This window comes from Pseudomonas sp. BN415 (assembly GCF_029871195.1).
GTDB lineage: Bacteria > Pseudomonadota > Gammaproteobacteria > Pseudomonadales > Pseudomonadaceae > Metapseudomonas > Metapseudomonas resinovorans.
Window position 1 is genome coordinate 115344 of sequence record NZ_SSOK01000059.1, and the last position, 57671, is coordinate 173014.

General features: G+C 62.8%; 46 protein-coding genes (2 of these 46 cut by a window edge). 25 read left to right on the plus strand and 21 right to left on the minus strand.

The window, feature by feature from the left end; genetic code table 11:
- The 3 genes from E8F20_RS18020 to E8F20_RS18030 all read left to right on the plus strand — a co-directional run.
- Positions 1 to 1466 carry the 3' portion of a GGDEF and EAL domain-containing protein gene (locus E8F20_RS18020; RefSeq protein ID WP_280284946.1) on the plus strand. The gene continues 1231 nt to the left of window position 1, outside the view, so only the last 1466 of its 2697 coding nucleotides appear in the window; its start codon lies beyond the left edge, outside the window; its stop codon occupies positions 1464 to 1466.
- A gap of 70 nt (positions 1467 to 1536) precedes the next feature.
- A complete protein-coding gene (msrA, locus tag E8F20_RS18025) occupies positions 1537 to 2184 on the plus strand; it encodes a peptide-methionine (S)-S-oxide reductase MsrA (protein WP_280284947.1) in 648 nt (215 codons plus the stop codon).
- 67 nt (positions 2185 to 2251) lie between these two features.
- On the plus strand, positions 2252 to 3502 hold the full coding sequence (locus tag E8F20_RS18030; RefSeq protein WP_280284948.1) for an HD-GYP domain-containing protein: 1251 nt from the start codon (positions 2252 to 2254) through the stop codon (positions 3500 to 3502).
- On the opposite strand, the gene E8F20_RS18035 is transcribed toward E8F20_RS18030, so the two are convergent.
- Positions 3503 to 4342: a 23S rRNA (adenine(2030)-N(6))-methyltransferase RlmJ gene (locus E8F20_RS18035; RefSeq protein ID WP_280284949.1), complete on the minus strand. Its 840-nt coding sequence runs from the start codon at positions 4340 to 4342 to the stop codon at positions 3503 to 3505.
- A gap of 136 nt (positions 4343 to 4478) precedes the next feature.
- Between E8F20_RS18035 and E8F20_RS18040 the strand changes: the two genes are divergently transcribed.
- The 4 genes from E8F20_RS18040 to selO all read left to right on the plus strand — a co-directional run bounded on the left by E8F20_RS18040 (position 4479) and on the right by selO (position 13237).
- Complete coding sequence (locus tag E8F20_RS18040; RefSeq protein ID WP_280284950.1) at positions 4479 to 6281, plus strand: acyl-CoA dehydrogenase; 1803 nt, start codon at positions 4479 to 4481, stop codon at positions 6279 to 6281.
- Between the two features lie 213 nt (positions 6282 to 6494).
- Positions 6495 to 8237, plus strand: a complete 1743-nt coding sequence (locus tag E8F20_RS18045; RefSeq protein ID WP_280284951.1) for a potassium/proton antiporter — start codon at positions 6495 to 6497, stop codon at positions 8235 to 8237.
- Positions 8238 to 8405: 168 nt separating this feature from the next.
- Complete coding sequence (mscK, locus tag E8F20_RS18050; protein ID WP_280285013.1) at positions 8406 to 11735, plus strand: mechanosensitive channel MscK; 3330 nt, start codon at positions 8406 to 8408, stop codon at positions 11733 to 11735.
- 41 nt (positions 11736 to 11776) lie between these two features.
- The gene (selO, locus tag E8F20_RS18055; RefSeq protein WP_280284952.1) at positions 11777 to 13237 is read left to right on the plus strand and encodes a protein adenylyltransferase SelO; all 1461 of its coding nucleotides are present in this window, start codon (positions 11777 to 11779) and stop codon (positions 13235 to 13237) included.
- A 75-nt stretch (positions 13238 to 13312) separates the two neighbouring features.
- On the opposite strand, the gene E8F20_RS18060 is transcribed toward selO, so the two are convergent.
- Positions 13313 to 14008, minus strand: coding sequence for an amino acid racemase (locus E8F20_RS18060; RefSeq protein ID WP_280284953.1), 696 nt, complete (start codon positions 14006 to 14008; stop codon positions 13313 to 13315).
- Between the two features lie 237 nt (positions 14009 to 14245).
- Here E8F20_RS18060 and E8F20_RS18065 point away from each other — a divergent pair, with 237 nt between their 5' ends.
- The 4 genes from E8F20_RS18065 (at position 14246) to E8F20_RS18080 (ending at position 17954) form a co-directional block, all read left to right on the plus strand.
- The gene (locus E8F20_RS18065) at positions 14246 to 16033 is read left to right on the plus strand and encodes an SLC13 family permease (protein WP_280284954.1); all 1788 of its coding nucleotides are present in this window, start codon (positions 14246 to 14248) and stop codon (positions 16031 to 16033) included.
- A gap of 55 nt (positions 16034 to 16088) precedes the next feature.
- Positions 16089 to 16523, plus strand: a complete 435-nt coding sequence (trxC, locus tag E8F20_RS18070) for a thioredoxin TrxC (protein WP_280284955.1) — start codon at positions 16089 to 16091, stop codon at positions 16521 to 16523.
- 89 nt (positions 16524 to 16612) lie between these two features.
- A complete protein-coding gene (locus tag E8F20_RS18075; RefSeq protein ID WP_280284956.1) occupies positions 16613 to 17056 on the plus strand; it encodes a YiiD C-terminal domain-containing protein in 444 nt (147 codons plus the stop codon).
- Between the two features lie 73 nt (positions 17057 to 17129).
- Positions 17130 to 17954, plus strand: a complete 825-nt coding sequence (locus tag E8F20_RS18080; protein ID WP_280284957.1) for a universal stress protein — start codon at positions 17130 to 17132, stop codon at positions 17952 to 17954.
- Between the two features lie 53 nt (positions 17955 to 18007).
- Here the strand turns inward: E8F20_RS18080 and E8F20_RS18085 are convergent, their stop codons facing one another.
- The 12 genes from E8F20_RS18085 to E8F20_RS18140 form a co-directional block, all read right to left on the minus strand.
- Positions 18008 to 18772, minus strand: coding sequence for a ParA family protein (locus E8F20_RS18085; RefSeq protein ID WP_280284958.1), 765 nt, complete (start codon positions 18770 to 18772; stop codon positions 18008 to 18010).
- A gap of 222 nt (positions 18773 to 18994) precedes the next feature.
- Positions 18995 to 20062 carry a uroporphyrinogen decarboxylase gene (gene hemE, locus E8F20_RS18090; RefSeq protein WP_280284959.1) on the minus strand — a complete coding sequence of 356 codons (1068 nt, stop codon included), beginning with the start codon at positions 20060 to 20062 and terminating at the stop codon, positions 18995 to 18997.
- A 112-nt stretch (positions 20063 to 20174) separates the two neighbouring features.
- Positions 20175 to 21593: an FAD-dependent oxidoreductase gene (locus E8F20_RS18095; RefSeq protein ID WP_280284960.1), complete on the minus strand. Its 1419-nt coding sequence runs from the start codon at positions 21591 to 21593 to the stop codon at positions 20175 to 20177.
- 36 nt (positions 21594 to 21629) lie between these two features.
- Positions 21630 to 26075, minus strand: a complete 4446-nt coding sequence (gene gltB, locus E8F20_RS18100; protein WP_280284961.1) for a glutamate synthase large subunit — start codon at positions 26073 to 26075, stop codon at positions 21630 to 21632.
- Positions 26076 to 26327: 252 nt separating this feature from the next.
- The gene (locus tag E8F20_RS18105; protein ID WP_280284962.1) at positions 26328 to 27983 is read right to left on the minus strand and encodes an AAA family ATPase; all 1656 of its coding nucleotides are present in this window, start codon (positions 27981 to 27983) and stop codon (positions 26328 to 26330) included.
- 9 nt (positions 27984 to 27992) lie between these two features.
- Positions 27993 to 29096 (minus strand): 3-dehydroquinate synthase, encoded by a 1104-nt coding sequence (aroB, locus tag E8F20_RS18110; RefSeq protein WP_280284963.1) that lies wholly within the window; start codon positions 29094 to 29096, stop codon positions 27993 to 27995.
- A 51-nt stretch (positions 29097 to 29147) separates the two neighbouring features.
- Positions 29148 to 29666, minus strand: a complete 519-nt coding sequence (gene aroK, locus E8F20_RS18115) for a shikimate kinase AroK (RefSeq protein WP_280284964.1) — start codon at positions 29664 to 29666, stop codon at positions 29148 to 29150.
- A 5-nt stretch (positions 29667 to 29671) separates the two neighbouring features.
- Positions 29672 to 31774, minus strand: a complete 2103-nt coding sequence (gene pilQ / locus E8F20_RS18120; protein ID WP_280284965.1) for a type IV pilus secretin PilQ — start codon at positions 31772 to 31774, stop codon at positions 29672 to 29674.
- Positions 31775 to 31831: 57 nt separating this feature from the next.
- A complete protein-coding gene (gene pilP / locus E8F20_RS18125) occupies positions 31832 to 32365 on the minus strand; it encodes a type 4a pilus biogenesis lipoprotein PilP (RefSeq protein ID WP_280284966.1) in 534 nt (177 codons plus the stop codon).
- Positions 32362 to 32985, minus strand: coding sequence for a type 4a pilus biogenesis protein PilO (gene pilO, locus E8F20_RS18130; RefSeq protein WP_280284967.1), 624 nt, complete (start codon positions 32983 to 32985; stop codon positions 32362 to 32364). Before pilO ends, pilP begins: the two co-directional genes overlap by 4 nt.
- Positions 32982 to 33578, minus strand: coding sequence for a PilN domain-containing protein (locus E8F20_RS18135; protein ID WP_028630567.1), 597 nt, complete (start codon positions 33576 to 33578; stop codon positions 32982 to 32984). The genes pilO and E8F20_RS18135 overlap by 4 nt, the downstream gene beginning before the upstream one ends.
- A complete protein-coding gene (locus E8F20_RS18140; protein WP_280284968.1) occupies positions 33578 to 34642 on the minus strand; it encodes a pilus assembly protein PilM in 1065 nt (354 codons plus the stop codon). The genes E8F20_RS18135 and E8F20_RS18140 overlap by 1 nt, the downstream gene beginning before the upstream one ends.
- Before the next feature lie 184 nt (positions 34643 to 34826).
- On the opposite strand from E8F20_RS18140, the gene E8F20_RS18145 reads away from it, so the two are divergent.
- Positions 34827 to 37262, plus strand: a complete 2436-nt coding sequence (locus E8F20_RS18145; RefSeq protein ID WP_280284969.1) for a penicillin-binding protein 1A — start codon at positions 34827 to 34829, stop codon at positions 37260 to 37262.
- A gap of 56 nt (positions 37263 to 37318) precedes the next feature.
- Here the strand turns inward: E8F20_RS18145 and E8F20_RS18150 are convergent, their stop codons facing one another.
- From E8F20_RS18150 to rpmE, 4 genes are all read right to left on the minus strand, one after another.
- Complete coding sequence (locus E8F20_RS18150; RefSeq protein ID WP_280284970.1) at positions 37319 to 38587, minus strand: malic enzyme-like NAD(P)-binding protein; 1269 nt, start codon at positions 38585 to 38587, stop codon at positions 37319 to 37321.
- Between the two features lie 99 nt (positions 38588 to 38686).
- Positions 38687 to 40138: a M48 family metalloprotease gene (locus tag E8F20_RS18155; RefSeq protein ID WP_280284971.1), complete on the minus strand. Its 1452-nt coding sequence runs from the start codon at positions 40136 to 40138 to the stop codon at positions 38687 to 38689.
- A complete protein-coding gene (locus E8F20_RS18160; protein WP_280284972.1) occupies positions 40135 to 40935 on the minus strand; it encodes a thermonuclease family protein in 801 nt (266 codons plus the stop codon). The genes E8F20_RS18155 and E8F20_RS18160 overlap by 4 nt, the downstream gene beginning before the upstream one ends.
- Before the next feature lie 26 nt (positions 40936 to 40961).
- Positions 40962 to 41174: a 50S ribosomal protein L31 gene (rpmE, locus tag E8F20_RS18165; RefSeq protein ID WP_028629801.1), complete on the minus strand. Its 213-nt coding sequence runs from the start codon at positions 41172 to 41174 to the stop codon at positions 40962 to 40964.
- A gap of 167 nt (positions 41175 to 41341) precedes the next feature.
- Between rpmE and E8F20_RS18170 the strand changes: the two genes are divergently transcribed.
- The 10 genes from E8F20_RS18170 (at position 41342) to E8F20_RS18215 (ending at position 54104) form a co-directional block, all read left to right on the plus strand.
- On the plus strand, positions 41342 to 43564 hold the full coding sequence (locus E8F20_RS18170; protein WP_280284973.1) for a primosomal protein N': 2223 nt from the start codon (positions 41342 to 41344) through the stop codon (positions 43562 to 43564).
- Between the two features lie 138 nt (positions 43565 to 43702).
- Positions 43703 to 45442, plus strand: coding sequence for an arginine--tRNA ligase (gene argS / locus E8F20_RS18175; RefSeq protein WP_280284974.1), 1740 nt, complete (start codon positions 43703 to 43705; stop codon positions 45440 to 45442).
- Between the two features lie 6 nt (positions 45443 to 45448).
- Positions 45449 to 46165, plus strand: coding sequence for an SPOR domain-containing protein (locus tag E8F20_RS18180; RefSeq protein ID WP_280284975.1), 717 nt, complete (start codon positions 45449 to 45451; stop codon positions 46163 to 46165).
- 96 nt (positions 46166 to 46261) lie between these two features.
- Entirely contained in the window at positions 46262 to 46792 is a 531-nt protein-coding gene (gene hslV, locus E8F20_RS18185) for an ATP-dependent protease subunit HslV (RefSeq protein WP_280284976.1), read from the plus strand.
- A gap of 29 nt (positions 46793 to 46821) precedes the next feature.
- The gene (gene hslU / locus E8F20_RS18190) at positions 46822 to 48159 is read left to right on the plus strand and encodes an HslU--HslV peptidase ATPase subunit (protein ID WP_280284977.1); all 1338 of its coding nucleotides are present in this window, start codon (positions 46822 to 46824) and stop codon (positions 48157 to 48159) included.
- Between the two features lie 58 nt (positions 48160 to 48217).
- Entirely contained in the window at positions 48218 to 48592 is a 375-nt protein-coding gene (locus tag E8F20_RS18195; RefSeq protein ID WP_280284978.1) for a DUF971 domain-containing protein, read from the plus strand.
- Positions 48593 to 48868: 276 nt separating this feature from the next.
- A complete protein-coding gene (phaC, locus tag E8F20_RS18200) occupies positions 48869 to 50548 on the plus strand; it encodes a class II poly(R)-hydroxyalkanoic acid synthase (protein WP_280284979.1) in 1680 nt (559 codons plus the stop codon).
- 153 nt (positions 50549 to 50701) lie between these two features.
- On the plus strand, positions 50702 to 51559 hold the full coding sequence (gene phaZ, locus E8F20_RS18205) for a poly(3-hydroxyalkanoate) depolymerase (RefSeq protein ID WP_280284980.1): 858 nt from the start codon (positions 50702 to 50704) through the stop codon (positions 51557 to 51559).
- Positions 51560 to 51731: 172 nt separating this feature from the next.
- Positions 51732 to 53414 carry a class II poly(R)-hydroxyalkanoic acid synthase gene (phaC, locus tag E8F20_RS18210; RefSeq protein WP_280284981.1) on the plus strand — a complete coding sequence of 561 codons (1683 nt, stop codon included), beginning with the start codon at positions 51732 to 51734 and terminating at the stop codon, positions 53412 to 53414.
- Positions 53415 to 53489: 75 nt separating this feature from the next.
- Entirely contained in the window at positions 53490 to 54104 is a 615-nt protein-coding gene (locus E8F20_RS18215) for a TetR/AcrR family transcriptional regulator (RefSeq protein ID WP_280284982.1), read from the plus strand.
- A 48-nt stretch (positions 54105 to 54152) separates the two neighbouring features.
- On the opposite strand, the gene E8F20_RS18220 is transcribed toward E8F20_RS18215, so the two are convergent.
- The 3 genes from E8F20_RS18220 to E8F20_RS18230 all read right to left on the minus strand — a co-directional run bounded on the left by E8F20_RS18220 (position 54153) and on the right by E8F20_RS18230 (position 55952).
- Positions 54153 to 55058 carry a phasin family protein gene (locus E8F20_RS18220; RefSeq protein ID WP_280284984.1) on the minus strand — a complete coding sequence of 302 codons (906 nt, stop codon included), beginning with the start codon at positions 55056 to 55058 and terminating at the stop codon, positions 54153 to 54155.
- 10 nt (positions 55059 to 55068) lie between these two features.
- Positions 55069 to 55500 (minus strand): phasin family protein, encoded by a 432-nt coding sequence (locus E8F20_RS18225; protein ID WP_028629813.1) that lies wholly within the window; start codon positions 55498 to 55500, stop codon positions 55069 to 55071.
- A 176-nt stretch (positions 55501 to 55676) separates the two neighbouring features.
- Positions 55677 to 55952 carry a polyhydroxyalkanoic acid system family protein gene (locus tag E8F20_RS18230; protein ID WP_028629814.1) on the minus strand — a complete coding sequence of 92 codons (276 nt, stop codon included), beginning with the start codon at positions 55950 to 55952 and terminating at the stop codon, positions 55677 to 55679.
- Between the two features lie 130 nt (positions 55953 to 56082).
- Here E8F20_RS18230 and ubiE point away from each other — a divergent pair, with 130 nt between their 5' ends.
- The 3 genes in view from ubiE to ubiB are tightly spaced (each overlapping or abutting the next) and all read left to right on the plus strand, a layout consistent with a single transcriptional unit that may run on beyond the window.
- Complete coding sequence (gene ubiE, locus E8F20_RS18235; protein WP_280284985.1) at positions 56083 to 56853, plus strand: bifunctional demethylmenaquinone methyltransferase/2-methoxy-6-polyprenyl-1,4-benzoquinol methylase UbiE; 771 nt, start codon at positions 56083 to 56085, stop codon at positions 56851 to 56853.
- The gene (locus tag E8F20_RS18240; RefSeq protein WP_028629816.1) at positions 56853 to 57470 is read left to right on the plus strand and encodes an SCP2 sterol-binding domain-containing protein; all 618 of its coding nucleotides are present in this window, start codon (positions 56853 to 56855) and stop codon (positions 57468 to 57470) included. The genes ubiE and E8F20_RS18240 overlap by 1 nt, the downstream gene beginning before the upstream one ends.
- Positions 57467 to 57671, plus strand: the beginning of a protein-coding gene (ubiB, locus tag E8F20_RS18245; RefSeq protein WP_280284986.1) for a ubiquinone biosynthesis regulatory protein kinase UbiB. It continues 1388 nt past the right edge of the window; only the first 205 of its 1593 coding nucleotides appear in the window; it begins with the start codon at positions 57467 to 57469; its stop codon lies off the right edge, out of view. Before E8F20_RS18240 ends, ubiB begins: the two co-directional genes overlap by 4 nt.

Here is a 57671-nt window from a genome sequence, read left to right on the forward strand (position 1 = left end):
CCGCCTGCAACAGCTGGCAAGGTGAATTCCGCAGCCGGCGCAAAAACCTCGAGCCTTACTGGGGCCAGCTGTCGATCTCAAAAGTATTTGGCGAGGACGGCGAGCTCACCCACTACATCGGCATCTACGAAGACGTCACCCAAAGCAAGCTGGCCCAGCAGCGCATCGAGAAACTGGCCTATACCGACAACCTCACCGGCCTCGGCAACCGTCCCTATTTCATCCGCACCCTCGAAGAGCGCTTCCAAAGCGACCGCGATACCCCGCTCTGCCTGCTGCTGGTGGACATCGACAACTTCAAGCGGATCAACGACAGCCTCGGCCACCAGACGGGGGACAAGTTGCTGGTAAGCCTGGCCCGGCGCCTGCGCAATAGCCTGAGCCCCAACGGTATCCTGGCGCGCTTTGCCAGCAACGAGTTTGCCGTATTGCTCGACGGTGCCGACCTGGATAGCGGCCAACGCATCGCCGCCCAGGTCCTGCAAACCCTGGACAAGCCGTTGTTCGTCGACAACCAGCTGATCAACGTCACGGGTTCCCTGGGGCTCGCCTGTGCGCCGCAGCACGGGCGCGACCCGCAAACCCTGATGAAGCACGCAGGCCTGGCACTGCACAAGGCCAAGGCCAACGGCAAGCACCAGCTGCAGCTGTTCACCGAGGCTCTGAATGCCGAAGCCAGCTACAAGCTGTTCGTCGAGAATAACCTGCGCCGCGCCCTGGCACAGAACGAGCTGGAAGTCTTCTACCAACCCAAGCTCTGCCTGAAGACCGGCCAGTTGCTCGGCATGGAAGCCCTACTGCGCTGGCACCACCCGGAAAAGGGCATGATCAGCCCAGATCAGTTCATCAGCGTGGCGGAAGAGACCGGCATGATCATCCCCATTGGCAAATGGGTGATTCGGGAAGCCTGTCGCATGTGCAAGCGCCTCAGCGCTGCCGGGCTGGGCGACCTGCAGGTAGCCATCAACCTGTCACCCAAGCAGTTCAGCGACCCGGACCTGGTGGGCTCCATCGCTGCGATCCTCCATGAAGAGCAGCTACCACCGAAGCACCTGGAGCTGGAACTCACCGAAGGCCTGCTGCTGGAAGCCACCGAAGACACCCGGCACCAGCTCAACCATCTGAAAAACCTTGGCCTGACCCTGGCCATGGACGATTTCGGCACCGGTTACTCGTCGCTCAGCTACCTGAAGAAATTCCCCATCGACGTGATCAAGATCGATCGCAGCTTCATCAAGGACATCCCCGACAGCCAGGACGACAAGGAAATCACGTCTGCTGTGATCGCCATGGCTCACAAGCTCAAACTCAAGGTGGTCGCCGAAGGTATCGAGACCGCCGCCCAGCTCGGTTTCCTGCGTCGGCAGCACTGCGATGTGGGCCAAGGCTACCTGTTCGACAAACCGATCTCCGGCAAGCACCTGTTCGAAAACCTCGTCCGCTACCCCTGCCGCAAAGGCGTCTGAACAGTCGTTGAAAAATGCCAGCGCAATCGGGGTAACATCGGGATTCATTGCAATCCCGAGGAGATGGCTGATGGCCCTGCGTTCGCAAATACTCGCCCACAAACTCGAGCTGCCAAGCGCCGCTCAGGCCCTGCCCGGCCGCGAGACGCCGATGCCGGTGCCCGACAGCCACTACGTCAATGGTCGCCCGCTGCAAGGCCCCTTCCCCGCCGGCCTGCAAATGGCGCAGTTCGGCCTGGGCTGTTTCTGGGGCGCTGAAAGGCGCTTCTGGCAACAGCCGGGGGTCTGGACCACGGCTGTCGGCTATGCGGGCGGCTTAACCCCGAACCCTACCTATGACGAAGTTTGCTCCGGCCTGACCGGGCACACGGAGGTGGTACTGGTGGTGTTCGATCCGCAAAAAATCAGCTTCAACGAGCTGCTGAAGGTGTTCTGGGAAACCCACAACCCGACCCAGGGCATGCGCCAGGGCAATGACGTTGGCACCCAGTACCGCTCCGCCATCTTCTGTTATGACGAAGAGCAACTGGCCGCCGCCCGTGCGAGCCAAGAGCGCTTCCAGGCCGAGCTGGAGAATTCCGGATTCGGCGCCATCACCACCGAAGTCCGCGAGGCGCCTGCCTTCTATTACGCTGAGGCTTACCACCAGCAATACCTGGCGAAGAATCCCGGCGGCTACTGCGGCCTGGGCGGCACTGGGGTCTGCCTGCCCGCCTGAAGTGGGGCAGGCGGGGTGACTGTCGAAGGGTTAGACTCAAGTGGCCAATCGCCACCCAGCCTCCGGTATGTCACCCCAAATTCACTACATCGATCCCAACCAGCTCTGCATCGGCCTCTATATTCAGCTGGAACTGAGCTGGCTGGAGCACAACTTCACCTTCAGCAACTTCAAGATCAAGGATGAAGGACAGGTTCGTGCCCTGCAGGCGCTGGGCCTTCAGCGGCTGCGCTACGACCCCGCTCGCAGCGACTGCGAGCCCCTGCCCCTTGAAACGCTCGAAGTGCCGGCACCAGCCCCACCACCGGAAGACCCGGAGACTCGCGCGCGCCAGGCTCGAACCGAGAAGCTCCGCGAACTGCGTCAGCGGGTAGCCGAGGTGGACCGCCGGTTCCTTCAGGCCAGCCAGCAGGTCAAGAACCTCAACCAGACCCTGCGCAGCCGTCCGGAAGAAGCGATCCAGCATGCCGGTGCCATCGTCGGCGGGCTGGTGGAAACCCTGCTGGGAGAACCCGGTGTCGTGCTACACAGCATTACCGGCAAGGGGGCCGAGGACAGCTATTACCACGCCCTGAATGTCACCGTGCTGGCGCTGCTGCTGGGCCGCCAACTTGGCCTTGATAGCGAGGACTGCCACAGCCTGGGACTCGGCGCCCTGCTGCATGACATCGGCAAGATGGAAGTCCCGAGCAAGGTACTGCTCAAGCCCGAGCCCCTGACCCGCGCCGAGCAGCAGTTCCTGCAACTGCACACCGATTTCGGCCTGCGCATGGGCCAGCGCCTGATGCTGGACGACGAGGTGCTACGCATCATCCACGAGCACCACGAGCATTGCGACGGCAGCGGCTATCCCCGCGGCCTGCGGGAGGCGGGCATCGGTCGGCTGAGCAAGCTGGTGGCCATCACCAACCAGTTCGACAACCTGTGCAACCCGCTTGACCCACGCAACGCCCTCAGCCCCCATGAGGCCCTGGCACTGATGTTCAAGCAGCAGCGTTCACACTTCGACGAGGTAGCCCTGAAGGCATTCATACGTGCCATGGGCGTCTACCCGCCCGGCAGCCTGGTGCAGCTGGATGACGAGCGCTACGCCCTGGTACTGGGCATGAACCCGGGCCAGCCGCTGCGACCGACCCTGATCGTCCACGCCCCGGACGTGCCCAAACAGGAGGCGCTGATCCTCGACCTGGAGCAGGAGTCGCACCTGTCCATCGCCCGCAGCCTACGGCCGGCGCAGTTACCGCTGGAGGTGCTGGAATACCTCAACCCGCGGCAACAACTGACCTACTACGTGGAGCCTCGCCCCGGACGGGGATGATCACTCGGCGATCAGCCAGTCCAGTTGCCAGCCACCCTTGCTTTGCGCCAGGCGCTCGGCGAGCCAAGGCAGGACCTGGCGCAATTCGTCCTCGATGCCCCACGGCGGGTTGGCGATGACCAGGCCTGAACCGTTCAGCCCGGAATCCGCAGTGTCAGCCGCATGCACCCGCAGCTCTGCACGCAGCAGTTTGGGCGCCCCACTGGCCTGCAGCCCCTGGTAGAAGCGCTTGAGCTGGCGCTGGTCCTTGATCGGATACCAGATGGCGACCACCGTCTGGCGCATGCGGCCGATGGCTTCCTTCAGGGCGGTGACACAGCGCTCCAGTTCGTCCGCCTTTTCGAAGGGCGGGTCGATGAGCATCAGCGCGCGCTTTTCCGCCACGGGCAGCAGCGCCCGCGCCAGGTGCCAACCTTCCCCCAGGTGCACGGCGACACGGCGGTCGCCGGCCATGTTATCCCGCAACAGCTGGCCGTCCTCCGGGTGTTTCTCGTTCAGTTGCAGGCGGTCCTGGGGACGCGTCAGGCGCCGCGCCAATTCCGGCGAGCCGGGGTAATAACGCAGGCCGCCGTCCGGGTTCAGCTCATGGATCACCTGCAGGTAGTCGGCCATCGGCGCCGGTAGGTCGGGCAGCTCCCAGAGGCGACCGATGCCCTCGCGCCATTCATCGGTGCGGCTGGCCTGGTCCCCCAGCAAGTCATAAAGGCCGACGCCGGCATGGCTGTCGAGGTAGGCGAAGGGTGCCTCCTTGCGCGACAGCAGGGCAATCAGCCGGGCCAGGGTGAAGTGTTTGATTACGTCGGCGTGGTTGCCGGCGTGGAAGGCATGGCGGTAGTTCATGGAGAGTCCTCGCAAGGCGCGCATTCTATCAGCCAGTGGCTCACCACGGCTGCACCCCCTTTATCACGCCCATGGATGTTGCTAGGCGCCTTTCATTCACCGATCTAGACTCAGGCGATCCCACCGGAGAGCCACCATGTCCGAGACCCTGCTCAGTTCCCGCAACCTGGCCTTCGAGCTCTACGAAGTGCTGGACGCCGAAGCCCTGACCCAGCGTAAGCGATTCGCCGACCACAACCGCGAAACCTTTGACGCAGCCCTGGGCACCGCCCGCAGCATCGCCGAGAAGTTCTTCGCCCCGCACAACCGCAAGGGCGACGAGCAGGAGCCAGAGTACGTCGATGGCGCCGCCACCCTGATACCGGAAGTGAAGCCGGCGGTCGACGCCTTCCTCGAAGCCGGATTCCTCAACGCCACCCGCAGCTTCGAACAAGGCGGCATGCAGTTGCCGACCTTGCTGTCCCAGGCCTGCTTCGCGCACTTCCAGGCCGCCAACGTCGGCAGCTCGGCCTACCCGTTCCTGACCATGGGCGCGGCCAACCTGATCGAGAGCTTCGGCAGCGACGAGCAGAAACAGCGGTTCCTGCAACCGATGATCGATGGCCGCTTCTTCGGCACCATGGCCCTGACCGAACCCCATGCCGGCTCGTCCCTCTCGGACATCCGCACCCGCGCAGAACCAGCCGCCGATGGCACCTACCGCATCAAGGGCAACAAGATCTTCATCTCCGGCGGCGACCATCCGCTGGCGGACAACATCGTGCACATGGTCCTGGCCAAGCTGCCGGACGCCCCGCCTGGCGTTAAGGGCATCTCGTTGTTCATCGTGCCCAAGTTCCTGGTCAACGACGATGGCTCCCTCGGCAAGCGCAATGACGTGATCCTGGCCGGCCTGTTCCACAAGATGGGCTACCGCGGCACCACCTCCACTGCGCTGAACTTCGGCGATAACGGTGAGTGCGTCGGCTATCTGGTAGGCAGAGCGCATGCTGGCCTGTCCTACATGTTCCAGATGATGAACGAGGCACGCATTGGTGTCGGCATGGGCGCGGTGATGCTCGGCTACGCCGGCTACCTCTATTCGCTCGAATACGCCCGCGAGCGCCCGCAGGGTCGTCTGCCAGACGGCAAGGACCCAGCGTCGCCCCAGGTCTCGATCATCCAGCACGCCGACGTGCGCCGCATGCTGCTTACCCAGAAAGCCTATGTGGAAGGCGCCTTCGACCTCGGCCTGTACTCGGCACGCCTGTTCGACGACACCCAGACACTGACGACCGAGGAAGAGCGCCAGCAGGCCCACGAACTGCTCGATCTGCTCACCCCGATCGTCAAATCCTGGCCTTCGGAGTTCTGCCTCAAGGCCAACGAGTTAGCGATCCAGATACTCGGCGGCCATGGTTACACCCGCGAATACCCGGTGGAGCAGTACTACCGCGACAACCGTCTGAACCCCATCCATGAAGGCACCCACGGCATCCAGTCCCTCGACCTGCTGGGCCGCAAGCTGGCGCAGAACAAGGGTGCCGGCCTCAAGCAACTGACCCGACTGATACAGGGCTGCTGCGAGCGCGCCGCCGAATACGATTCGCTGACCGCCCTGCGCCAACCGCTGGAGCACCTGCTGGCGCGCCTCTCCAGCGTCACCCTGGCACTGCTCGGCGACCTGATGCAGGGCAAGGTCAACCAGGCCCTGGCCAATTCGGCGCTGTACCTGAAGGTCTTCGGCCATACCGTGATCGGCTGGCGCTGGCTGGAACAGGCCATCCGCGCCGAACAGGGACTGGCCCGTGGCAATGCGGCAGACGCCGACTTCTACCAGGGCAAGCTGCAGGCCGCGCGCTACTTCCTCACCTGGGAAGTGCCCGGCTGCCACCACGAGCTGACACTGCTCGAAGCTCGCGACGACACCTGCCTGACTATGCAAGACAACTGGTTCTGACCCTTTCCAGGGTATTTCACGCCCCGCGCACATGCGGGGCTTTTTTATGCCCGCTCGCCGAGATAGGCCACGCCGGGGGAACCACCGTACTCGCCGCTGGCAAGAACCCTGCGTGAAATCTTGCAGGGGCTTGCTACTGGCAGGTTAGAATTCCTCGGCATGCGCCCCCCCCTGCATGCCCCATAGTCCCTCCCCCCATGCAAGGAGCCACCAGTGGATGCCACCACCGTCAATAGCCTGTTCCTGATCGGCGCGGTGCTGGTAGGCATGAGTATTCTGGTCAGCGCCTTCGGGTCACGCTTCGGCGTCCCCATCCTCGTCGTATTCCTCGTGGTCGGCATGCTCGCCGGCAGCGACGGCCCTGGCGGCATCGTCTTCAACAACTATTCCCAGGCCTACCTGGTGGGCAACCTGGCGCTGGCGATCATCTTGCTGGACGGCGGCATGCGAACCCGCGCCGCTACCTTCCGCGTGGCGCTCTGGCCCTCCTTGTCCCTGGCCACCATTGGGGTGCTGGTCACCGCAGGACTGACCGGTGTGGCCGCCGCCTGGCTATTCAACCTGAGCACCCTGGAAGGCCTGCTGATCGGCGCCATCGTCGGCTCCACCGACGCCGCAGCGGTGTTCAGCCTGCTGGGTGGACGCGGACTCAACGAGCGCGTCAGCGCGACCCTGGAAATCGAGTCGGGCAGTAACGATCCGATGGCCGTGTTCCTCACCGTGACCCTGATCGAGATGCTCGCGACCGGCCAGACCGGCTTCAGCTGGACCTTTGTCGTGCACATCATCCAGCAGTTCGGCATCGGCACCCTGCTGGGCTTCGTCGGTGGCTGGCTGATGCTGCAACTGATCAATCGCCTGACCCTGGCGAACGGCCTCTATCCCCTGTTGGTGGTGGCCGGCGGCATCCTGGTGTTTGCCGTGACCAACGCCGTACACGGCAGCGGCATCCTCGCCGTCTACCTCTTCGGCCTATACCTCGGCAACCGGCCAATCCGCTCCCGCCACGGCATACTGCACATGCTCGACGGCCTCACCTGGCTGGCGCAGATCGGCATGTTCCTGGTGCTCGGCCTGCTGGTAACGCCACACGAGATGTTCCCGATCCTGCTGCCGGCCCTGGGGCTGGCGCTGTGGATGATTATCTTTGCCCGTCCGCTGTCGGTGTTCCTCGGCCTGCTGCCCTTTCGCGCGTTCCACGACCGCGAAAAGGCCTTCATTGCCTGGGTCGGCCTGCGCGGCGCGGTGCCGATCATTCTCGCCGTGTTCCCACTGATGGCAGGGCTGCCCAATGCCCAGCTGTTCTTCAACGTCGCCTTCTTCATCGTGCTGGTGTCCCTGGTTCTGCAAGGCACCAGCCTGCCCTGGGCCGCCAAACTGTTGCGAGTGACCGTACCGCCCGAGCCCGCGCCGATCTCCCGCGCTGGCCTGGAAGTACACCCCACCAGCGAGTGGGAGCTGTTCGTCTACCGTCTGGGAGCCGAGAAGTGGTGCATCGGTGCCGCTCTACGCGAGCTGAAAATGCCGGAAGGCACCCGCATCGCCGCGCTGTTCCGCGGCAAGGAGTTGCTGCACCCATCGGGCAGTACCACCCTGGAAGCTGGCGACATCCTCTGTGTCGTCGGCCACGAGCATGACCTTTCTGCCCTCGGCAAACTGTTCAGCCAGGCGCCGCAGCGCGGGTTGGACCTGCGCTTCTTCGGCGATTTTGTCCTGGAAGGCGATGCCCAGCTGTCTGCGGTGGCCGCGCTCTACGGCCTCAAGCTCGGCGAGCTGGATGGCCACCAAGCCCTGGGCCGTTTCATCGCTCACGAAATCGGCGGCGAGCCTGTGGTCGGCGACCAGGTGGAATGGAACGGTCTAACCTGGACCGTTGCTCTGATGGAAGGGAACAAGGTACGCAAAGTGGGCGTCAAATTTCCCGAAGGGCAGGGTCGTCCGGGGCTGTTCCTCTAGAGGAATCGTCTAGGACGGCTCTCCCGAGTCGTCAGGCCCCCGCCATGGAAACCATGGGGTTCACCGATGCGCGAACCCGGATCACTACCGCTCGTGCCAGACAGTCCCGCAAAGGCCGCCGTGGCATATCATTAGCCGCATTTGAACCCGAGTTACCCGATCGCGATGATTGCCTCCTTGCGCACCTTTCTTGCTGCCACCCTGCTGGGCCTCTGCCTGACTCCGACCTACCTGCAATCTGCCCCCACCGTCGGCGCTGCCTTGCCCAAACCGACTGCCGCGCCAACCGAGAGCAAGGCCGCCGAAGGCGAAGCCCAGGACAAGCCCTCGTTCGAGGAGCAGACTCAGACCTTCGTGGCCAGCCAGCAAGAAAGCCAGCAAGCCCTGACAGCGCTCAAGCGCCAGCTGAGCGATGCCCCCCGCCTGGTCAATGAAGCACAGCGTGAACTGACACGACTGAAGAACAGCCCGCCAATCGCGGTCAAAGAGCGCTATGGCAGATCCGAACTCGCGCAACTGGAAAAGCTGCTGGATGAGCGCAGCAACGAACTGGCCGAACGGCAGAAGTCACTGGCCGACGCCAACAGCCTGATCATCACCGCCCAGACTCGCCCGGAGCGGGCTCAGGCCGAGATCAGTACCAACCAGACGCGTATCCAGCAGATCAACAACAGCCTCAAGACCGGCAAGGAAAACGGCAAGACCATCAGCGACAATCAGCGCAACCTGCTCAGCGCCGAGCAGGCCGCCCTCGTTGCCCAGACCGAGCTGCGTCGCGAAGAGCTGGCGGGCAACAGCCTGTTGCAGGACCTCGGCAACAGCCAGCGCGACCTGCTCATGGAGCGCATCCGCCGTCTTGAGCAGGAAACCCAGGACCTGCAGTCGCTGATCAACGAGATGCGCCGGGAAAGCTCGGAGCAGACGGTGGCCGAACTCTCCCGCGACACAGACAAGGCGACGCCGGATAGCCTGCTCGCGAAAGAAAGCGCCATCAACCTGAAGATGTCCGACTACCTGCTGCGTGCCACCGACCGTCTCAATGAGCTGACCCAGCAGAACCTGCAGACCCGCCAACAACTGGACAACCTCAGCCAGGCCGACCAGGCCCTGGAAGAGCAGATCAGCGTACTCAAGGGCAGCCTGCTGCTGGCCAAGATCCTCTACCAGCAGAAGCAGGCCCTGCCCCACCTGCACCTGGACAAGAACCTGGCCGATGAAATCGCCGATATTCGTCTCTACCAGTTCGAGCTGAATCAGCAGCGCGACCAGTTGAGCAACCAGCAGGCTTATGTTGATGGCCTGCTCGCCGAGCAGCCGCCCGAGCAAGTGACAGCGGAACTGCGTACGACCTTGATGGAACTGGTCACCACCCGCGCCGAGCTGCTCGATCGCCTGAGTCGTGAGCTCAACACCCTGCTCAACGAATCCATCACCCTGCAGCTCAACCAGAAGCAATTGCAGGAGACCTCCCAGGCCTTGCGCAAGACCCTCGACGAGCAGATGTTCTGGATTCCGAGCAACAAGCCACTGGACCTCAACTGGCTGAAATCCACCCCGCACCTGTTGGAACGCCAGTTGGCAGAAATGCCCTGGGGTGCAGGGCTGCGCGAATTGGGCGAGGGCCTGGTGGACCGCCCCTGGCTGTTCCTGCCGTTGCTACTGGTGATCGGCGGCCTGCTGTGGAAACGTCGCTTCCTGTACGCCAAGCTCCACGAGATCAACCAGGACGTCGGCCACTTCAAGCGTGACAGCCAACTGCACACGCCAATGGCCCTGTTCCTGACCGTGATGCTCGCCCTTCCGGTCAGCCTGTTCCTCGTCCTCTGCGGTTTCGCCCTGCAGATCGACGCCCGCGGCCAAAACGCCACCCTGGGCGCCGCCTTTATGGAGATGGCCCAGGCCTGGATGGTGTTCTATACCCTCTACCGCATCCTTGCACCGGGCGGCATCGCCGAACTGCACTTCCACTGGGACCGCCCGCGGGTCGCCTTCCTGCGCAGCCAGATCCGTCGCCTGGGTGGCGTGGTCATGGCGCTGGTAGCCATCGTCACCGTCGCCGAGCACCAACCCGCGGCACTGGCAGACGACATCATCGGCGTCATCGTAGTGCTCAGTTGCTATGCCTTGATGACCCTGGTGCTGAGCAACCTGTTGCTGGCCGAACCCATGCGCGAGCAGACGTCACCTTTCCGCCTGCTGATCGGCGTCGCCTTCACACTGGTTCCGCTGGTCTTCATCATCGCAGTGGGCTTCGGTTACTACTACACCTCGCTCAAACTCACCGATCGGCTGATTACCTCTCTTTACCTGGTGATCGTCCTGTTGCTGGTCGAGGCGGCCTTCGTCCGCGGCCTCTCTGTGGCGGCACGGCGCCTCGCCTACCAGCGGGTGCTCGCCAAGCGCCAGGCGCAGACCAAGGAGAATGCAGAGGGCGAAGAGGTCGTGGTGGAGGAGCCGACCCTCGACATCGAAAAGGTCAACCAGCAATCGCTGCGCCTGATCCGCCTGGCGCTGCTGGGCGTGTTCATTGCCTGCCTGTACCTGGTCTGGGCCGACCTGATCAGCGTGTTCGCCTACCTCGACCAGATCACCCTCTACCAGTACTCCACCGGCACCGGCAATGCCGCCACGCAGGTGCCCATCAGCCTGTTGGACGTGCTCGGTGCATTGATCATCGCCGGCATTACCACGGCGCTCGCGCGCAACCTGCCAGGCCTGTTGGAGGTCCTGGTGCTATCCCGGCTGAAGCTGGCCCAGGGCAGCGCCTACGCCACGACCACCCTGCTGTCCTATGCCATTGCTGGCATTGGCTTTGTCACGGCACTGTCCACCCTCGGCGTCAGCTGGGACAAACTGCAATGGCTGGTGGCCGCCCTCTCGGTGGGTATCGGCTTCGGTATGCAGGCGATCTTCGCCAACTTCATCTCCGGCCTGATCCTGCTGTTCGAGCGCCCCGTGCGCATCGGCGACCTGGTCACCATTGGCACAGTCACCGGCACGGTGAACCGTATCCACATCCGCGCCACCCACATCACCGACAGCGACCGTAAGGAAGTGATCGTCCCAAACCAGACGTTCCTTACCAGTCAACTGATCAACTGGACCTTGACCGACACCGTCACCCGCATCGTGCTGGAGTACAGCGTCAACCGCAGCAGCGATCTCGACCTGGAGCTCGTGCGCAAGCTGCTCCTGCAAGCCACTCAGGAGAACCCGCGCGTACTCCGCGACCCGGCACCCACCGTGCAGCTGAAAACCTATGGCCCTGCCACGTTAGATCACGAGCTGAAGATCTACGTGCGCGAACTCAGCGACAGAGGCCTGGCCACGGACGAACTGAACCGTCGTATCGACCAACTGTTCAAAGAGCACGACATCAATACCGCCAGTACGCCGAAGATGGACGTCACCCTCACCCGCAGGATCGACAAACATGGCGATACCGACGCCGAAGGCATACCGATCAAGGACAAGGCACCGGTCCCGGAGGCCAGATGAGTCCACTTCCAGCGCCGACGGCGGCATGACAAGCTGAGCCCATGAAAAGACTCGACGACCTGCAGTTCGACAACCGTTTCGCCCGCCTGGGTGATGCCTTCTCCACCGAGGTGCTGCCCGAACCCATCGCGGAGCCGCGCCTGGTGGTGGCCAGTCCGGCGGCCATGGCCCTGCTCGACCTGGACCCGGCTGAAGCCGACACCCAGGTATTCACCGAGCTGTTCTCCGGGCACAAACTCTGGTCCGAGGCCGAGCCACGCGCGATGGTCTATTCCGGGCACCAGTTCGGGGCCTACAACCCGCGCCTGGGTGACGGCCGCGGACTGCTGCTAGGCGAGGTGCTCAATGATGCCGGCGAGCATTGGGACCTCCACCTCAAGGGCGCCGGCCAGACGCCTTACTCGCGCATGGGCGATGGCCGCGCGGTGCTGCGCAGCTCGATACGCGAATTCCTCGCCAGTGAATACCTGCACGCCCTGGGCATTCCCACCAGCCGCGCACTGTGCGTGACCGGGTCCTCGACCCTGGTATACCGGGAAACGCGCGAAACCGGCGCCATGCTGCTGCGACTGTCGCCGAGCCACGTACGCTTCGGTCACTTCGAGTACTTCTATTACACGCGCCAGCACGAGCAGCTCGAAACCTTGGGGCGACACGTCATGGAATGCCATTTCCCCCAATGCCTGGAGCAGGAGCAACCCTGGGCCGCGTTCTTCCGTGAAGTGCTGGAACGCAATGCCGAACTCATCGCCCTCTGGCAGGCCTACGGCTTCTGCCACGGTGTGATGAACACCGACAACATGTCGATCCTCGGCATCACCTTCGACTACGGCCCCTACGCCTTCCTCGACGACTTCGATGCCAACCACATCTGTAACCACTCCGACGACAGCGGCCGCTACAGCTTTAGCAACCAGGTGCCCATCGCCCACTGGAACCTCGCGGCCCTGGCGCAGGCGCTGACGCCCTTCGTCGACGTGGACCAGCTGCGAGAGACACTCAATCTGTTCCTGCCGCTCTATCAGGCCCATTACCTGGACTTGATGCGCCGCCGTCTGGGCTTCACTTCAGCTGACGAGCAAGACGAGGCGCGAGTCCAGCGCGTGCTGCAACTCATGCAAGACAGTGCCGTGGACTACAACCAGTTTTTCCGCCGTCTGGGCGAGGAGAGTCCGGAACAGGCACTGCGCAAGCTGCGGGAAGACTTCGTCGACCTCGCAGGCTTCGATACCTGGGCCGCCGACTACCAGGCCCGCGCGGTGCTGGAAGGCGACGACCAGCAAGCACGCCGTACCCGAATGCACGCAGTGAACCCCAGGTACGTCCTGCGCAACTACCTCGCCCAGCGCGCCATCGAGGCGGCCCAGCAGGGTGACTATGCCGAGGTGCGCCAGTTGCACGCCGTGCTGTCCCGCCCCTTCGACGAACAGCCCGGCATGGAACGCTATGCCGAGCGTCCACCAGAATGGGGCAAACACCTGGAAATCAGTTGCTCGTCCTGAGCCGCGATCCCTGTAGGAGCTAGATTGCTAGCGAACGACTTTTTTCGCCAGCAAGCTGGCTCCTACAAATCAGGGCTAGCGGCCCAACATCCACTCCAACCCCATTGCCACATGCCGCTCGGCGCTATCCACCAGCGGCAGTGGCGATGCGCAACCGTCCAGCAACAGGCCGATTTCGGTACAACCGAGGATGGCTGCCTGTGCGCCGCGCGCCTTCAGCTGCGCCAGCTGATCGAGGTAGAAGGCTCGGGCAGCGGGCAGGAACTGACCCACGCAGAGTTCCTGGAAGATCACCCGATCGATTTCCAACATCCCTTCCGCATCGGGCACCAGCACCTGGATACCGAATTTCCGATCCAGGCGCACCCGGTAGAAGTCTTCCTGCATGGTGAAGCGGGTACCAAGCAAGGCCGCACGCTCGACGCCCCGCTCGCACAGTGCCTGGCCGACGGCATCGCCGATGTGGAGCAACGGAATGTCCACCACAGCTTCGATTGCCCCCGCCACTTTGTGCATGGTGTTGGTAGCCAACAGCAGCGCCGTCGCACCGGCACCCGCCAGGCCCTTTGCAGCCTCGGCCAGCACCTGGCCGGCAGCCTCCCATTCACCGGCCTTCTGCTGCGCGGCGATCTGCGCGAAGTCCACCGAGTGCAGCAGTAGCGGCGCCGAATGCAGCCCGCCCAGACGGTCGCGCACGCCTCGGTTGAGCAGTTGGTAATAGGTGATGGTGGATTCCCAGCTCATCCCACCCAGAACGCCCAGCATCCTCATCACTGCCACCTCTCGAATGGAAAGACCCAGCCTAGCTGATGCCCCCGGCGCTGCAGGCATACAGCTGCATGGAGAGGCAGGAATACAGCCTTCCACTGATAACCAAATGACATATAAACCTATTGAAATTGTCTTAGACTCTCTAAAAAAACCCCACTAAATTGGCGGCCTTGCGCGGGTGCCTTACAGGCGCGCCCGATACCTCACACGAGATTCGCACGCCCTCTAAGGAACTCCATGCCCTCCTGGGACGCTTTCCCTCTGCTATTCGTGTCTGCGCTCCTGGTCTGGGTGCTCTATGCGTTCGTCCGCGAAAAGTGGACCCCGGACGTGGTTGTGGCCATCGCCGTCGCCGCCTTGCTGGCAGCTCAGCAGCTCACGCCCCACGACGTGCTCGGCGTGCTATCCAACTCCGCCCCCGTAACCATCGCCTGCATGTTCGTGCTCTCGGCAGCGCTGGAGCGCACAGGTTGCATCGATGCCCTTGGCAACTGGCTCGGCGACCTGGTGGGCGACAGCCCCACCCGCGTGCTCGCAGGCCTGATGATCACGGCCCTGGTGGTGTCTGCCTTCCTCAACAACACCCCGGTGGTAGCCATCCTTACCCCGGTAGCCATCGCCCTGGCCAAACGTGCCAGCAGTTCGCCTTCGAAACTGTTGATCCCGCTGTCCTACGCCACGGTGCTGGGCGGCATGCTGACCATGATCGGCACCTCCACCAACATCCTGGTGGACGGTGTGGCGCGCAAGGCCGGCCTCGAGCCGTTCGGCATGTTCGAGATCACCCCGGCGGCCCTGGCCTTCTGCGCCGTCGGCTTCGTCTACCTGATGCTGTTCAGCCGCCGCCTGCTGCCGGACCGCGAAACCCTCTCCAAGCAACTGCGCCCTGACCTGGGCAGAACCTTCATGAGTGAGTTGCTGGTACCCCACGATTCACCGGTGATCGGCCGCACCATCGGTGAGGCCAACCTCAACGGCGGCAGTGGCCTGAAGGTGCTGAAAATCTTCCGCGACGAGCTGGAAATCACCGAGCCGAGTCATGACACGGCACTGGCGGCCGGTGACCTGCTGGTCCTGCACGGCCAGGTCAAGGACGTGGTCGACCTGCGCGAGAGCAACAAGCTCACGTTCAACCGCGGTGAGGCCTTCGAGACCGTCAGCAGCCATGACGTGATCGTGGCCGAGGCCATCGTCGGGCGTAACTCGCGCTACAGCAACCGCCCCATGCGCGACCTCGACCTCACCGCGCGCTATGGCATCGCCGTGCTTGCCGTGCACCGGCAGGACGAGAACGTGCAGGGTAACCTGGACGACTTCCAGCTGCAGTTCGGCGACGTGATGCTGGTGGAAGGCACGCCCGCACAGATCAAGCGCTTCGCCGACAACGGCGAACTGATCAGCCTCAATGCCGTGCAGGAACGCGCCTACCGCCGCGACAAGGCGCCCATCGCAATACTTGCGACTCTGGCCGTGGTCGTCCTGTCCGCCTTCAGCTTCATGCCCATCGAGGGGCTGGCGATCATCGCTTGCGCCGTGGTCCTGGGCACCCGCTGTCTGGACGTAGATGACGCCTACAAGGCCGTGGACTGGAAAGTACTGAGCCTGATCTTCGGCATGCTCGCCATCAGCATCGCCATGGACAATGTGGGACTGATCGACCTCGTCGTGGCCAAGACCATGGCCGCGATCCCAAACGCCAGCCCGCTGATGATGCTGGGCTTCGTCTACCTGCTGACCACCATCCTCACTGAGATCCTCTCCAACAACGCCGTGGCGGTCCTCGTCACCCCTATCGCCATCGGCATTGCCCAAAGCCTCGGACTGGACCCCCGGCCGTTCGTGGTCGCGGTGATGTTTGCCGCAAGCGTCAGCTTCGCCACTCCGATCGGCTATCAGACCAACACCTTCGTCTACAACGCCGGCGGCTACCGATTCAGCGACTTCATGCGCATTGGCATCCCACTGAACATCCTCATGGTAGGGGTCGCCATGCTGGTGATCCCGCGCATCTGGCCGCTGCAGTAACCTTGAAATTCGCAGGCGCGGCTCCAGATCGGTATCACCGACTCTGGAGTCCCTCATGACCGATCCTTTGCTTGTCCCCTGCGCCCACTGCGCCAGCCTGAACCGCATTCCCGCCGCCCGCCTGGGCGACTCGCCGCGCTGCGGGCACTGCAAGGGCGCCATGCTCCCCAGCGCCCCCTTCGACCTGAATGAGACCAGCTTCGCCAAGCAACTACGCGGAGACCTGCCGCTGCTGGTGGATGTCTGGGCCGACTGGTGCGGTCCCTGCAAGGCCTTCGCACCCATTTACCAGCAGGCCGCCGGGCAGCTACAGGGCCGTTGCCGGCTGGGCAAGCTGGACAGCGAGGCCAACCGCAACCTCGCGGGGCAACTGGGCATCCGCTCGATCCCCACGCTGATCCTGTTCAAGGATGGCCGCGAGGTCGCACGCCAGAGCGGTGCGCTGCCCCTGCCGCAACTGCTCAGCTGGCTCAGCGCCCAAGGCATCTGATCGCTTCGGTCAATCATGCTGGCCATCCCGGTCATTGCCCGGAAGGCCATGGCCGCTAGTCTCTGGACATCGCCAAGCCGGAGTCCGCCATGTCCATGCCCATCGAACTGGTTCGCCAGCTGACCGAGGAACAGATCGCCTTCGTCAAACGCAGCGGCCTCACGGCCGAGATCCTGGAGCCCGGCCATGTGCGCCTGCGCATGCCCTTCAAAGGCAACCAGAACCACATCGGCACGCTCTATGCCGGTGCACTCTTCACCCTGGCCGAGGTACCCGGCGGCGCGCTCTTTCTCACCAGCTTCGACAGCCGCCGCTTCTACCCCATCATCAAGGAAATGAACCTGCGCTTCCGCCGCCCGGCCAAGGGGGACATTACGGTCGAAGCACGCATGGGCAGCGAGGAAATCACACGCATCCAACAAGAGGCCGCAACCAACGGCAAGGCCGACTACCTGCTGGAGCTGCAGTTACTGGACGCCGACGGCGAAGTGGTTGCGCAAAGCCGTGGGCTCTATCAGATGCGGGCACATTGATCGGCCTTGCCCTGGATCAAAATGGCGGGTGACGAAAAGTCGCAGAGTGCGAGCCTCAGAGGAGGCCCCCGCCATGTTCCAGCACATCCTTGTCGCCCATGACCTCAGCCACGAAGCAGACATCGCCCTGCGCCGTGCCATCCAGCTGACCCGCCAGCACAACGCTCGACTGTCCCTGCTGCACGTTCTCGAGGACCATCTACCCAATGCCGTCCAGAGCAACCTGCGGGATGCGGCCCAGCACTACTTCGCTGAACGCCTGACGCAGCTGGGCGCCGAGAACTGCCAGGTGCTACTGCGCAAGGGCCGTCCGGCACAGGAGATTCTCGAGGAAACAGGCGACAGCCAGACTGACCTGCTCGTTATCGGCCGGCACCACCACAACGCACCCGAACTCTTCATCGGCACCACGCTGGAACGGGTCGCCCGCCACCTCACCACGCCACTGCTTCTGGTCGTCGGGGAACGACCTGAACAGCCCTACCAACGCGCGGTCGCCGCCCTGGACTTTTCCCTCTGCGCCTGCGACGCCCTGCGCAAGGGCTGCGCCCTGCTACCTCGGGAGGCCCATCTGACCGCACTGAATGTGATGGAGCTGGGCAACAGGTTGCTGTCCAGAAGCGCCAGCTCGGGCGATTTCTTGGAAACCCAGAAGGCGCTACTGGGGAAGCTGCTGGAAGATGAGTTAACCAGCCTGGCCGACCGAGCCCCCACCGTGGAGGTGGAAGTGCTGCGCGGCTCGCTCCCTAAGGCACTGGACGACGGCATCGCCAGCCTGCGCCCGCAACTGCTCACCCTCGGCAGCCACGGTCGCAGCCTGATTTCGCAGGCCCTGCTTGGCAGCCTCGCCCTGCGCTACCTGCAAAACCCACCCGCAGACCTGTTGCTGGTCAAATAACGCATTCGCCCCGGCAAACCGGGGCGCACAGGATGCGGTCCATTACCGGGCGATCAGCTTTCCAGCAGGTCGTGCAGCTCGACGAACTGCTGGGTCAGCTTATGGTTGCGATCGAGGTAGATCAGCGGTTTGCAGGCCTGGTGCGACTCCCGCATCTTCACCGACATCATCAGGTTGACCGGCAGCACCGGCAGCCCCTCCTCCAATAGCTCATCCAGCAACTGCTGGGGCAAGGTTGCCCGCGGCTGGAACTGGTTGACCACAATGCCCTCCACTTCCAGGCCCTCGTTGTGGTCCTCCTTCAACTCCTCGATTTCTGCAAGCAACCCGTAGAGCGCATTGCGGGAAAAGCTATCGCAGTCGAAAGGAATCAGGCAGCGATCAGCGGCGATCAACGCAGAAACCGTATAGAAGTTCAGTGCAGGAGGCGTATCCAGGTAGATTCGATCGTAGTCTTCGGCCAAGTCGTCCAGCAACTTACGCAACTTGTTGATCTTGTGCTTTGACTCGAGCTTGGGCTGGAGATCGGCCAGCTCGGCCGTGGCGGTCACCACGTGGAGGTTGTCGTAGGGCGTTTCATAGATATCCACCTTGCCCTTGCGGAAGGCGGTAGCCGAGAGCGTCTGCTTGAAGAAGTCGGCGATCCCCATGGGGATATCTTCACCGGTCAGGCCGGTGAGGTAGTGGGTAGAGTTGGCCTGCGCGTCGAGGTCGATCAACAGGGTGCGATACCCCTGCGAAGCGCTTACCGCCGCCAGGTTACAGGCAATGCTGGACTTGCCGACACCGCCCTTCTGATTGAAAACCACGCGCCGCATCGCACACCTCCCTGAGCCTGATAAGTGTCGGATTCTATGCAATGCCCATGACAAGGGCGAGGCCTCCGGCAATATGCTTGTGCTAAACAAGTGACCTCAAAAAGCCACTCGGAGAACTCCTCGATTGCTCGCCATCGACCAGGTTCCAGAAGCCCAGCGCGGTGAGCTCATCAGGATCAATTAGAAAAGGCCGCGAAAGCGGCCCTTTCCATTGCACGGATCTCAGCCGTGGTACTGCGCCGACAGTTCGTGCACTGCCTCGAAGAAGGCGCCAGCGTGGGCCGGGTCGACTTCCGGGGTGATGCCGTGACCGAGATTGAATACGTGGCCAGAGCCTTTGCCGTAGGCGGCGAGGATGCGGCCCACCTCGGCGCGGATGGCCGCAGGATTGGCGTACAGCACGGAGGGGTCCATATTGCCCTGCAGCGCGACCTTGTCACCAACGCGGGCGCGGGCGCTGCCGATGTCGCAGGTCCAGTCCAGGCCCAAGGCTTCGGCGCCGCTGTCAGCCATGGATTCCAGCCAGAGGCCACCGCCCTTGGTGAAGAGGATCACCGGTACGCGACGGCCGTCGTGTTCGCGGATCAGCCCCTCGACAATCTTCTTCATGTAGGCCAGGGAAAATTCCTGGTAGGCCGCCGCTGACAGGCTGCCGCCCCAGGAATCGAAAATCTGCACCGCCTGGGCGCCGGCCTTGATCTGGCCGTTCAGGTAGACGGTCACCGACTGGGCCAGCTTGTCCAGCAGGGCGTGCATGGCTTGCGGGTTGTCGTAGAGCATCGCCTTGGACTTGCGGAAGTCACGGCTGGAGCCGCCTTCGACCATGTAGGTGGCGAGCGTCCAGGGGCTGCCGGAGAAGCCGATCAGCGGCACCCGGCCATTCAGTTCGCGGCGAATGTTGCGGACGGCATCCATCACATAGCCCAGATCTTTCTCCGGGTCAGGGATCGGCAGGGCTTCGATGTCGGCCAGGCTGCCCACCACTTTCTTGAAGCGCGGACCTTCGCCGGTCTCGAAGTACAGCCCCTGGCCCATGGCATCGGGGATGGTGAGGATGTCGGAGAAAAGGATCGCCGCGTCCAGCTGGGGGTAACGGTCCAGCGGCTGGACGGTAACCTCGCAGGCCAGCTCGGGGTTCTTCATCAGGCTGACGAAGTCACCGGCCTTGGCGCGGGTGGCACGGTATTCCGGCAGGTAACGACCGGCCTGGCGCATCATCCAGACGGGAGTGACATCAACGGGCTGCTTGAGCAGGGCGCGGAGGAAACGGTCGTTCTTCAAGGCGGTCATGGCAGTGTCCAACAAAAAAGTGCGGGCATTTTCGCAAAGCCCAACGCAAAAGACACGGCGGGTGCCGTGCCTTTTGTCCATCGCGACGAAATGCCGCGTCGCGCCCTGGAGCTTAGACGCCCAGGTAGTCCAGGATGCCTTCGGCGGCGGTCCTCCCCTCGAAGATCGCTGTCACCACCAGGTCCGAACCGCGGACCATGTCGCCACCGGCGAAGATCTTCGGGTTGCTGGTCTGGTGCTTGAACTGCGACTGCGCGGGGGCGACCACGCGACCCTGGTTGTCGATGCTGATTTCGAACTGCTCGAACCAGGGCGCCGGGCTCGGGCGGAAACCGAAAGCGATCAGCACGGCTTCGGCCGGGATGATCTCCTCGGAACCCGGAATGGGCTCGGGGCTGCGACGCCCGCGGGCATCCGGCTCGCCGAGACGGGTCTCGACCACCTTCACGCCTTCCACCTTGTCTTCGCCAACGATGGCGATGGGCTGGCGGTTGAAGAGGAACTTCACACCCTCTTCCTTGGCGTTCTTCACCTCTTTGCGCGAACCCGGCATGTTCTCTTCGTCACGGCGGTAGGCACAGGTGACGGCCTTGGCGCCCTGGCGAATGGAGGTGCGGTTGCAGTCCATGGCGGTGTCACCACCACCCAGAACCACCACGCGCTTGCCCTTCATATCGACGAAGTCCTCGGGGGACTTCTCGAAGCCGAGGTTGCGATTGACGTTGGCGATCAGGAAATCCAGCGCGTCGTGCACGCCTGGCAGGTCTTCGCCCGGGAAGCCGCCCTTCATGTAGGTGTAGGTACCCATCCCCATGAAGACTGCATCGAACTCCTCGAGCAGTTGGTCCATGGTCACGTCCTTGCCCACTTCGGTGTTCAGGCGGAACTCGATACCCATGCCGGTGAAAACTTCGCGACGACGGCTCAGCACCTGCTTTTCAAGCTTGAACTCGGGGATACCGAAGGTGAGCAGGCCGCCGATTTCCGGGTTCTTGTCGAAGACCACGGGAGCCACGCCATTGCGCACCAGCACATCGGCGCAACCCAGGCCTGCCGGGCCGGCACCGATCACAGCGACACGCTTGCCGGTTGGCTTGACCTTGGACATGTCCGGACGCCAGCCCATGGCGAACGCGGTATCGGTGATGTACTTCTCCACCGAGCCGATGGTCACGGCACCGAAACCGTCGTTCAGCGTGCAGGCGCCTTCGCAAAGGCGGTCCTGCGGGCACACGCGGCCGCAGACTTCCGGCAGTGTGTTGGTCTGGTGCGACAACTCGGCGGCAGCCAGGATGTTGCCTTCCGAAACCAGCTTCAGCCAGTTCGGAATGAAGTTGTGCACCGGGCACTTCCACTCGCAATAGGGGTTGCCGCAGCCGAGGCAGCGGTGGGCCTGGTCAGCCGCTTGCTGCGGCTTGAACAGGTCATGGATCTCGACGAATTCCTTCTTGCGCTGGCGCAGCAGTTTCTTCTTCGGATCCTTGCGCCCGACCTCGATGAACTGGAAGTCGTTGTTCAGACGTTCAGTCATTAAAAAAACCTCATCAAACCACTTCAGGCGCTGTTGTCATTGCGGGTTGGCACGGGTGCTGGAGAGCAGCGAGGCAAGGCTCGCAGCCTTCGGCTTGACCAGCCAGAACTTACGCAGGTAATCGTCCAGGTTTTCCAGCAGGTGGGCACCCCAATCGCTAGAGGTTTCCTTGACGTACTCCACCAGCACGCCGTGCAGGTGGCTGCGATAAGCCTCCATGGACTCGTTGCTGATGCGCTGGATTTCCACCAGTTCGTGGTTGACCCGGTCGACGAAGCTGTTGTCCTGGTCCAGTACGTAGGCGAAACCGCCAGTCATGCCGGAACCGAAGTTATAGCCAGTCTTGCCCAGGACACAGACGAAACCGCCGGTCATGTACTCGCAGCAGTGGTCGCCAGTGCCTTCCACCACGGTGTGGGCACCGGAGTTACGCACGGCGAAACGCTCGCCTGCGGTACCCGCAGCGAACAGTTTGCCGCCCGTAGCGCCGTAGAGGCAGGTGTTGCCGACGATCGCCGACTCCTGGCTCTTGAAGGGGCTGCCCTTGGGCGGAGTGATCACGACCTTGCCGCCGGTCATGCCCTTGCCGACGTAGTCGTTGGCATCGCCTTCGAGGTACAGGTTCAGGCCACCGGCGTTCCACACGCCGAAGCTCTGGCCCGCGGTACCGCGGAAGCGGAAGGTCACCGGAGCATCCTTCATGCCCTGGTTGCCGTGCCGACGGGCGATCTCGCCGGAAATCCGCGCGCCGATGGAGCGGTCGCAGTTGCAGATGTCCATGTCGTAGAAGCCGCCGGTCTTGCCTTCGACGGCTGCCCTGGAGATGTCCCACATCTTCTCCGCCAGCAGGCCCGGATCGAAGGGCGGGTTTTTCTCAACGACGCAGAACTGCGGCTTGTCCGCCGGCACGTGGTCACTGCCCAGCAGCGGGCTGAGATCCAGGTGGCCCTGTTTCTCGGTATCGCCCGGCAGCATTTCCAGCAGGTCGGTACGGCCGATCAGCTCGCTCAGGCTGCGCACGCCCAGCTTGGCCAGCCATTCGCGGGTTTCTTCGGCGATGTAGGTGAAGAAGTTCATCACCATTTCGACGGTGCCGATGAAGTGGTCCTTGCGCAGCTTGTCGTTCTGGGTAGCGACGCCAGTGGCGCAGTTGTTCAGATGGCAAATCCGCAGGTATTTGCAGCCAAGGGCGATCATGGGTGCGGTACCGAAGCCGAAGCTTTCGGCGCCGAGAATGGCCGCCTTGATTACGTCGAGGCCGGTTTTCAGGCCGCCGTCGGTCTGCACCCGGACCTTGCCGCGCAGGTCGTTGCCGCGCAGGGTCTGGTGGGTTTCCGCCAGGCCCAGTTCCCACGGGCTGCCCGCATACTTGATGGAGGTCAGCGGGGATGCGCCGGTACCACCGTCATAGCCGGAGATGGTGATCAGGTCGGCATAGGCCTTGGCCACGCCAGCGGCGATGGTGCCAACACCCGCTTCGGCCACCAGCTTCACCGAGACCAGCGCCTGCGGGTTGACCTGCTTGAGGTCATAGATCAGTTGGGCAAGGTCTTCGATGGAGTAGATGTCGTGGTGCGGCGGCGGCGAAATCAGGGTGACGCCAGGCACTGCGTAACGCAGACGGGCGATCAAGCCGTTGACCTTGCCGCCGGGCAGTTGGCCGCCTTCACCGGGCTTGGCGCCTTGGGCGACCTTGATCTGCAGTACTTCGGCGTTGACCAGGTACTCCGGCGTCACACCGAAGCGGCCAGTAGCCACCTGTTTGATCTTGGAGCTCTTCACTGTGCCGTAGCGCGCAGGGTCTTCACCGCCTTCACCGGAATTGGAGCGGCCGCCCAGGCGGTTCATGGCTTCGGCCAGTGCTTCGTGCGCTTCGGGAGACAGCGCGCCCAGGGAAATACCCGCCGCGTCGAAACGCTTGAAGATGGACTCCAGCGGCTCGATCTCGTCCAGCGGCAGCGGCTGGTCGATGGTCTTGACCTTGAGCAGGTCGCGCAGCATCGACACCGGACGGGTGTCCACCAGCGCGGTGTATTCCTTGAACTTTTCGTAGTTGCCCTGCTGCACAGCGGCCTGCAGGGTATTCACTACATCCGGGTTGTAGGCGTGGTACTCGCCGCCATAGACGAACTTCAGCAGGCCACCTTGCTGGATAGCCTTGCGGTTGTTCCAGGCTTCGAAGGCCAGCAGCTTCTGCTCCGACTCGATGTCGACGAAGCGTGCACCCTTGATGCGACTGGCGACACCACGGAAGCTGAGGTCCACAACTTCCTCGGACAGGCCGACGGCTTCGAACAGCTGCGCGCCACGGTAGGAGGCGATGGTGGAGATGCCCATCTTCGACAGGATCTTCAGCAGGCCCTTGGAGATGCCCTTGCGGTAGTGCTTGAAGACTTCGTACAGATCGCCCAGCACTTCACCGGTGCGGATCAGGTCCGCCAGCACTTCATAAGCGAGGAAGGGGTACACGGCGGAAGCACCGAAGCCCACCAGCACGGCAAAGTGGTGCGGGTCGCGGGCAGTCGCGGTCTCGACCAGGATGTTGCAATCGCAGCGCAGGCCCTTTTCCACCAGGCGATGGTGCACGGCACCGACGGCCAGAGATGCGTGGGCCGGCAGCTTGCCAGGGGCGATGTGACGGTCGGTCAGGACCAGCAGGACCTTGCCGGAACGCACGGCTTCTTCGGCCTGGTCAGCCATGTTGCGCACGGCCGCTTCGAGGCCGAGGCCCTCGTCGTAGTTCAGGTCGATGATCTGCCGCTCGAAGCCCGGACGGTCCAGGCTCATCAGCGCGTTCCACTTGGCCGGGGAGATCACCGGGCTGCTGAGGATTACGCGGGTGGCGTGGTCAGGCGACTCGCTGAAGATGTTGCGCTCGGCACCGAGGCAAATCTCCAGGGACATGACGATGGCTTCACGCAGCGGGTCGATCGGCGGGTTGGTGACCTGCGCGAACTGCTGACGGAAATAGTCGAACGGCGAACGCACGCGCTGGGACAGCACAGCCATGGGGGTGTCGTCGCCCATGGAACCAACCGCTTCCTGACCCTGTTCGGCCAGCGGGCGCAGTACCTGGTCACGCTCCTCGAAGGTGACCTGGAACATTTTCATGTACTGCTTGAGCTGGTCGCTGTCGTAGCTGGCCACGCCGTGGTCGTCGTCGAGCTTGGCCTGAATGCGCACGGCACTCTGGCGCAGCCACTGCTTGTACGGATGGCGCGACTTCAGGCGGTTGTCGATGTCTTCGGTGTTGAGGACCTGGCCGGTCTCGGTATCCACCGCGAGGATCTGGCCCGGGCCGACACGGCCCTTGGCGATCACGTCTTCCGGCTTGTAATCCCACACACCGATTTCCGAGGCGAGGGTGATGTAGCCGTTCTTGGTGGTGACCCAGCGAGCCGGGCGCAGGCCGTTACGGTCGAGCAGGCAAACGGCGTAGCGGCCGTCGGTCAGCACGACGCCGGCAGGGCCGTCCCAGGGCTCCATGTGCATGGAGTTGTATTCGTAGAAAGCACGCAGGTCGGCATCCATGGTTTCCATGTTCTGCCAGGCCGGCGGGATGATCATGCGCACGCCACGGAACAGGTCGATGCCGCCGGTGACCATCAGTTCGAGCATGTTGTCCATGCTGGAGGAGTCGGAACCCACACGGTTGACCAGCGGGCCGAGCTCGTCGATGTCGGGCAGTTGCTCGTTGGCAAACTTGGTGCGGCGGGCTACCGCCCAGTTGCGGTTACCGGTAATGGTGTTGATCTCGCCGTTGTGGGCGAGGAAGCGGAAGGGCTGCGCCAGCGGCCACTTCGGCAAGGTGTTGGTAGAGAAGCGCTGGTGGAAGACGCAGATGGCAGTCTGCAGGCGTTCGTCACCCAGGTCCGGGTAGAACTGCTGCAGGTCGGCCGGCATCATCAGGCCTTTGTAGATGATGGTCTTGTGCGAGAAACTGCAGATGTAGTGGTCGGTGTCAGCGGCGTTGGCCACGGAGGAGCGACGACGGGCGCTGAACAGCTTGACCGCCATCTCCTGGTCACCCAGACCTTCACCGCCGATGAATACCTGCTCGATCTGCGGCAGGCGCTCGAGGGCCAGGCGGCCAAGGACACTGGTGTCCACCGGAACCTTGCGCCAGCCGATCAGTTGCAGGCCCGCAGCGAGGATTTCGCGATTCATGTTCTCGCGAGCCGCTTCGGCACGAGCCGGGTCCTGGTTGAAGAAGACCATGCCAACGGCGTACTGGGCAGGCAGATCGACCGCGAAAGTCTCCTTGGCAATAGCGCGCAGGAAAAGATCGGGCTTCTGGATCAACAGACCACAACCGTCGCCGGTCTTGCCGTCGGCGTTGATGCCGCCGCGGTGGGTCATGCAGGTCAGGGCTTCAATGGCGGTTTTCAGAAGATGGTGGCTCGCCTCGCCCTGCATATGGGCGATCAAGCCGAAACCGCAGTTATCCTTGAATTCATCAGGATGGTACAGACCTGCTTTCATAGGGGAACTCTCACCAGGGCTGCCTTAAGAAAAAGGCAGAATTGCTTTGTAATTCAACTCCTTACCATACGCACCGGACTTGTCGCCAGCTTTTGCGTAGGCAAAGGGAGGTCATTGTACATAGCCCATTGGTCGACCACAAATCTTAGCGGCCAACTAGTGAAAGTCGATGTCGCAAAAATGAATGAATGAACCAGGAGGCCGTGCTAGCGACCGCCTGGTCAGAAGGCGAGGGATCAGGCTCGCGCGGAACTAGCGAGCCATCTCCTGCTGGATACTGGCAAATGTCTTGGGCCAGGGTTTACCAGCCTGGACCTTGGCCGGCAAGGACTTGATCGCAGCCTGGGCAGCAGTGCGACTGGGGAAACTGCCAAAGGTCACCACGTAGAGCGTCTTACCCTGATATTGCTTCTTGAAGTAGTGGTACTGGCCGCCATTTTGCTGAACGAAGGCTTTGGCACTGCTCTCCGAACTGGTGCCAAGCACCTGCAGGGCGAAATGATTGCCAGTCTGGCTGCGATACCAACCATTGCCCGCACTCCCACCCACAGCAGCAGGCGCCGAGGCAGGCTTCTCAGCCGGCTTGGCCGCGGCCTGACTCGACGCGGGGGCCGGCTTGGGAGCCGGTGCCGAAACGGCCGCCGATGCCGGAGCCAAGGTGGCAGGTTTGTCGGGTGCGACCGGGGCAACAGGTACGGCCGCGACAGGCTGAGTCGGCATGGGCAACGGTTGCGACGACGCAATGGGCTCAACCGGTACAGGCGCTGGACTGGCTGTCGCCCCCTGGGGCGGTGCAACGGTGGTGACGGTAGGCGGCACATTGGTGATCGCATCGGGTGCCGGAGCATCTTCCGGCTCACCCTGGCCAGCTGCCTGCGCCAGCGGTTCGCGAATCACCGGCTGGGCTTCTCCCACCAACGGCAACGGCAGCGGCTGGGAGGAACCTGCAAACTCGACAGCCGGCGCGCCAGAATCATCCTGACTGCCAGCCTGGCCGGCTGGAGCCTGCCCCAACGGCACCTGGGCGGCTGCAGGTGCAGTCTCAGCATTGCCCTCGTTGCGCCCCTGCATCATCCAGGCAGCAATCACGCCAACCCCGACGACTGCAAGGGCCAGCAGGTGCTTCTTCGGCAGGCTGAAGCCGGTAGCGGATTTCCGCGACGCGCCACGCTCGGCAAGCATCGCTTCGACCATGAAATCACGTGCGACCTGGTTGATCGAGCCGGGCCAGCCGCCGGATTGCAGGTGGATATCTTCCACCTGCTCATCGCTCAGCAACTCGATGCCACGACCAGCACCCTCGAGGCGCTGAGCGAGGTACTCACGGGTTTCTTCCTGGCTGTAGGGCTGCAGCTCAATGACATGGAAGCGCTCCTCGCCTTCAGCCAGTGCATCGAGGCGTGCCAGCAAGGAGTCTTCACCGAACAGGAATACATGGGTGCGCGCCTCGACATTGCCCTCGGCCAAGGCCAGCAGGTTGTCGAGAGACGCGTCATCCAGCTCTTCGGCATCATCCACCAAGAGATACACCTCCTGGCCGGTCAGGGCGAGTTGGGCGACCTGGGCCAGAATGGAGCGCACATCGGCCTGGGCAACATTCAATCCTTGGGCGATCTGCCGTAGCAGGCCTCCGACTTCGACCGAATTGCGAGCCGACACCACGAGACTCTGCACGGCCTGTTTGTTGGTGCTGGCGACCAGGGCCTGACGCAGCAGGGTCTTGCCGCTGCCATGCGGGCCGCTCACCACGAGCATCAGTTGGCTATAGCGCGCTAGATGGTGGAGCTGACCGAGCACAGGCTTGCGCTGGGCAGGGAAGAACTTGAAGCCAGGCACCCGCGCCGCGAACGGGTCATGGGTGAACTGGTAATGACCGAGGTAGGCCTCGTCGGCGTGCAGGCTGCTCATGGGAATCCTTTACTCTCCAAGCTTGTCGGCCAGGGCGCGATAGTCGGCGGCCAGGGTGGCCTCCAGCGCATCGCGCGAATATTCGGCAGTCACGACGGCTTCACCTATTCGGCGCAGCAGCACCAGGCGTAACTGGCCATCGAGCACCTTCTTGTCTACGGCCATATGCTGGCGGAATTGTTCCGGCGTCATGTCCGTCGGCGGTACGACCGGCAAGCCGGCACTGCGCAGGAGGCGAATCGCCGCATCGCGCTCGTCTGTTGAAATCCAGCCCAGACGGCTGGACATCTCCAGGGCCATGACGGTACCCGCCGATACCGCCTCACCATGCAGCCAAGCACCGTAACCCTGCTGAGTCTCGATGGCGTGGCCGAAGGTGTGGCCCAGGTTGAGAATGGCGCGTAGACCAGACTCACGCTCATCCACCCCGACCACCCTGGCCTTGGCGGCACAGGAGCGCTCGATGGCTTCAGTCAGGGCACCGGCGTCGAGGCCGCGCAGGGCAGGCATCTTCTCATCGAGCCAAGGCAGGAACGACTCGTCACAGATCAGGCCGTACTTGATTACCTCGGCCAGGCCGGCAGACAGTTCACGCTCCGGCAGGGTGCGCAGGCTGTCCGTGTCGATGATCACCGCCTTGGGCTGATAGAAGGCGCCGACCATGTTCTTGCCCTGCGGATGGTTGATCCCGGTCTTGCCACCGACGGAGGAGTCCACTTGGGACAGCAGAGTGGTAGGTACCTGTATGAAGTCCACGCCACGCTGGTAACAGGCTGCAGCAAAGCCGGCCATGTCACCGATCACACCACCCCCAAGGGCAATCACGGTAGTGCGCCGATCATGGCGCGCGCCCAGCAAGGCGTCGAAGATCAGCTGCAGGGTTTCCCAGTTCTTATGGGCCTCGCCATCGGGCAGCACAATCGGCAATACCGAATAGCCCTGCAAGGTCTGGGTCAGTTTCTCAAGATAGAGGGGCGCCACAGTCTCATTGGTGACGACAGCCACCTGCCGACCCGCGATATGCGGCGCGAAGAGCTCCGACTGCGACAGCAGCCCGGAACCTATATGAATGGGATAGCTACGCTCGCCAAGATCGACCTGAAGTGTCCGCATGGGGCCCCCGACATAAAAAGGGCTAAAGGATAGCGCAGTTCCGCCCGCGCATTAACGGGGCGGCAGTGCCTGCAGGCGCGCCAGTATTTCTTGCACCACTAGGCGCGGCGGCCGCTCGTCGGTTTCGATGATGATATCGGCGATCTCGCGGTAGAGCGGATCGCGAATCGCCATCAGGTCGCGCAGGACCTTTCCCGGATCAGCCGAGCGCAGCAATGGGCGATTGCGGTCCCGAGCGGTCCGTTCGATCTGCTGCTCAACGGAAGTATGCAGATAGACAACCCGCCCGCCACAGCGCAACGCCTGGCGATTGGCCGGACGCAGCACTGCGCCGCCGCCAGTCGCGAGGACGACACCGTCCTGCTCGCAGAGCTCTTCGATCATCGCCTGTTCACGATCACGAAAGCCCTGCTCGCCCTCGACGTCGAATATCCAAGGGATATTCGCTCCGGTGCGCTGTTCGATTTCCTTATCGGAGTCCTTGAAGGGAAGTCGCAGTTCTTTAGCAAGCAAACGCCCGATGGTGCTTTTTCCTGCCCCCATCGGGCCGATCAGAATCAAATTTCGCACCGATATCAGCGACTCACCGCAATTGCCTGGTTGTTCATGATACGGGGAGTGAGGAATACCAGTAGCTCGGATTTCTTGTCCTGAACCACGTCGCGACGGAACATGCGGCCGAGGAAGGGCAGGTCGCCGAGGAAGGGCACCTTGTCCACCGCCTTGGTTTGGGTGTTGGAGAATACCCCACCTATGACAATGGTTTCACCATCGTTGACCAGTACCTTGGCATTGACTTCGTTTTTGTTGATCGGCGGTACGCCGTTCAGGGCGTTGGCGAAGTCCGGAGCATCCTTGGTGACCTTGACTTCCATGATGATGCGGTTGTCCGGAGTAATCTGCGGAGTCACCTCGAGGGACAGGGCCGCCTCCTTGAAGGAAGTGCTGGTGGCGCCGCTGGAACTGGCTTCCTGATAGGGAATCTCGGAACCTTTCAGGATCTTGGCAGTTTCCTTGTCAGAGGTGACCACCTTGGGTTGCGACACGATCTCGCCGTTGCCGGTCTTCTCCATGGCCGACAACTCGAGGTCGAGAATGGTGTTATCGGTGATGAAACCGATACCAATGCTCGAGGTAGCGCCGCTGGCGCCGAGGTCGACGAATGGAGAGTTCGCCAGGTTCACGTTGCCTGCCTGCGAAGCACCCGGACGACCGGCACCACCGCCACCGACAACGAAGTTGTTGTCACCGATGCTCGCGCCACGCCATTCGACACCCAAGGCCTTGTCGTAGTCGACGTTGGCTTCGACGATGCGAGCCTCGATCATTACCTGACGAACCGGGATATCCAATTGGGCAACGATGCGGCGCAATTCGCCCAGCTTGTCCTCGGTCTGGTAGGCGATGATGCTATTGGTGCGGTCATCCACAGTAATGGAACCGCGCTCATCGGTACCGTCGGCACTCGGGTCGCCGCTGGTAACGGACTGGAACAGCTTGGCAATGTCAGCAGCCTTCGCGTAGTTCACCTGGATCAGCTCACGACGCAGGGGAGCGAGTTCGGCGATTTGCTTCTGCGATTCCAGCTCCTGACGCTCGCGAGCGGCAATTTCGTCAGCCGGCGCGACCAGCAGCACGTTGCCGACTTTGCGCTTGTCCAGGCCCTTGGTCTTCAGCACGAGATCCAGAGCCTGATCCCACGGCACATTCTGCAGGCGCAGGGTGATGTTGCCTTGCACGGTGTCCGAAGCCACCAGGTTCAAGTCGGTGAAGTCGGCAATCAGCTGCAATACCGAGCGCACGTCGATATCCTGGAAATTCAGCGACAGCTTCTCGCCAGAGTAGGCAAACCGCTCCGCCCTGCGCTTCTCCACGTCATCCTGGGTCAGCGGCTTGATACTGACAGTGAGCTTGTTGTCGGTCTGGTAGGCCAGGTAGTCATAGAAGCCGGTAGGTTCGATGCTGATGCTGGCGTTGCTGCCGGAACCCGAGGCACTGACAAACTGCACGGGAGTAGCGAAGTCCTTCACATCCAGGCGTACACGCAGAGGCTCTGGCAGCTGGGTCTTGGAGAAGTCCAGGCGAATCTTGCCGCCCTGCTCTTGAATGTCCGGGCTGACGCTGGGATCGGAAAGGGTAATGACCACATTGCCCTCACCCTGCTCGCCACGCTGGAAGTCGATGTTTTCGATGGCGCGATCGGCACGGCCGTAGCTCTTGACCGGCTGCGAAGCCGTCAAGGGGGCAGCGGCCGGAGCTGGCGCGGACGCCACAGTGCGTGGAGCGGCTGACGTGGACGCGGAATCACCCACCAGGACATAAAGGTTTCGACCCTCCACACGGGTGCTATAGGGCACCAGGGTGGACAGGTTGATGATCAGACGGGTGCGATCCTTGGCCTCGACAACCGTCACGCTGCGGGCGTTGCCTACGCCCAACTCGCGGTTCTTGGAGCCCAGCTTGTTCGACACGCCTGGAAGGTCCAGGGCGATGCGCGCAGGCTGCTCAATGGTATAGCCACGGGGAGCGACCACCGGCTCGTCGAAAGCCAGTTTGAGTTCAACCCTGTCGCCCGGAAGGGCCGCAACATCCAGCGCCTGAAGGTTCGCAGCCAGCAGCGCTGGCGACAGCAGTGCAGCCAATAGCGTGATACCAAGGCGCGATAGCGAGCTTTTCATCATCTGGTTCCGTTGTGCAGACCGGTAGTTATTCTTCATCGGTGATTCACCTCGCCCTCAAGAGCGCTCTCTGAGCGCGAGACTGCGCGGACGTTCCAGCCATCCGCCTTCTCCATCCGGGACAATCTCGACCACGTCGACCTTGGCTTCATCGATGCCAACGATGCGGCCGTGGTTACGCCCCAGGTAGTCACCCACCTTGACCCGATGCACCCCTCCTGCACCATTGATCAAGGCAAAGGTTCCCGAGCCATTGGACAGGGTACCGACCATTTCGAAGGACTCGATGTTGAAGCCCTCAAGAAACTGCTTCACGCGGGTCTCGTCCGGGTGAACGTCCTTCGACCCCTTTTGCTGCTTGGCCAGATCGATCTTGATCGGCGGCTGGAAGGGGCTGCGCAATGCCGCGGCACTGTACGTGAAGGCCTCATAAGGCTGGAATTTCGGCAAGGGCTCGATGGCCCCCTTCGGACGGGCGCGCACTTCATCCATATAGGCCTGGAGGTCACCAAAGTCGCTGCCAGCACCGCAACCGGAAAGGCTGGCGAGCATCAGGGCACAAAGTGCCAGGCGGGCGCGAGGACTACTCATTTCTGCAGCCCCTTGTCGTTGTAGCGGTAGGTCTTGGCCAGGATTGACATACGCAACTTGGAGCTACTGTCCTGGCCAACAGGCTTGATGTCGAAATCATGCAGGGTGACGATTCGCGGCAGGCTGGCGACGCCACTGACGAAGGTCGCCAGGTCGTGGTAACCGCCAACCACCGAAATCTGGATCGGCAGCTCGATATAGAACTGCTGGGCAGCCTCCGGCAGCAACTTGATCTCTTCGAACTCGAGACCGCTGCCCAGACCGGTACGGGTGATGTCTTCCAGCAAGCCCGGCACTTCGGTGTCGCTGGGCAACTGGCGCAACAGGGCACCGAAGGAGGTTTCCATCTCCTTCATCTGCTCCTTGTAGGCTTCCAGGTTCGCGGCCTGGAAAGCCTTGGCAGCGAACTGTTCCTTTAGAGTCGCCTCTTCGGCACGCTTCGAGTCCAACTGGAGCTCAAGGTCCTTGAGATGGAAGTTGTAACCCAACACCAGCACCAGTATCAGCAGCAGTACGCAAGTGATGACCTTGACCGCAATGGGCCAGGACCCCAGGTTGTTGACGTCCAGATCGGCCAGATCAATCTTGCGCAGGCTTTCGAGGGAGTCGGAGAAACTCATTTCGCGGCTCCTTTGGTGGCGGCGTTCTTGCCGTTTTCCTCTTCGGAGCCCGGCTGGGTCTGCTGCACGGTCAACTGGAACACATTGGCCTGGTCCACAGCCCCCGCAGTAATCGCCTTGACCTCGGTGAGATTGGGCGAAACCAGCCACTCCGAGGCATCCAGATTACGCATCAGGTTGGAAACCCGGTTGTTCGACTCGGCGGCGCCAACAATAGCGATGCTTTTCCCAGTCATTTTCAGACCGGTGAAGAAGACACCATCGGGCAGGGTACGCACCAATTGATCGAATACACGACCAATGATCGGTCGGTTGCCCTGCAGGTCCTGAATGATCTTCATCCGCTCAAGGAGCTGCTGACGACGAGTCTTCAGCTCGCTGATTTCCTTGATCCTGGCATCCAGGACAGCAATTTCCTTGCGAACGAAGTCATTGCGCGCCTGCTGGTTCTCGATGGCGCTGTTCAGGTACTGGTCACCCAGGAACACTGCACCGGCGCCCAGCGCCAGAATGGCTCCCATTGCCACCAGGAAGCGCTGCTTGCGCTCCTCGCGCAGTTGCTCCCGCCAGGGGAGTAAGTTGATGCGCGCCATCAGTCGAAACTCCTCATCGCCAAGCCGCAAGCAATCATCAGCGCCGGCGCATCACTGGCCAGCGCGCCCGCATTGACCTTGCTACTCAGCGCCATGTCGGAGAAGGGGTTGGCAACCAGGGTCGGCGTGCCGATCTTCTGCTGGATCAGCCGATCCAGATCGGGAATCGAAGCCGTACCGCCCGCCAGGAGGATGTAATCCACATCGTTAAACTGACCTGCGGCGAAGAAGAATTGCAGCGAGCGGGAAACCTGCTGGACGACTGCATCCTTGAACGGTTGCAGAACCTCGCTGTCGTAGTCATCCGGAAGACCACCTTGCTTCTTGGCAAGACCAGCCTCTTCGACGGAGAGTCCATAACGCCGCTGGATCTCTTCGGTCAGCTGGCGACCACCGAAGAGCTGCTCGCGGGTATAGATGGTGCGCCCGTTGTGCAGAACACTGAGAGTGGTCATGGTGGCGCCGATGTCGACGACCGCTACCGTCAGCTCGTCGTGCGAATCGCCGAGCTGGGCCGAAAGCAGCGAATAGGCACGCTCCAGCGCATAGGCCTCAACGTCGACCACCCTGGCAGTGAGTCCTGCCAGCGCAAGCGCGGCCTCGCGCACTTCGACGTTCTCCTTTCGGCAAGCTGCCAGCAGTACGTCGACCCGCTCCGGGTTGCGCGCGGATGGCCCTTGCACCTCGAAGTCGATGGAAACTTCTTCCAGCGGATAGGGAATGTATTGGTCGGCCTCGATCTTCAGCTGGTTCTCCAGATCATCATCGGAGAGCCCGGCTTCCATTTCGATGGTCTTGGTGATCACGGCCGAACCGGCCACAGCCACCGCGACAGCCTTGACGCCGGTACGCGCCTTCGTGACCACACGGGAAAGCGCTTGCCCAACGCCCTCCAGCTCGGCGATGTTCTTTTCGACAACCGCGTTTGGTGGGAGTGGCTCGACGGCATAGGACTCCACTTTGAAGCGGCTTCCCGAGCGACTCAATTCAAGGAGCTTGACTGAGGTCGAGCTGATGTCGATCCCCAACAGCGAATTCGCTTTCTTATTGAAGAGCCCTAGCACGACCGATTTCCTATCAGCGTCCGAGACTTACGGACGATTTATGTTTTTCCACATTAAATAGCAGTCTTGACAGAAGCGCAAATGGCTCCCCTGGAAAAAAAACGCTTATAATGTGATCGGCTTTTGCCTTTTATCATCGCCTTTCGCTTAACTCATTCTTTTGTCTGGAAATCCATAAGCCTTGATGCGCCTGCTGAAGTTTTTCTGGTGGTCCTTCGTCGCCGTTTTCTGTGGCCTGCTGCTCAGTTTCAGCGGCGCCTACCTCTATCTTAGTCCCAGCCTTCCGTCCGTCGACTCGCTACGCAGGATTCAGCTCCAGATCCCGCTGCGCGTCTACAGCAGCGATGGCAAGCTGATCGCGGAGTTCGGCGAGATGCGCCGCTCTCCGGTGCGTTTCGCCGACATCCCGCCGGATTTCATCAAAGCCCTCCTGGCTGCCGAGGACGACAATTTCGCGAACCATTATGGCGTCGACCTCACCAGCTTGATGCGCGCTGCCACGCAATTATTGAAGACTGGCCACATCCAGACAGGCGGCAGCACCATCACCATGCAGGTGGCGAAGAACTACTTCCTCACCAGCGAAAGAAGTTTCTCCCGCAAGATCAATGAAATATTGCTAGCCCTGCAAATTGAACGGGAACTCAGCAAAGATGAAATTCTTGAACTTTATGTGAACAAGATCTACCTCGGTAACCGCGCCTACGGTATCGAAGCCGCCGCACAGGTCTATTACGGCAAGTCCATTCGCGAACTCAGCCTGGCACAGATGGCGATGATCGCCGGCCTACCCAAGGCCCCCTCGCGCTTCAATCCGCTGGTCAATCCGACCCGCAGCAAGGAACGACGCGACTGGATCCTCGGACGCATGTACAAGCTCGGCCGAATTGATAATGCCCGCTACCAGCAAGCGCTCAACGAGCCGATCAATGCCAGTTACCACGTTCCCACGCCTGAACTGGCCGCACCCTATATTGCCGAGATGGCCCGCGCCGAGATGGTCGGCCGCTACGGCAGTGACGCTTACACTGAAGGCTTCCGCGTCACCACCACCGTCCCCAGCGACCTCCAGCAAGCCGCCAACACGGCCCTGCGCGAAGGTCTGATCGAGTACGACCAACGCCACGGCTACCGCGGACCGGAAACCCGCTTACCGGGCATGACCAAGGAAACCTGGCTGCAGGAACTGACCAAGCAGAAGTCGCTTGGCGGCCTGGAGCCGGCCATCGTCACCCAGGTAGAGAAGAGCGGCGTCCTGGCCCTGACCCGGAGTGGCCAGGAAGAAGCGGTGAGCTGGGACAGCATGAAGTGGGCTCGCCCCTTCCTTAACACCAACAGCCTCGGCCCACGCCCACAACAGCCCGCGGACGTCACCCAGGTCGGTGATCTGATTCGCGTGCAGCGCCAGGCCGATGGAAGCCTACGCTTCGTTCAGCTTCCCGCTGCGCAGAGCGCACTCGTTTCACTGGATCCGAATGACGGCGCCATTCGTGCCCTGGTCGGCGGCTTCTCCTTCGAGCAAAGCAACTACAACCGCGCCGCGCAGGCCAAGCGCCAGCCGGGCTCAAGCTTCAAGCCGTTCCTTTATGCCGCGGCCCTGGACAACGGTTTCACCGCCGCCAGCCTGGTGAACGACGCGCCCATCGTCTTCCAGGAAGCAGGTATGGAAGAAGCCTGGCGCCCGAAGAACGACAACAACACCTTCCTCGGCCCGATCCGCCTGCGCGAAGCCCTGTACAAGTCGCGCAACCTGGTGTCGATCCGCGTACTGCAGGCCATTGGCATCGACTATGCGCTGAACTACATCAGCCGCTTTGGCTTCAACAAGGATGACCTGCCGCGCAATCTATCCATGGCGCTTGGCACGGCCAACCTCACTCCGCTGGAGATCGCCGGCGGCTGGAGCGCCTTCGCCAACGGCGGCTATAAAGTGCAGCCTTATCTGATCGATCGCATTGAAAGCCGCGACGGCAAGGTCCTGTTCGTCGCCAATCCGCCGCGAGTTCCAGAAAACGAAGCGCAATCCAGCGAAGTCGCACAGGCGAATGCCGCGCCAGACACCCTGCTTGCCTCCACCGACACCTCAGCACCCCAAAGCCAGACACCTGCCACTGCAGAGCGCATCGTCGACCCCCGCACTACCTACATCCTCAATAGCATGCTGCAGGATGTGATCAAGCGCGGGACCGGTCGCCGCGCCCTGTCCATGGGTCGCAACGACATCGCTGGCAAGACCGGCACCACCAACGAGTCGAAGGACAGTTGGTTCTCCGGCTACAACGCCGACTACGTCACCACTGTCTGGGTTGGCTTCGACCAGCCGGAAAGCCTGGGCCGCCACGAGTACGGCGGCACCGTCGCGCTGCCGATCTGGATGAACTACATGGGCACCGCCTTGAAGGATAAGCCGGCCCACGTCCAGCCCGAGCCCGCCGGCCTGCTTACCCTGCGCATCGATCCCCTCAGCGGTCGCGCTGCCAGCCCCGGCGCGCCAGATGCGTTCTTCGAGCTGTTCAAGAGCGAAGACACACCGCCGCCAATGAGCGAGCTGGATCCGGGCCTGGCCATCCCCGGCAGCCCGCTGCCCGCCGACGAAGCTGCACCCATAGACCTGTTCTGAGGAACAGGCGCCCAATAAAAAGCCCCGCGATGCGGGGCTTTTTATTGTTTCTCTACTTAGCCGTTGAACACCTCATCCACCGACGTCAGCGGATAGTGTTTCGGATAGGGCAGGGTCGCTACACCGGACTCGATGGCGGCCTTGGCCACAGCATCGGAGACGACGGTGATCAGGCGCTTGTCCATGGGCTTCGGAATAATGTACTCACGACCGAATTCCAGGGACGCCACGTTGTAGGCATCGCAGACGTCCTTCGGTACCGGCTCCTTGGCCAGGTCGCGCAGGGCATTAGCGGCGGCGATCTTCATTTCCTCGTTGATGCGGGTGGCGCGCACGTCCAGGGCACCGCGGAAGATGAAGGGGAAGCCCAGCACGTTGTTGACCTGGTTCGGATAGTCGGAACGACCGGTGGCCATGATCACATCGCTACGGGTCTCGTGAGCCAGCTCCGGCTTGATCTCCGGATCCGGGTTGGAGCAGGCGAAGACGATCGGGTTGGCCGCCATGCGCTTGAGGTCTTCCGGGCTCAGGAGGTTGGCGCCGGACAGGCCGACGAACACGTCTGCACCGTCGAGTGCTTCGGACAGGGTGCGCTTGTCGGTCTCGTGGGCGAACACGGCCTTGTACTGGTTCAGGTCGTCGCGACCGGCGTGGATCACGCCTTTACGGTCGATCATGAAGATGTTCTCGACCTTGGCGCCCATGCTCACCAGCAGCTTCATGCAGGAGATGGCGGCAGCACCGGCGCCGAGGCAGACGATCTTGGCTTCGGCCAGAGATTTGCCGGCAATTTCCAGGGCATTGAGCATGCCGGCAGCGGTCACGATGGCGGTGCCGTGCTGGTCATCGTGGAATACCGGAATGTCGCACTGTTCGATCAGGGTGCGCTCGATTTCGAAGCACTCGGGCGCTTTGATGTCTTCGAGGTTGATACCACCGAAGGTAATGGAAATGCGCTTGACGGTGTCGATGAAGGCCTGCGGGCTTTCAGCGTCCACTTCGATGTCGAATACGTCGATGCCTGCGAAACGCTTGAACAGAACGCCTTTGCCCTCCATCACCGGCTTGGAGGCCAGCGGGCCAAGGTTGCCCAGACCGAGGATGGCAGTGCCGTCAGAAATAACCGCTACCAGATTGCCCTTGCCGGTGTACTTGAAGGCCAGCTCAGGATCACGCGCGATTTCGCGTACCGGCTCGGCAACGCCCGGGCTGTAAGCCAGCGACAGGTCGCGGGCGGTGACGGTCGGCTTGGTCAGCTCGACACTGAGTTTCCCGGGGCGGGGTTGGGCATGGTATTCGAGAGCGGCCGTTTTCAGATCAGACATTTTGGCATTTCCGCTTTTGCTTGTGACAGACGTGACGGGCGAGCATACGCAAGATGCATGGGGCTAACAAGACCGTTCAGTCACCCGGCGTCAACCCCTCTAACGTACGACTTTTAGCCAATCTCCTGGCCTCGGCTCGCCGATTGGATACAAATTATTGAGCAATCGAATACGATTTTCCAGATCCACTTGCGTGCCCGGCAGTTTGCTCTCTCTAGCCAGGCCGGCAATGGTCTGCCCCGACTTCACCTGCATCAGGTGCAGTCGTAATGGCTGGGCCAGGGCGTGCTCTTCCTTCTTCAGCGGGCGGAAGCTCCTGATCACGGACATGAAGTGATCGTCCTGGCTTTCCAGTGAGGCCTGATTGCGAATGGCACCAACGAACAGGTACGCCTTGTCGTCTTTGTAGATCACCGCCACTCGCCGCGCCGGAGTCCCCGGAAGCACCGCAGTCGCCCCCTGTAGTCCGGCTTGCTGCAACGGCTCCTCCATGGATAGGCGCTGGCCGGTCTTTTGTCGCAGGTAGTCTGCGGGCGTCAGGGTTGGCTTGCGGCCATCCAGGGTCATGGCGATGAATGCCTGTTGGTCGGCGCTGTGGATGATCACCGCATCAGGTCGATTGACCAGCCCCCAGCCGTCCGGCAAATGCAGGGTGAAATCCAGTTCAGCGTGGTAGAAGTCCTGGTCACGACGCACGCCAGTTTCCGCCGAGTCGCCGAAAGGCAGCCCCTCGAGGTGCTTGAGGAAGACTTCCCGGTTCACCACTTGATTACCGCCAGCCAGCGCGCTTGCCGGCCCCACCACCTGCTGCAGGCGGGTATCGTTGTCAGGGTGCGTGTCGAACAGTCCGTGATAACCCGACGGCGGCGCGGACTGGCCCTTGCGCCGGGCCTGGTCGCGGGCAAACTCCTCCTGGTTTTTCAGCACCTTCACCACTTCGATCATGGCCTGAGGGTCATAACCACTGCGCGCCAGGTACTGCGCTCCGAGACCGTCAGCCTCCAGCTCCATATCGCGCCCATAGCCACGCACGAATGCGGTACCCAGCACATTGGTCAGGTCGCCGGCGGCACCGACACCTGTACCGATAGCCACCGCCTGCCCGAGGATGTTCCAGGCGGTGGACTGGCTCTGCTGCTGCACGCTGTGCCGCGCGGTGACGTGCCCCACCTCGTGCCCCAACACCGCGGCGAGCTCAGCCTCGGAGTTCAGGTAGGCCAGCAGCCCGCGGTTGATATAGATGTAGCCACCCGGCAGAGCGAAGGCATTGATGTCGGGTGAATCAACCACGGTGAACTGGTAGGGGATGTTACTGCGGTGACTGTGACGGGCGACACGCGCCCCCACTTCCTGCACATAGGCCTGCAGCTTTTCATCCGCGTATCGCGGATTCTGCTTGGCGATTTCCTGGTTGTAGCGGCGTCCGAGATCCAGCTCCTGCTGCTCGCTCATCATCACAAAGTTGGTCTTGCCGGTTGCTGGGTTGACTGCGCAACCGACCAGTTGGGAAGAAGCAAGCAGTAGCGCCATGACGAGCGCAGCGGATCTCATCGAATCACCTCGAGCATTCCATTGTGGGTAAGGGGGAGCATCCAGCGGGAATCCCTCGTATTAACGCCGCCCCTGCGCGCGCGGTCAATTACCCAGCCCCGCGCCTCTACACGCCGCCCCACCAGGCGCTGCAGCGCGGCCGCATCGAACTGGCGCAGCTGCTTCAGCTCGATCCGCAATACCAGCGGCCCCTCCAGTTGAAGCCAGACGCCGCCGCGGTTGCGATCAACCTTCGTCACTCGCCCCTGCACCAGCGCAAAGCCACTCCGCCGCAGCTGCCAGGGCGACTGCAGGGGCGGGCGACGCCAAACCCCACGGCCAGCCCGACGAGCCGCGCGCTCGGCAATAGCGTGGCAATCACTCAAGGCGACGTTGGGGCCAATGGCGATGCGAAACGCCAAGCCCTCGGCAAGCAGGTGCTCCTCGAGGTTTCGCCCGCGACTGTCATACAAGTGCGCCAATGTGCGACCGTACTTGTCTTTCGATTCACGCCCGAGCCGAAGCCCCACCCGTCCGCCACTGGACTTCACCAACTCGTCCAAGCGCTGGCGAGCCGCCTTGGCGTAGGGCTCATCCGACCGCCCCTTGCGCGCCAACTCGGGCGCATTCAGACCGATCATACGAATGCTTCGCCCATCGATCAGACGCACAGTGTCGCCATCAACGACTTTTCGGACTTTATAAGTAGGAAGCTTACCCGGAGCCGGGCAGGCGGCCTGCAGGGCGAAACTCAGTGCCCAGAAAAAGAAAAAGGCGCCTGCTAGAGGCGCCTTTTTTGTCAGCGGGGGCTTGGCCACTGGGCCTTCCCGGGCTGCTCGGACCCTTACTTGGTGCCGAACACGCCGAAACGCTGCTTGAAGCGATCGATACGGCCGCCGGTGTCCAGAACCTTCTGCTTACCGGTGTAGAACGGGTGGCACTCGGAGCATACGTCGAGGCTGATGTTCTTACCCAGGGTGGAGCGGGTTTTGATGACGTTACCGCAGCTGCAGGTAGCTTCGATCGCTACGTACTCGGGATGGATTTCCGGTTTCATTGCTTGATCCTCAGGTCTGGCGTGCCGCCACCCGACCCTATGTCGAGCACCGCACGGAAACAGGCGGCGGATGATACCAGAGTGCGGGGGCGTTGCAACCAGGCGGCCGCACCGGCCGTCGCGGCGGGCCATGCTAAGATCGCGCCTTTTCGGAAGGGACCGCCCGCTTGCCCGACGCCCTCATTCTGCGCCTTGCCCTGCCCTCTCCGCTGCGCCGCCTGTTCGACTATCGGGCGCCTGCCAGCGTGCCGCGTGCCGCCCTGCAGCCAGGTGTGCGCCTGCGCGTCCCCTTCGGCCGTCGCGAGATCATCGGCGTGCTGGTGGAGTTGGCGGAGACGAGTGAGGTGCCTGCGGACAAGCTCAAGCCAGCCCTCGAACTGCTGGACAGCCAACCGCCCCTGCCGCCGCCGCTGTTCAAGCTGTGCCTGTGGACCGCCCAGTACTACCAGCACAGCCTGGGCGACACCCTGAGTTGGGCGTTGCCCGTGCTGTTGCGCCAGGGTGAACCGGCCGAGGCGCGGCAGGAGCGCTTCTGGCATGCAGCCCCCGGTGCCAGCGTCGACGATCCGCGCCTGGCCCGCGCGCCACGCCAGCGCCAGGCCCTGGCTACCCTCGCCCAGCACCCCCATGGCGTAGCCCACCAACTGCTCGCCCAGCTGCAGTTGAACAAGGACAGCCTCGATATCCTGCTGGAGAAGGGCCTGGCCCGCGTCGAAGTGCGCCGCCATGCCCCCAGCGAACGCCACGGCCCGCTCCTGGCCCAGCCGGAACTCCCGCTGAACCCGGAACAGCGCGCTGCCTTCGATGCCGTCCACGCCTCCTTTGGCAGCTTCAACGCCCTGCTCCTGGCGGGCGTCACCGGCAGCGGCAAGACCGAGGTCTACCTGCAACTGATCCGCCAGACCCTTGAAGCCGGCAAGCAAGCCTTGGTGCTGATCCCCGAGATCAACCTTGGCCCGCAGACCCTCGAGCGCTTTTCGCGACGCTTCAACGCGCGGATTGCCCTGCTCCACTCGGCGGTCAACGACCGCGAGCGTCTGGATGCCTGGCTAGCCGCCCGCGACGGCGAGGCCGATATCGTCATCGGCACGCGTTCGGCACTGTTCACACCGCTGAAAAATCCAGGCCTGATCATCATCGACGAGGAGCACGACGCCTCATATAAACAGCAGGAAGGCCTGCGCTACCACGCCCGCGACCTCGCCCTGGTGCGCGCCCGCCAGGAGAACATCCCGATCCTGCTGGGCTCAGCCACACCTTCCCTGGAAAGCCTGCAGAATGCCCACGCCGGTCGTTACGGCCTGCTGCGCCTGACCCAGCGGGCCGGTGGCGCCAAGCAGCCACGCTTCCTGCGCCTGGATGTGAAGAGCCTGCCGCTGGACTCCGGCATCTCCATACCGCTGCAGCAGGCAATCGCACAGACCCTGGCCGCCGGCCAGCAAGTGCTGGTGTTCCTCAATCGCCGCGGCTTCGCACCTACCCTGCTGTGCCATGACTGCGGCTGGATCAGCCAATGCCCGCGCTGCGATGCGCGCATGACCCTGCATCAGCGCTTCAACGAACTGCGCTGCCACCATTGCGGCCACACCCAGCGCCAGCCGGCATGCTGTCCTGATTGCGGAAAGGTTGACCTTCGCCCCGTCGGCGCCGGCACCGAGCGCGCCGAAGAGCGTCTGGCAATCCTCTTCCCGAAAACACCGGTACTGCGCATCGACCGTGACAGCACCGCGCGTAAAGACGCCATGGACAAGTTGTTCACCACCATCCAGCGCGGTGAGCCCTGCATCCTTGTCGGCACCCAGATGCTCGCCAAAGGGCACCACTTCCCGAGGGTGACCCTGGTGGCCATCCTCGATGCCGACGGCGGTCTGTTCTCCGCCGACTTCCGCGCCAGCGAGCGCATGGCCCAGTTGATCGTCCAGGTCGCCGGACGCGCTGGCCGTGCGGAGGAGCCGGGCCGGGTGATCATCCAGACCCACCTGGCCGATCATCCGCTGCTGGTACAACTCACCGAACAGGGCTATTTCGCCTTTGCCGAGCAGGCGCTCTCGGAGCGTCGAGCCGCTGGCCTGCCACCGTTCGCCCACCTTGCCCTGCTGCGTGCCGAAGCGCACAAGCCTGGCCAGGCGGAAGCTTTTCTCGACAGCGCCTGCCTCGAAGCCGAGCAACAATTGGCCGAGATGAGCCTCAATGGCGTCGAACTCCTGGGGCCGGTGCCCGCCCCCATGGAACGCCGTGCCGGCCGCTATCGAGCGCAACTGCTGTTGCAGGCCCATGCCCGCGCGCCGCTACATCGTCTGCTGACGCCCTGGAGCCAGGTATTGGACCAGTTGCCTGGCGGTCGCACAGTGCGCTGGTCGCTGGATGTCGACCCTATTGACCTGTTCTAGGGCGGACCAACCGACCGACTGCACCCACTGGTCCTTGCAGCGCGCAGCTTAAAACTTGAAGCTGCTGCCGCAGCCCACCGATAATGCACAGTTTTCAACCAGTGCCAGCCCTCTCCGGGGCGGCCGGAAGAGCAGAAGATGAAAGACACCATTCGCCAGCTGATCCAGCAAGCCCTGACCCGACTCGCCACCGAGGGCGTGTTGCCCGAGGGCCTCAGCCCGGCCATCCAGGTGGAAAACACCAAGGACAAGAGCCACGGCGACTTCGCCAGCAACATCGCCATGATGCTGGCAAAACCCGCCGGCATGAAGCCGCGCGACCTGGCCGAGAAGCTCATCGCAGCCCTTCCCCAGGACGAGCAAGTGGCCAAGGTGGAAATCGCCGGCCCCGGCTTCCTCAACTTCTTCCAGAACACCCAGGCCCTGGCCCAACGCCTGGAGGCCGCCCTGGCCGACGACCACCTCGGCGTGCGCAAGAACGGCCCGCAGCAACGCGTGGTCGTCGACCTGTCGGCACCGAACCTGGCCAAGGAAATGCACGTCGGCCACCTGCGCTCCACCATCATCGGTGACGGCGTAGCCCGGGTCCTCGAGTTCCTCGGTGACACCGTCATCCGCCAGAACCACGTAGGCGACTGGGGCACGCAGTTCGGCATGCTGCTGGCGTACATGCAGGAGCAGCCGGTGGGCAGCGATGCCGAGCTGAGCGACCTGGAATCTTTCTACCGCGCCGCCAAGAAGCGCTTCGACGAGTCCGAGGAATTCGCCAACCGCGCCCGCGAACTGGTGGTCAAGCTGCAGGCCGGCGACCCCGATTGCCTGCGCCTCTGGAACCGTTTCAACGACATTTCCCTGAGCCACTGCCAGGCCGTCTACGACCGCCTGGGCGTCAAACTCACCATGGCCGACGTTAAGGGCGAGAGCGCCTACAACGACGATTTGCCGAACGTCGTTGCCGACCTGCGCGCCAAAGGCCTGCTCACCGAGAGCGACGGTGCCCTGTGCGTATTCATGGACGAGTTCAAGAACGCCGAAGGCAACCCCCTGCCGCTGATCGTGCAAAAGGCTGGCGGCGGTTACCTCTACGCCACCACCGACCTGGCCGCCACCCGCTACCGCGCCAACGTGCTCAAGGCCGACCGTGCGCTGTACTTCGTCGACCAGCGCCAGGCCCTGCACTTCCAGATGGTCTTCGCTGCTGCGCGCCTCGCTGGATTCGTGCCCGCGTCGTTCGAGATGGAGCACATGGGCTTCGGCACCATGAACGGTGCTGACGGCCGCCCATTCAAGACCCGCGATGGCGGCACCGTGAAGCTGATCGATCTGCTGGATGAAGCCGAACAGCGCGCCTACGACCTGGTTAAAGGCAAGAACCCTGAGCTGGACGAGGCCGAGCTGCGCCTGATTGCCCGCGCCGTAGGTATTGGCGCCGTGAAGTACGCCGATCTTTCCAAGCACCGCACCAGCGACTACAGCTTCAACTTCGAGCTGATGCTGAGCTTCGAGGGCAACACGGCCCCCTACCTGCTATACGCCTACACCCGCGTAGCCAGCGTGTTCCGCAAGCTCGGCAAGGACTTTTCCGAAGTCGATGGCCAGATCATCCTTGTCGCCGACCAGGAACAGGCCCTGGCTGCCAAACTGGCGCAGTTCGCCGACACCCTGGGCAACGTCGCCGAGAAGGGCGTCCCGCATCTCCTCTGCGCCTACCTCTACGACCTGGCCGGCCTGTTCTCCAGCTTCTACGAGAACTGCCCGATCCTCACCGCCGACGACCAGGCCACCCAGCAGAGTCGCCTGCGCCTCGCCGCGCTGACCGGCCGCACCCTGAAACAGGGTCTTGAGCTGCTCGGCCTGCAAACCCTGGAACGCATGTAACGGACTATGGCGAAGAAAAAAGCTGCACCCAAGCGCGGGGCCAGCCGCTACCAGGCGCCGGCCAAGAAACCAGTGCCCGGCTGGGTCTGGCTCGCCATCGGACTGGTCATCGGTGGCTTCGTGGTTTTCCTGAACCAGCTCGAGCCGGGCCGCGATGAAGTACGCCGGACCAAGCCAGAGCAGGCCGCGACTGGTGCCGCCAGCGGCAAGGCCGGCAGTGATGCCGGCAAGCCCCAGGCCAAGCCGACGACACCGCCCCCCCAGGAACCGGCGAAGCCGAAGTACGACTTCTACACCCTGCTGCCGGAGTCGGAAGTGATAGTGCCGCCGGAAGCGGTGCCCAAGGAGACGCCGCCCACACCGGCCGAGCAGAAGCCGGTCACGCCGGAAGAAGCCGCCAAGATCGACGCGGCGCGCGCCCAGGCCGCCCTCAACGGCGAGACACCGCCCCCGCCGCCGGTGGTGGCCAAGGCGCCGGTCACCAACCAGTTCTTCCTCCAGGCCGGCTCGTTCCGCAAGCGCGACGACGCCGACCGCGTGCGCGCCCAGATCATCCTGCTCGGACAGAACGTCCAGGTGGAATCCGGCACCGTTCGCGAAGAAACCTGGTACCGCGTGCTGGTTGGCCCCTTCACCAATCGTGAGCAGCTCGCCTCGGCACAGAAGCAGCTCGCCGGCAGCGGATTCAGCAATTTGCTGTTACAGCAGCGCCAGAGCCGTTGAGTCCATTGATAACCTTGCCCGGTTGAAAACCCGGGCAAGGCCCCCCATCTGAGTTTCCATTCGGGCATTTCGCCCCGCTGCGTGGAGACTCTCCCCTTGACCACCATCGTTTCAGTCCGCCGCAACGGCAAAGTCGTCATGGGCGGCGACGGCCAGGTTTCCCTCGGCAACACCGTCATGAAGAGCAACGCCCGCAAGGTCCGCCGCCTCTACCACGGCCAGGTCCTGGCCGGCTTCGCCGGCGCCACGGCCGACGCCTTCACCCTGTTCGAACGCTTCGAGGGCCAACTGGAAAAGCACCAGGGCCACCTGGTCCGGGCCGCCGTCGAGCTGGCCAAGGACTGGCGCACCGACCGCTCCCTGAGCCGCCTGGAAGCCATGCTCGCCGTCGCCAACAAGGATGCCTCGCTGATCATCACCGGCAATGGTGACGTGGTCGAACCCGAGCACGGCCTGATCGCCATGGGCTCCGGTGGCGGCTTCGCCCAGGCCGCTGCCCTGGCGCTGCTGCAACACACCGAACTGTCCGCTCGCGAAGTGACCGAGACCGCCCTGAACATCGCCGGCTCCATTTGCGTGTTCACCAACCAGAACCTGACCATCGAGGAGCTGGACAGCGCCGAGTAAGGCCACTGTCCCGCAATGGAGCAATTTTCATGTCCATGACGCCCCGCGAAATCGTCCACGAACTCAACCGCCACATCGTTGGCCAGGACGACGCCAAGCGCGCCGTCGCCATCGCCCTGCGCAACCGCTGGCGCCGCATGCAACTGCCGGCCGAACTGCGCGCCGAGGTGACACCGAAGAACATCCTGATGATCGGCCCGACCGGTGTCGGCAAGACCGAAATCGCCCGTCGCCTGGCCAAGCTGGCCAATGCGCCGTTCATCAAGGTCGAAGCCACCAAGTTCACCGAGGTCGGTTATGTCGGCCGTGACGTCGAGTCGATCATCCGCGACCTGGCCGATGCCGCCGTGAAGATGATGCGCGAGCAGGAAATGCACCGAGTGCGCTACCGCGCAGAAGACGCCGCCGAAGACCGCATCCTCGACGCCCTGCTGCCCCCGGCCCGCACCGGCTTTGGCGACGAGCAGCCACGCGAGGACTCCAACACCCGCCAGCTGTTCCGCAAGCGCCTGCGCGAAGGCCAGCTGGATGACAAGGAAATCGACATCGAAGTGGCCGAGTCCCCCGCGGGCGTGGAAATTATGGCCCCGCCCGGCATGGAGGAAATGACCAACCAGTTGCAGAACCTCTTCTCCAACCTGGGCAAAGGCAAGCGCAAGACCCGCAAGCTGAAGGTCAAGGAAGCCATGAAGCTGGTGCGCGACGAAGAAGCTGCACGCCTGGTCAACGAGGAAGAGCTGAAAGCCACCGCCCTGGAAGCGGTTGAGCAGAACGGCATCGTCTTCATCGACGAGATCGACAAGGTAGCCAAGCGCGGTAACGTTGGCGGCGCCGATGTATCCCGTGAAGGCGTGCAGCGCGACCTGCTGCCGCTGATCGAAGGCTGCACCGTGAACACCAAACTGGGTATGGTGAAGACCGACCACATCCTGTTCATCGCCTCCGGCGCCTTCCACCTGTCCAAGCCCAGCGACCTGGTGCCGGAACTGCAGGGCCGCCTGCCGATCCGCGTCGAGCTGAAGGCACTCTCCCCGGAAGACTTCGAGCGCATCCTCACCGAGCCCCACGCCTCGTTGACCGAGCAGTACAGCGCGCTGCTGAAGACTGAAGGCCTGAACATCGAGTTCGCTCCGGACGGCATCAAGCGCCTGGCGGAGATTGCCTGGCAGGTCAACGAGAAGACCGAGAACATCGGTGCTCGACGCCTGCACACCCTCCTCGAACGCCTGCTGGAAGAGGTGTCTTTCAGCGCTGGCGACCTCGCCGCGCAGCATGACGAGACGCCGATCCTCATCGACGCCGCCTACGTCAACGGCCATCTCGGCGAGCTTGCACAGGACGAGGACCTTTCGCGCTACATTCTCTGATAGGCGCGTATCACGGACAGCCGGCACTCGCCGGCTTTCTGTTTTTGGAGACTTCGAAATGCGAATCCCCAGCGGTATCGAACTGCACAAGACCTCCAGGACCCTGACCCTGAAGTACGGCCCAGAGGAAAGCTACACCCTGAGCGCCGAGTTCCTGCGCGTGCACTCTCCCTCGGCAGAGGTCCAGGGTCACGGCAAGCCCATCCTCCAGTATGGCAAGCTGAACGTCGGCCTGAGCAAGCTGGAACCGGCCGGCAACTATGCCCTGAAATTGACCTTCGACGACGGCCACGACAGCGGCCTCTTCACCTGGGACTACCTCTATCAGCTCGCCACCCGTCAGGACGCGCTGTGGAACGACTATCTGCAGGAGCTCGCAGCCGCGGGCCGTTCGCGCGACCCCGACGAGTCGGTGGTCAAACTCATGCTCTGAAGCGGTGCAGGCCGCGCCCCATTCCGGCCCTTGCCGCCCAAGGTTAGGGCGCATTTTCTAAACGCTCGCGACATACTCCCGCTGCAGCGAACTCTCTGCGGTCCGCTTGCGCAAACTGACAAACTCGGGTAACCAAGTTCTGGCAGGTTCCATGCATTTGGCATCGCCAGATACAGAGAAATACGCGAAGTTCGCTTCGCCTTCCCGGTAACCCGAGCGTGTCAGCGCGCTATTCCGCCAGGGCGCTGTTCGACTCAGGACAATGGAGCGTCGTAGATGAGCAACAAGAACAATGAAGACCTGCAGCGCCAGGCCTCGGACAACACCCTGAACCTCAATCCGGTGATAGGTATCCGCGGCAAGGACCTGCTGTCTTCAGCGCGGATGGTGCTGTTGCAAGCCATCAAGCAACCTTTCCACAGTGCAAAACACGTCGCCCATTTCGGCCTGGAATTGAAAAACGTGTTGCTTGGCCAGTCCGGCCTGCAACCGGAAGCCGATGACCGTCGCTTCAATGATCCGGCCTGGAGCCAGAACCCGCTGTACAAGCGCTATCTGCAGACCTACCTCGCCTGGCGCAAGGAGCTGCATAGCTGGATCGAGCAAAGCGAACTCTCTGAACAGGACACCAGTCGTGGCCACTTCGTCATCAACCTGATGACCGAGGCGATGGCGCCCACCAACAGCATGGCCAACCCGGCGGCAGTCAAACGGTTCTTCGAGACCGGCGGCAAGAGCCTGCTGGATGGCCTCTCCCACCTGGCCAAGGACATGGTGAACAACGGCGGCATGCCGAGCCAGGTCAACATGGATGCCTTCGAGGTCGGCCAGAACCTCGCCACGACCGAAGGTGCGGTGGTCTTCCGCAATGATGTGCTGGAACTGATCCAGTACAAGCCCATCACCGAGAGCGTGTACGAACGCCCGCTGCTCGTGGTGCCGCCGCAGATCAACAAGTTCTACGTCTTCGACCTGTCGCCGGAGAAGAGCCTGGCGCGCTTCTGCCTGCGCAGCAACCTGCAGACGTTCATCGTCAGCTGGCGCAACCCGACCAAGGCGCAGCGCGAGTGGGGGCTATCCACGTACATCGAGGCCCTCAAGGAGGCCATCGACGTCATCCTGAAGATCACCGGCGCCAAGGACCTCAACATCCTCGGCGCGTGTTCCGGCGGCATCACCACGGTTGCCCTGCTCGGCCACTACCAGGCCATTGGTGAGAACAAGGTCAATGCCTTTACCCAGATGGTCAGCGTGCTCGACTTCAACCTCGATACCCAGGTTGCGCTGTTCGCCGATGAGCAGACCCTCGAAGCCGCCAAGCGCCGCTCGTACCAGGCCGGCGTACTGGAAGGCAAAGACATGGCCAAGGTCTTCGCCTGGATGCGCCCCAACGACCTGATCTGGAACTACTGGGTCAACAACTACCTGCTGGGCAACGAACCACCGGCCTTCGACATCCTCTATTGGAACAACGACACCACGCGCCTGCCTGCAGCGTTCCATGGCGAACTGGTGGAAATGTTCAAGACCAATGCCCTGACCCGCCCGAATGCCCTGGAGGTCTGCGGCACGCCCATCGACCTGAAGCAGGTCACCAGCGACTTCTTCTGCCTTGCCGGCACCACCGACCACATTACCCCCTGGGAAGCCTGCTACCGCTCGGCGCTGCTGCTGGGCGGCAAATGCGAGTTCGTGCTGTCCAACAGCGGCCACATCCAGAGCATTCTCAACCCACCAGGCAACCCCAAGGCACGCTTCTCCACCGGCAGCGAGATGCCGAAGGATCCGAAGGTCTGGCTGGAGAATGCGACCAAGCACGCCGACTCCTGGTGGCTGCATTGGCAGCAGTGGATCGGCGAACGCTCCGGCAAGACCAAGAAAGCCAGCTTCACCCTGGGCAACAAGGCCTTCCCGGCCGGTGAAGCCTCGCCCGGCACCTATGTGCACGAGCGATGAGAGATTGCGCCCTGCGCACCACTGCCCATGGCACCAGGATGTGCCTTGCGCGCCGCTGGCAGCTGCCAGTGGCGCTGGTCAGGCACAGCCTGGCGGATTCGGGAGGAGCCACGGTTGGTTCCTCCCGACTTTCTAATCAATAGGGCTCCGCGCATGCCGCTACCTTTCGTTTTCCGAACCATCGAGCTGGACGGCCAGACCATCCGCACTGCTGTCCGCCCGGGTCAGTCGCACATGACGCCGCTGCTGATCTTCAACGGCATCGGCGCCAACCTCGAATTGGTGTTCCCCTTCGTCCAGGCACTCGACCCGGACCTGGAGGTGATCGCCTTCGACGTGCCCGGTGTCGGCGGATCGTCCACCCCGAGTAGGCCCTACCGCTTCTCCAGTCTGGCCAAGCTCGCCGCGCGCATGCTGGATTACCTGGACTACGGCCAGGTCAGCGCCATTGGGGTGTCCTGGGGCGGCGCCCTGGCCCAGCAGTTCGCCCACGATTATCCGGAGCGCTGCAAGAAGCTGATCCTCGCGGCCACCTCGGCCGGTGCCGTGATGGTGCCGGGCAAGCCCAAGGTGCTCTGGCGCATGGCCAGTCCGCGACGCTACATCCAGCCGTCCTACGGCGTGCATATCGCCCCGGACATCTACGGCGGCGCCTTCCGCCGTGATCCCGGCCTGGCCATGGCCCACGCCAGCAAAGTGCGCTCATCCGGCAAGATGGGCTATTACTGGCAGCTGTTCGCCGGGCTCGGCTGGACCAGCATCCACTGGCTGCACCGTATCCGCCAACCAACCCTGGTGCTGGCCGGCGACGACGACCCGATCATCCCGCTGGTGAACATGCGTTTGCTGGCTTGGCGCATCCCCAATGCGGAACTCCACGTGATCGACGACGGCCACCTGTTCCTGGTGACACGCGCTGAAACGGTGGCACCAATCATCATGAAGTTCCTCGCCGAGGAACGTCAGCGGGCGGTGATCCACCCCCAGGCTGTGCCGCTACGGAGCGGTTAACACCGCAACCGCTCCCTTGTGGGGCGGTGCATTGACGCCCGAACCAGAGCGGTGCGCATTGTCATCAACTTGAATTCTGCCCGCGATAGTCTGGAATGCACTTCGGGCTGCTGATGGTACAACCCTTGCTGTAGACCTCCAGAACCACGGACCGAATACGGAGCGTTGCCCCATGCGAGAAAAACAAATCCCGGGCACCTTGCCGGTACCTGCCGCTTTCATGAATGCACAGAACGCGATTGTCGGCTTGCGCGGCAAGGATCTGTTTTCCACCGTACGCAACCTGGCACTGCAAGGACTGCGGCATCCGGTGCACAGCGCACGGCATGTGCTCGCCTTTGGCGGCCAGGTCGGTCGCGTGCTGCTTGGCGATACCCTGCACCAGCCAAATCCGCAGGACAGCCGCTTCGTCGACCCCTCCTGGCAGCACAACCCCTTCTACCGCCGCGGCCTGCAGGTCTACCTGGCCTGGCAGAAACAGCTCAGCGCCTGGATTGACGAGAGCGACCTCAGCGACGACGACCGCACCCGCGCCCGTTTCGTCCTCGCCCAGTTGAGCGACGCCCTCTCGCCCACCAACAGCCTGCTCAACCCGCTGGCCGTGAAGGAGCTCTTCAACACCGGTGGTTTCAGCCTGATCAAGGGGCTCAGCCACCTGGTCGACGACCTACTGCACAACGACGGAATGCCCAGTCAGGTCAGCAAGCACGCCTTCGAGGTTGGCCGTAACCTCGCCACGACCTCCGGCGCGGTGGTCTTCCGCAACGAGCTGCTGGAATTGATCCAGTACAAGCCGATGAGCGAAAAGCAGTACCTGCGCCCGTTGCTGGTGGTGCCGCCCCAGATCAACAAGTACTACATCTTCGACCTCGCCCCGGACAAGAGCTTCGTCCAGTACGCCCTGAAGAACGGTCTGCAGGTGTTCATGGTGAGCTGGCGCAACCCCGATGCACGCCATCGCGAATGGGGCCTGTCCACCTACGTGCAGGCGCTGGAGGAAGCCTTCGAAGCCTGCCGCGCGATCACCGGCAGCAAGGAAGTCAACCTGATAGGCGCCTGCGCTGGCGGCCTGACCATCGCAGCACTTCAGGGCCACCTGCAAGCCCGCCGGCAGTTGCGCAAAGTCACCAGTGCCACCTACCTGGTCAGCCTGCTGGACAGTCAAGTGGACAGCCCCGCCGCGCTCTTCGCCGACGAGCAGACCCTGGAAGCGGCCAAGCGACGCTCCTACCAGGCAGGCGTGCTGGACGGCAAGGACATGGCCAAGGTCTTCGCCTGGATGCGTCCCAACGACCTGGTGTGGAATTACTTCGTCAACAACTACCTGCTGGGTCGCGAACCCCCAGCCTTCGACATCCTCTACTGGAACAACGACAACACCCGCCTGCCCGCGGCGCTGCACGGCGACATGCTGGACTTCTTCAAGCACAACCCGTTGGCCCGAAGCGGCGGCCTGGAAATCTGCGGCACCCCGATCGATCTGCAGAAAGTCACGGTGGACAGTTTCAGCGTCGCTGGCATCAACGACCACATCACGCCCTGGGACGCGGTCTACCGCTCGACCCTGCTGCTGGGCGGCGACAGCCGCTTCGTACTGTCCAACAGCGGCCACATCCAGAGCATCCTCAACCCGCCGGGTAACCCCAAGGCCAACTTCTACGAGAATGGCAAGCTGACCTCCGACCCACGCGCCTGGTACTACGACGCCAAACACGTGCAAGGCAGTTGGTGGCAGCAGTGGCTGGGCTGGATCCAGGAGCGCTCCGGCGAGCAGCGGGAAACCATCATGGCCCTGGGCAACCAGGACTACCCGCCCATGGAAGCCGCGCCCGGAACCTATGTACACGTGCGCTGACACCCTTGGAGGCCGGCCGGGCAATGCACCGGCCGCCCCTTCCCCCTTCTACGGAACGTTTGGCAAGAACCCTGGATGAAAACCCGCGACCGCATCCTCGAATGCGCCCTCGACCTGTTCAACCGCAACGGCGAACCCAACGTCACCACCCTGGAAATCGCCACCGAACTGGGCATCAGCCCTGGCAACCTCTACTACCACTTCCATGGCAAGGAACCACTGGTGATGGAGTTGTTCGCGCGATTCCAGGACGAACTCGCGCCGTTGCTCGACCCACCCGCCGACGCACAACTCGACGCCGAGGACTACTGGCTGTTCCTGCACCTGATTGTCGAGCGCCTGTCCCAGTACCGTTTCTTGTTCCAGGACCTGTCCAACCTGGCAGGACGCCTGCCGAAGCTGGCCCGCGGCATGCGCAATTGGCTGAACGCCCTCAAGCGGACCCTGGCCTCGCTTCTGGCCCGGCTCAAAGCGGAGCATCAGCTGACCAGTGATACCGAGTCCCTTGGCCAACTGGTGGAGCAGATCACCCTCACACTGTTGTTCTCCCTGGACTACCAGCGAGTGCTGGGCAGTGGCGGCGAAATTCGTCTGGTGGTCTATCAGGTGATGATGCTCGTCGCCCCGCATCTGCGGCCCGGCGCGCGACGCGCCGCAGAGAGCCTGGCGAGGCGCTATCTGGAAGGCTGAAACGCAAACGCCCGGACAAGCCGGGCGTTTGCGTCATACCGATAAAGCTCAGGACTGGCTGGTCGGCGGTGTTGCCGATGCTGCCGGAGCCGGTGCCGCCGGTGCCACGCTGGGAGCCGGAGCAACTGCGGCGACCGGAGCAGACGGCGCCGGGCTCGCGGCAGGTGCAGCAGGCTTGGCAGCCTTTGGCGCAGCGGGCTTCTTCACTGCCGGTTTCTTCGCGGCGGCAGGCTTGGCAACCGCCGGCTTGGCAGCGGGTTTCGCTGCGGCCGGTTTGGCAGCGGCAACTGGCTTCGCGGCGGCTGGTTTAGCAGCTGGTTTGGCAGCGGCTTTTACTGCCGGTTTGGCCGCAGCGGCCGGCTTGGTAGCCGGTTTCGCCGCGGCTTTGGCAGCAGGCTTCGCAGCAGCGGGTTTGGCGGCCGCGGCCTTGGCTGCAGGTTTCGCAGCGGCGACCTTGGCAGCCGGTTTGGCAGCGGGTTTAGCCGCAGGTTTGGCAGCAGCCTTGACTGCAGGCTTGACCGATTTGGCCGACACGCCCGTGAGTTTCTCGAGCTGCTTGGTCAGGGCATCCACCTTGCCTTGCAGATCCTTCACTTCAGTGCGGCTGGGCACGCCAAGACGGGAAATGGCACTGTTCAGACGCTTGTCGAAAGCTTCTTCCAGCTCGCCCCATTTGCCGATCGCCTTGCCCTTGACCTCTTCGACCTTGGACTTGGCCGTACCCACGCGGGAGCCGACCTTCGACTTGACCGCGTCTACTTGCTTGTCCACCTCGGTCTTGGCCTGCTTTTCAGCCTTCTCACCGTCCTTGACCAGCGTGTCGAACAGCTTGTTGCCGTCGTTGCTGATCTTCGAGTAGGCCCCCAAGCCAGCCAGCCAGATCTGGCGCGAGTATTTCTCGATCTCGCCGATCCAGGAGTTGGTGTCTTTATCGGTTTTCTTTTTGCCAGCCATCCTGCTCTCCTTATTTGGTTCGCGCGACGTGCTCGAGCAACGCGCTCAGCTCATCAAGCTTAGCAGAGAGTGCCTCAACGTCCTGCCGGGAGGGAATACCAATGCGGTTGAGGGCACTGGCCACTCGGTTGTCGAAAGCCTTCTCGATCTTGTCGAGTTGAACCTCGACCTTTTCCTTCACACCGGTGACGCTGCTCTTGACGCTGTCGAACTGAGTGTTGGCGGCTTCGACCTGCTCGTCCACCAGCTTCTTGCCCTGCTTCTCGACGCCTTCGCCGGCCTTCACCAGCTCCTTGAAGTAGTCGACACCCTCGGCGCCAGCCTTGGCGTAGGCACCCAGGCCAGCCAGCCAGATCTTGCGGGCATAGAGCTTCACGTCGGCAACGACGGTGGACTTGCTTTCGGCTTTCTCGACTTTCTTCTTGACGGCTACTTTGGCCATGGTGCACCTCACGCGGAATGGTAGATGACTCGCCCTTTTTCAGGACTTGAGCGCAAGGTAGCGAGGAAAATTAGAAACCGCATACTAGCCGCGAGATGGGGCATTCCGGGCGAGGCGCGGGCGGGAACGAATCCATTGACGAAGGGCCACGAAGCGGCCCCGGAAGAGGTCCTGGTTCAGACCAGATACTCATCCAGCGCCTTCTCGATTTCCCGCTTGATGCTCCCGCTCATGGCCGACAGCAGCAGGCCCAGCTTGACCTCCACACGGACCTTGGCATCACTCACCTCGATCGCCCCTTCGGCGCCACTGCGCTTGAACTCCAAGGTGTCGCCGCGCCACTGGTAACGCACGTCGTACTCGCGCGCCAGGCGCTCAGCCAGTTTTTCGGCTTTCTCCCGGACGGCCTCGTGGCCTAGGGCATGGGAACGTTCGACGTGGATGCGGGACATTGGCAACTCCTGACTGCGGCTTTCGGTCGCGCGACTATAGCGCGCCCACCCTGGCCGCCGCACGCCGTTGCCAAGACAAAGCCGGACGCGGGCATTAGAATGGCCGCCATTCAATTCCGGTGGCAGCGACATGAACGATCCTCGCAAAGGCAAAGACGCCGAACCCACGACCCACTTCGGCTATCAACAGGTCCCCGAGAGCCAGAAGGCCGACAAGGTCGCCGAGGTGTTCCACTCGGTGGCAGCCAAGTACGACCTGATGAACGACCTGATGTCCGGCGGCGTCCACCGCCTGTGGAAGCGTTTCACCATCGAGCTGTCCGGCGTCCGCCCGGGCAACCGCGTGCTGGACATCGCCGGCGGCACCGGCGACCTCACCCGCCAGTTCTCGCGCCTGGTGGGCGTGACCGGTGAAGTGGTGCTGGCCGACATCAACGCCTCCATGCTCAAGGTGGGTCGCGACAAGCTGCTGGACAGCGGCGTCGCCGGCAACGTCAGCTTCGTCCAGGCCGATGCCGAGAAGCTGCCCTTCCCCAACAACCACTTCGACGTGGTCACCATTGCCTTCGGCTTGCGCAACGTCACCCACAAGGACGAAGCCATTCGCTCCATGCTGCGCGTGCTCAAACCGGGCGGCCGCCTGCTGGTCCTGGAGTTCTCCAAACCCACCAGCGGTCTGCTGTCCAAGGCCTATGACGCCTACTCCTTCAGCCTCCTGCCGCTGATGGGCAAGCTGATCACCAACGACGCCGAAAGCTACCGCTACCTGGCCGAGTCGATCCGCATGCACCCGGACCAGGAAACCCTGAAAGCGATGATGGTCGAGGCCGGCTTCGAGCGCGTCACCTACCACAACATGACCGGCGGCATCGTCGCCCTGCACCGCGGCATCAAACCCTGATGCTGACCCAGGCGCTGCTGGCCGGTATCGAGCTCGGCCTCAACCGGGTGCTGACCCTGGACAGCACCGCGTTGCCGCGCATGGCCGCGCTGGAAGGCAGCGTCATCGAAGTCGACTGCCAAAACCCCGCGTTGACCTTGTTCCTGCTCCCCGGAGGCGATGGCCTGAAGCTTTCCGCCCACTGGTCCGCTCCCGCCGATTGCCGCCTGCGCGCACCGGCCAGCAGCCTGTTGAAGCTGGCTACCACGCGGGAGAAGACCGCCGTCCTGCACAGCCCGGAAGTCACCCTGGAAGGCGACAGCGCTGCGCTGCTGGAACTGGCCGCCATCCTCCAGGACCTGGAACTGGACTGGGAGTATGAACTGTCGCGCTGGCTCGGCCCGGTCGGCACCCAACTGCTCGCTGGCCACTTGCGCAGCCGGGCCAACTGGGCCGGACAGGGCCTGGACAGCCTGCGGCAGAACCTCGCCGACTACCTGGCCGAGGAGTCACGTACCCTGGTGGGCCGCCGTGAAGCCGACGCGCGCTTCGCAGAACTGGATCGCCTCAAGCTCGCCCTCGACCGCCTCGACGCCCGCGTCGAGCGTCTGAACCAGAGACTCAAGCCCAACGCATGAAGCTGCTCGCCGCCCGCCGCCTGTTGCGCATCCAGCAGGTCGTCATCCGCTACCGCCTCGATGACCTGCTGCTCGAACTGCCGCTGCCCTGGTGGCTGCGCACGCTGAGCTACGCCCTGCCCTGGCGCTGGCTACCGCGCAAGGAACTGACCCTTTCCCGTGGCGAGCGCCTGCGCCTGGCCCTGGAAGACCTCGGCCCGA

What these genes read in the sequence shown, in the direction of transcription:
- ubiE (WP_280284985.1), top strand. Translation starts at nt 56,083, where the DNA reads ATGAACGATCCTCGCAAAGGCAAAGACGCCGAACCCACGACCCACTTC.
- hslU (WP_280284977.1), top strand. Translation starts at nt 46,822, where the DNA reads ATGTCCATGACGCCCCGCGAAATCGTCCACGAACTCAACCGCCACATC.
- trxC (WP_280284955.1), top strand. Translation starts at nt 16,089, where the DNA reads ATGACCGATCCTTTGCTTGTCCCCTGCGCCCACTGCGCCAGCCTGAAC.
- E8F20_RS18080 (WP_280284957.1), top strand. Translation starts at nt 17,130, where the DNA reads ATGTTCCAGCACATCCTTGTCGCCCATGACCTCAGCCACGAAGCAGAC.
- phaC (WP_280284979.1), top strand. Translation starts at nt 48,869, where the DNA reads ATGAGCAACAAGAACAATGAAGACCTGCAGCGCCAGGCCTCGGACAAC.
- E8F20_RS18085 (WP_280284958.1), bottom strand. Translation starts at nt 18,772, where the DNA reads ATGCGGCGCGTGGTTTTCAATCAGAAGGGCGGTGTCGGCAAGTCCAGC.
- E8F20_RS18145 (WP_280284969.1), top strand. Translation starts at nt 34,827, where the DNA reads ATGCGCCTGCTGAAGTTTTTCTGGTGGTCCTTCGTCGCCGTTTTCTGT.
- phaC (WP_280284981.1), top strand. Translation starts at nt 51,732, where the DNA reads ATGCGAGAAAAACAAATCCCGGGCACCTTGCCGGTACCTGCCGCTTTC.
- argS (WP_280284974.1), top strand. Translation starts at nt 43,703, where the DNA reads ATGAAAGACACCATTCGCCAGCTGATCCAGCAAGCCCTGACCCGACTC.
- E8F20_RS18215 (WP_280284982.1), top strand. Translation starts at nt 53,490, where the DNA reads ATGAAAACCCGCGACCGCATCCTCGAATGCGCCCTCGACCTGTTCAAC.
- E8F20_RS18035 (WP_280284949.1), bottom strand. Translation starts at nt 4,342, where the DNA reads ATGAACTACCGCCATGCCTTCCACGCCGGCAACCACGCCGACGTAATC.
- E8F20_RS18220 (WP_280284984.1), bottom strand. Translation starts at nt 55,058, where the DNA reads ATGGCTGGCAAAAAGAAAACCGATAAAGACACCAACTCCTGGATCGGC.
- hemE (WP_280284959.1), bottom strand. Translation starts at nt 20,062, where the DNA reads ATGACCGCCTTGAAGAACGACCGTTTCCTCCGCGCCCTGCTCAAGCAG.
- E8F20_RS18095 (WP_280284960.1), bottom strand. Translation starts at nt 21,593, where the DNA reads ATGACTGAACGTCTGAACAACGACTTCCAGTTCATCGAGGTCGGGCGC.
- E8F20_RS18065 (WP_280284954.1), top strand. Translation starts at nt 14,246, where the DNA reads ATGCCCTCCTGGGACGCTTTCCCTCTGCTATTCGTGTCTGCGCTCCTG.
- msrA (WP_280284947.1), top strand. Translation starts at nt 1,537, where the DNA reads ATGGCCCTGCGTTCGCAAATACTCGCCCACAAACTCGAGCTGCCAAGC.
- pilP (WP_280284966.1), bottom strand. Translation starts at nt 32,365, where the DNA reads ATGAGTAGTCCTCGCGCCCGCCTGGCACTTTGTGCCCTGATGCTCGCC.
- E8F20_RS18075 (WP_280284956.1), top strand. Translation starts at nt 16,613, where the DNA reads ATGTCCATGCCCATCGAACTGGTTCGCCAGCTGACCGAGGAACAGATC.
- E8F20_RS18195 (WP_280284978.1), top strand. Translation starts at nt 48,218, where the DNA reads ATGCGAATCCCCAGCGGTATCGAACTGCACAAGACCTCCAGGACCCTG.
- E8F20_RS18155 (WP_280284971.1), bottom strand. Translation starts at nt 40,138, where the DNA reads ATGAGATCCGCTGCGCTCGTCATGGCGCTACTGCTTGCTTCTTCCCAA.
- phaZ (WP_280284980.1), top strand. Translation starts at nt 50,702, where the DNA reads ATGCCGCTACCTTTCGTTTTCCGAACCATCGAGCTGGACGGCCAGACC.
- E8F20_RS18230 (WP_028629814.1), bottom strand. Translation starts at nt 55,952, where the DNA reads ATGTCCCGCATCCACGTCGAACGTTCCCATGCCCTAGGCCACGAGGCC.
- E8F20_RS18150 (WP_280284970.1), bottom strand. Translation starts at nt 38,587, where the DNA reads ATGTCTGATCTGAAAACGGCCGCTCTCGAATACCATGCCCAACCCCGC.
- E8F20_RS18105 (WP_280284962.1), bottom strand. Translation starts at nt 27,983, where the DNA reads ATGAGCAGCCTGCACGCCGACGAGGCCTACCTCGGTCATTACCAGTTC.
- E8F20_RS18180 (WP_280284975.1), top strand. Translation starts at nt 45,449, where the DNA reads ATGGCGAAGAAAAAAGCTGCACCCAAGCGCGGGGCCAGCCGCTACCAG.
- gltB (WP_280284961.1), bottom strand. Translation starts at nt 26,075, where the DNA reads ATGAAAGCAGGTCTGTACCATCCTGATGAATTCAAGGATAACTGCGGT.
- E8F20_RS18135 (WP_028630567.1), bottom strand. Translation starts at nt 33,578, where the DNA reads ATGGCGCGCATCAACTTACTCCCCTGGCGGGAGCAACTGCGCGAGGAG.
- aroB (WP_280284963.1), bottom strand. Translation starts at nt 29,096, where the DNA reads ATGCGGACACTTCAGGTCGATCTTGGCGAGCGTAGCTATCCCATTCAT.
- E8F20_RS18060 (WP_280284953.1), bottom strand. Translation starts at nt 14,008, where the DNA reads ATGAGGATGCTGGGCGTTCTGGGTGGGATGAGCTGGGAATCCACCATC.
- E8F20_RS18030 (WP_280284948.1), top strand. Translation starts at nt 2,252, where the DNA reads ATGTCACCCCAAATTCACTACATCGATCCCAACCAGCTCTGCATCGGC.
- E8F20_RS18240 (WP_028629816.1), top strand. Translation starts at nt 56,853, where the DNA reads ATGCTGACCCAGGCGCTGCTGGCCGGTATCGAGCTCGGCCTCAACCGG.
- E8F20_RS18225 (WP_028629813.1), bottom strand. Translation starts at nt 55,500, where the DNA reads ATGGCCAAAGTAGCCGTCAAGAAGAAAGTCGAGAAAGCCGAAAGCAAG.
- rpmE (WP_028629801.1), bottom strand. Translation starts at nt 41,174, where the DNA reads ATGAAACCGGAAATCCATCCCGAGTACGTAGCGATCGAAGCTACCTGC.
- pilQ (WP_280284965.1), bottom strand. Translation starts at nt 31,774, where the DNA reads ATGAAAAGCTCGCTATCGCGCCTTGGTATCACGCTATTGGCTGCACTG.
- selO (WP_280284952.1), top strand. Translation starts at nt 11,777, where the DNA reads ATGAAAAGACTCGACGACCTGCAGTTCGACAACCGTTTCGCCCGCCTG.
- pilO (WP_280284967.1), bottom strand. Translation starts at nt 32,985, where the DNA reads ATGAGTTTCTCCGACTCCCTCGAAAGCCTGCGCAAGATTGATCTGGCC.
- E8F20_RS18040 (WP_280284950.1), top strand. Translation starts at nt 4,479, where the DNA reads ATGTCCGAGACCCTGCTCAGTTCCCGCAACCTGGCCTTCGAGCTCTAC.